The organism is Gilliamella sp. CG16 (assembly GCF_046635785.1).
Lineage (GTDB): Bacteria > Pseudomonadota > Gammaproteobacteria > Enterobacterales > Orbaceae > Gilliamella > Gilliamella apicola_I.
In genome coordinates this window covers 115,344-157,294 of the sequence record NZ_JBIDFL010000005.1, presented here as the reverse complement: position 1 = coordinate 157,294, position 41,951 = coordinate 115,344, and the positions used below count along the sequence as shown (strand labels likewise).

The 41,951-nt window shown below is 34.0% G+C and carries 38 protein-coding genes (1 of these 38 only partly in view); 25 read left to right on the top strand and 13 right to left on the bottom strand.

Translation table 11 applies throughout. The features are described from left to right. Positions 1–71: 71 nt before the first annotated feature. The 11 genes from ACGH47_RS07370 to ACGH47_RS07320 all read left to right on the top strand — a co-directional run bounded on the left by ACGH47_RS07370 (position 72) and on the right by ACGH47_RS07320 (position 17,914). Positions 72–1,508, top strand: a complete 1,437-nt coding sequence (locus tag ACGH47_RS07370; protein ID WP_267380711.1) for a MotA/TolQ/ExbB proton channel family protein — start codon at positions 72–74, stop codon at positions 1,506–1,508. A gap of 98 nt (positions 1,509–1,606) precedes the next feature. Next, a complete protein-coding gene (locus ACGH47_RS07365; protein WP_179855830.1) occupies positions 1,607–3,004 on the top strand; it encodes a TolC family protein in 1,398 nt (465 codons plus the stop codon). Between the two features lie 19 nt (positions 3,005–3,023). Continuing rightward, positions 3,024–3,584: a hypothetical protein gene (locus ACGH47_RS07360; protein WP_267352498.1), complete on the top strand. Its 561-nt coding sequence runs from the start codon at positions 3,024–3,026 to the stop codon at positions 3,582–3,584. Positions 3,585–3,677: 93 nt separating this feature from the next. Continuing rightward, the gene (locus ACGH47_RS07355; protein WP_267352499.1) at positions 3,678–4,976 is read left to right on the top strand and encodes an HlyD family type I secretion periplasmic adaptor subunit; all 1,299 of its coding nucleotides are present in this window, start codon (positions 3,678–3,680) and stop codon (positions 4,974–4,976) included. A gap of 27 nt (positions 4,977–5,003) precedes the next feature. After that, positions 5,004–8,894 (top strand): hypothetical protein, encoded by a 3,891-nt coding sequence (locus tag ACGH47_RS07350; RefSeq protein ID WP_411623082.1) that lies wholly within the window; start codon positions 5,004–5,006, stop codon positions 8,892–8,894. Positions 8,895–8,920: 26 nt separating this feature from the next. Beyond that, a complete protein-coding gene (locus tag ACGH47_RS07345) occupies positions 8,921–12,844 on the top strand; it encodes a beta strand repeat-containing protein (protein ID WP_411623081.1) in 3,924 nt (1,307 codons plus the stop codon). Positions 12,845–12,859: 15 nt separating this feature from the next. Then, positions 12,860–14,902, top strand: coding sequence for an ATP-binding cassette domain-containing protein (locus ACGH47_RS07340; protein ID WP_267352502.1), 2,043 nt, complete (start codon positions 12,860–12,862; stop codon positions 14,900–14,902). 338 nt (positions 14,903–15,240) lie between these two features. Further along, entirely contained in the window at positions 15,241–16,248 is a 1,008-nt protein-coding gene (lpxK, locus tag ACGH47_RS07335) for a tetraacyldisaccharide 4'-kinase (protein WP_411590159.1), read from the top strand. 3 nt (positions 16,249–16,251) lie between these two features. After that, positions 16,252–16,437 (top strand): Trm112 family protein, encoded by a 186-nt coding sequence (locus ACGH47_RS07330; protein ID WP_267352504.1) that lies wholly within the window; start codon positions 16,252–16,254, stop codon positions 16,435–16,437. A gap of 16 nt (positions 16,438–16,453) precedes the next feature. Beyond that, positions 16,454–17,218, top strand: a complete 765-nt coding sequence (kdsB, locus tag ACGH47_RS07325; protein ID WP_267352505.1) for a 3-deoxy-manno-octulosonate cytidylyltransferase — start codon at positions 16,454–16,456, stop codon at positions 17,216–17,218. Between the two features lie 3 nt (positions 17,219–17,221). Next, a complete protein-coding gene (locus ACGH47_RS07320) occupies positions 17,222–17,914 on the top strand; it encodes a DUF2461 domain-containing protein (RefSeq protein ID WP_411590162.1) in 693 nt (230 codons plus the stop codon). 81 nt (positions 17,915–17,995) lie between these two features. Here ACGH47_RS07320 and ACGH47_RS07315 read toward each other — a convergent pair whose 3' ends face one another. Then, positions 17,996–18,658 carry a MarC family NAAT transporter gene (locus ACGH47_RS07315; protein WP_411596840.1) on the bottom strand — a complete coding sequence of 221 codons (663 nt, stop codon included), beginning with the start codon at positions 18,656–18,658 and terminating at the stop codon, positions 17,996–17,998. A 108-nt stretch (positions 18,659–18,766) separates the two neighbouring features. Then, the gene (locus tag ACGH47_RS07310) at positions 18,767–19,285 is read right to left on the bottom strand and encodes a single-stranded DNA-binding protein (RefSeq protein ID WP_267380701.1); all 519 of its coding nucleotides are present in this window, start codon (positions 19,283–19,285) and stop codon (positions 18,767–18,769) included. 212 nt (positions 19,286–19,497) lie between these two features. Here ACGH47_RS07310 and corA point away from each other — a divergent pair, with 212 nt between their 5' ends. From corA to ACGH47_RS07290, 4 genes are all read left to right on the top strand, one after another. Next, positions 19,498–20,439 (top strand): magnesium/cobalt transporter CorA, encoded by a 942-nt coding sequence (gene corA / locus ACGH47_RS07305; protein WP_267352509.1) that lies wholly within the window; start codon positions 19,498–19,500, stop codon positions 20,437–20,439. Positions 20,440–20,662: 223 nt separating this feature from the next. Beyond that, a complete protein-coding gene (locus tag ACGH47_RS07300; protein ID WP_267352510.1) occupies positions 20,663–21,631 on the top strand; it encodes a glucokinase in 969 nt (322 codons plus the stop codon). A gap of 12 nt (positions 21,632–21,643) precedes the next feature. Continuing rightward, positions 21,644–21,892 (top strand): YcgL domain-containing protein, encoded by a 249-nt coding sequence (locus tag ACGH47_RS07295; RefSeq protein WP_081299176.1) that lies wholly within the window; start codon positions 21,644–21,646, stop codon positions 21,890–21,892. Then, the gene (locus ACGH47_RS07290; protein WP_267352511.1) at positions 21,889–22,311 is read left to right on the top strand and encodes a YcgN family cysteine cluster protein; all 423 of its coding nucleotides are present in this window, start codon (positions 21,889–21,891) and stop codon (positions 22,309–22,311) included. The genes ACGH47_RS07295 and ACGH47_RS07290 overlap by 4 nt, the downstream gene beginning before the upstream one ends. 31 nt (positions 22,312–22,342) lie before the next feature. Here ACGH47_RS07290 and ACGH47_RS07285 read toward each other — a convergent pair whose 3' ends face one another. Further along, on the bottom strand, positions 22,343–22,897 hold the full coding sequence (locus tag ACGH47_RS07285) for a YggT family protein (RefSeq protein WP_267380699.1): 555 nt from the start codon (positions 22,895–22,897) through the stop codon (positions 22,343–22,345). 37 nt (positions 22,898–22,934) lie between these two features. Next, positions 22,935–23,636, bottom strand: a complete 702-nt coding sequence (locus tag ACGH47_RS07280) for a YggS family pyridoxal phosphate-dependent enzyme (protein ID WP_267360234.1) — start codon at positions 23,634–23,636, stop codon at positions 22,935–22,937. 23 nt (positions 23,637–23,659) lie between these two features. On the opposite strand from ACGH47_RS07280, the gene ACGH47_RS07275 reads away from it, so the two are divergent. From ACGH47_RS07275 to ACGH47_RS07260, 4 genes are all read left to right on the top strand, one after another. Then, on the top strand, positions 23,660–24,619 hold the full coding sequence (locus tag ACGH47_RS07275; protein WP_267360236.1) for a type IV pilus twitching motility protein PilT: 960 nt from the start codon (positions 23,660–23,662) through the stop codon (positions 24,617–24,619). A gap of 123 nt (positions 24,620–24,742) precedes the next feature. Then, positions 24,743–25,552 carry a pyrroline-5-carboxylate reductase gene (gene proC / locus ACGH47_RS07270; RefSeq protein ID WP_267360238.1) on the top strand — a complete coding sequence of 270 codons (810 nt, stop codon included), beginning with the start codon at positions 24,743–24,745 and terminating at the stop codon, positions 25,550–25,552. 347 nt (positions 25,553–25,899) lie between these two features. Next, positions 25,900–26,109, top strand: a complete 210-nt coding sequence (locus ACGH47_RS07265) for a cold shock domain-containing protein (protein ID WP_065559356.1) — start codon at positions 25,900–25,902, stop codon at positions 26,107–26,109. 183 nt (positions 26,110–26,292) lie between these two features. After that, positions 26,293–26,574: a DUF5339 domain-containing protein gene (locus ACGH47_RS07260; protein WP_267352516.1), complete on the top strand. Its 282-nt coding sequence runs from the start codon at positions 26,293–26,295 to the stop codon at positions 26,572–26,574. A 24-nt stretch (positions 26,575–26,598) separates the two neighbouring features. On the opposite strand, the gene ACGH47_RS07255 is transcribed toward ACGH47_RS07260, so the two are convergent. From ACGH47_RS07255 to ACGH47_RS07245, 3 genes are all read right to left on the bottom strand, one after another. Beyond that, positions 26,599–27,084, bottom strand: a complete 486-nt coding sequence (locus ACGH47_RS07255; protein WP_411623080.1) for a thermonuclease family protein — start codon at positions 27,082–27,084, stop codon at positions 26,599–26,601. Positions 27,085–27,320: 236 nt separating this feature from the next. After that, on the bottom strand, positions 27,321–27,842 hold the full coding sequence (gene fabA / locus ACGH47_RS07250) for a bifunctional 3-hydroxydecanoyl-ACP dehydratase/trans-2-decenoyl-ACP isomerase (RefSeq protein ID WP_267352518.1): 522 nt from the start codon (positions 27,840–27,842) through the stop codon (positions 27,321–27,323). Positions 27,843–27,994: 152 nt separating this feature from the next. Beyond that, complete coding sequence (locus ACGH47_RS07245; RefSeq protein ID WP_411623079.1) at positions 27,995–29,767, bottom strand: AAA family ATPase; 1,773 nt, start codon at positions 29,765–29,767, stop codon at positions 27,995–27,997. A 188-nt stretch (positions 29,768–29,955) separates the two neighbouring features. Between ACGH47_RS07245 and ACGH47_RS07240 the strand changes: the two genes are divergently transcribed. Then, a complete protein-coding gene (locus ACGH47_RS07240; RefSeq protein WP_411623078.1) occupies positions 29,956–31,728 on the top strand; it encodes a DUF3413 domain-containing protein in 1,773 nt (590 codons plus the stop codon). A 205-nt stretch (positions 31,729–31,933) separates the two neighbouring features. Here ACGH47_RS07240 and pdxT read toward each other — a convergent pair whose 3' ends face one another. Together pdxT and pdxS are read right to left on the bottom strand one after the other, a co-directional pair. Continuing rightward, a complete protein-coding gene (pdxT, locus tag ACGH47_RS07235; RefSeq protein WP_411623077.1) occupies positions 31,934–32,524 on the bottom strand; it encodes a pyridoxal 5'-phosphate synthase glutaminase subunit PdxT in 591 nt (196 codons plus the stop codon). Between the two features lie 2 nt (positions 32,525–32,526). Then, positions 32,527–33,414, bottom strand: coding sequence for a pyridoxal 5'-phosphate synthase lyase subunit PdxS (pdxS, locus tag ACGH47_RS07230; RefSeq protein WP_267352531.1), 888 nt, complete (start codon positions 33,412–33,414; stop codon positions 32,527–32,529). A 148-nt stretch (positions 33,415–33,562) separates the two neighbouring features. Here pdxS and ACGH47_RS07225 point away from each other — a divergent pair, with 148 nt between their 5' ends. From ACGH47_RS07225 to ACGH47_RS07210, 4 genes are all read left to right on the top strand, one after another. Next, positions 33,563–34,963, top strand: a complete 1,401-nt coding sequence (locus ACGH47_RS07225; protein ID WP_411623076.1) for a PLP-dependent aminotransferase family protein — start codon at positions 33,563–33,565, stop codon at positions 34,961–34,963. 29 nt (positions 34,964–34,992) lie between these two features. Continuing rightward, positions 34,993–36,213, top strand: a complete 1,221-nt coding sequence (locus tag ACGH47_RS07220; protein WP_267352587.1) for an MFS transporter — start codon at positions 34,993–34,995, stop codon at positions 36,211–36,213. Between the two features lie 269 nt (positions 36,214–36,482). Then, entirely contained in the window at positions 36,483–36,746 is a 264-nt protein-coding gene (locus tag ACGH47_RS07215) for a SemiSWEET family transporter (RefSeq protein ID WP_081299178.1), read from the top strand. A gap of 449 nt (positions 36,747–37,195) precedes the next feature. Beyond that, positions 37,196–37,498, top strand: a complete 303-nt coding sequence (locus ACGH47_RS07210) for a DUF1161 domain-containing protein (RefSeq protein WP_411623075.1) — start codon at positions 37,196–37,198, stop codon at positions 37,496–37,498. Positions 37,499–37,653: 155 nt separating this feature from the next. On the opposite strand, the gene asnA is transcribed toward ACGH47_RS07210, so the two are convergent. From asnA to lipB, 4 genes are all read right to left on the bottom strand, one after another. Next, positions 37,654–38,646, bottom strand: coding sequence for an aspartate--ammonia ligase (gene asnA / locus ACGH47_RS07205; RefSeq protein ID WP_411623074.1), 993 nt, complete (start codon positions 38,644–38,646; stop codon positions 37,654–37,656). Between the two features lie 242 nt (positions 38,647–38,888). Continuing rightward, positions 38,889–39,302 carry a hypothetical protein gene (locus tag ACGH47_RS07200; RefSeq protein ID WP_065559367.1) on the bottom strand — a complete coding sequence of 138 codons (414 nt, stop codon included), beginning with the start codon at positions 39,300–39,302 and terminating at the stop codon, positions 38,889–38,891. Between the two features lie 296 nt (positions 39,303–39,598). After that, positions 39,599–40,558: a lipoyl synthase gene (lipA, locus tag ACGH47_RS07195; RefSeq protein ID WP_267352536.1), complete on the bottom strand. Its 960-nt coding sequence runs from the start codon at positions 40,556–40,558 to the stop codon at positions 39,599–39,601. Between the two features lie 9 nt (positions 40,559–40,567). Beyond that, a complete protein-coding gene (gene lipB, locus ACGH47_RS07190) occupies positions 40,568–41,188 on the bottom strand; it encodes a lipoyl(octanoyl) transferase LipB (protein WP_267352537.1) in 621 nt (206 codons plus the stop codon). 376 nt (positions 41,189–41,564) lie between these two features. Between lipB and aceE the strand changes: the two genes are divergently transcribed. Continuing rightward, positions 41,565–41,951: the start of a pyruvate dehydrogenase (acetyl-transferring), homodimeric type gene (gene aceE, locus ACGH47_RS07185; protein ID WP_267352538.1), read on the top strand. 2,280 nt of this gene lie beyond the right edge of the window; only the first 387 of its 2,667 coding nucleotides appear in the window; its start codon is at positions 41,565–41,567; its stop codon lies off the right edge, out of view.

The window sequence follows — 41,951 nt, the reverse complement described above, 5'->3', positions numbered from 1 at the left end:
AGATGTGTATAAGAGACAGTAGTTATACTAAATTATGAATGTTTTTATAATTTAGTTTAAGGATGGATAAAGTGAAGTTGAATTCTGTTAAACGATCGATAAGATTTATATTATTGATCCTCTTTGTAATAGTAATAGCTTATGCATATTTTTTTGATGATCTTTTAGAAGCTATTAATCATAATAAAATTATCAATACCGCTATTATTTCAATGCAAGTTATTGGTGTAATTTATACTTTTATTGTTTCTGTTTCACTAATGAGCGGAATCAATAGCTGGAAAAAGTTTTTATCAGTAGCCTCAGAAAATCCCAATAATTTTGATAAATTAAATAACTTTCCTTTTAAAGGTGCAGTTAAAGGGTTAAGAGGGCGTGTATCTGATTTGGCACTTTCAGGTCCAGAAATCCGTAATTCTGTTCTAGACAAATTAAAAGATAGCTTTTCCCACCGTGTATCTGGCGCAGATTATTTATCAGGTTTATTAGTTGGTTTAGGGTTATTAGGTACGTTCATTGGATTAATCTTAACAATGGGCAGTATCCGTGAATCAATGGATATTGTTACTAATAATACCAGTGATATTTCAGCTTTACTTGGTGGTATTGCCGCACCTTTAGGTGGCATGTCAGCAGCATTTACTGCATCATTTCTTGGATTAATGGGTTCTTTAGTAATGGGCTTATTAGCGCATTTATTAGGCTCAATAGTTGATAATATCTATTTTTCAGTTGAAGATTGGGCTAAAACGAATGCTAATGATGTAGGCGTTTCTATATCAAGTGTAATTAATGGTTCTACTGAGTCTGCTCTTGCATCACCTTCGGACGTTAAATTGCAAACAACGAATTTAAATGCAGCTTTATTAGATTCATTTAATCAATTTCTTAATTATCAGAAAAAATTCGAAGATAATCAATTACAACAGATTGAAAGCACCAATAAATTATCTAATTATTTTGATAAGCTCATTCAACAGCAAGAGCAGAGTTTTGCCTCACAAAACCAAATATTCAATTCTATGCAATCTGTGTTGGGGCAAATACAAAGTGAGTTAGAAGGTGTCAATTCAATGCTTGCCTCTATTGATGGTCAACAACCTATTTTACGAAGTATTCAAGTCGAATTAGAAACAGCGAATAATGCGTTAAATGCAATTGATGAACATACGGTGAAAATTAATGAGGTTCAAAGTCAAACAATTGAAGTTATTGAAAATGTTTATACCTCAACAGATAGAAATCGTACTGCTCTAGTTGAAGCAATTGGTGGAATGAATGCGGATCGCATACAAATAGTTCAAACATTTAAAGAAGTAGCTGAAACACTGACATGTTTGCAATCTGAAATGGAAGGTGTTCGCCAACAGTTATTAACGATTGAATCCGTTGCTCGTATGAAAACAAGTGATTCCGAAGCAGTAGTACAAGTAGTGCGTCAACAAAATGAACTTTTGCAAGAATGTGTTAGTCAAATGACTACATTAAGAGCATCTGTTCAAAATTGAGTTAATACTTTGTGTAGCACAGTTAATTAACTCTATTTTATTAAAGATAAGATGGAGTTAATTATTTTTAAATAGTTATTTGTTATATGGATTATGTTGTGAAAAATAAAATTATCGTATTAAGTGTGCTTTCGTCCCTTATGATTGGTTGTACTGTTAAACATGAGCTACCAAATACCCAAAATACTTACGAAGCAAATGAAAATATTCTATTAGCTAATAAACAATTACCTAGTATATTGCAAAATGGTTTTGATATTGAATCAAGAGGATTATCTTTAGCAGAAGCCATAGAACTTGCTCAATATTACTCCTTGCGTACTGTTTCTGCGAACTCAAGATTAGAAGAAGCAGATGCAAGAATAGATGAAATGAAAGCAACATACTATCCTAAAGTTAATGTGTTAGCTAAAACTCGCGATAAAGCCTTCGATCGAATGAGCTCGATATCAAGGTCTAATGATGAATATGCTCAAGCTCAGGTCTCTTTTCAATATAACCTGCTTGATTTTGGTCGTACTCGTTATAGTGTAGATAGTGCAAAACAACTTCGTGAATCAGCTAAATATGTTGCTGATTATGAAAAGAATAAAGTTACGTTCAATGTAGTGAAAGCTTACTTTAATGTACGTCGTTACACGCAACAAAAAGATTACGCTCAAGATTACATAAAAGAAATGTCACAACTTGTAAATACTATTGGTGTACAAGTTACAGGAGGGCTTTCACCTCAGTCAGAATTAATCAGGGCACAATTAGCATTAACCAATGCACAAAATGCTTCTAAATCAATTGAACTTCAATTGAAAAAATCGATACAAGAGTTGAATTCTTTGTTGGGTCGTTCAGCGCCAACCCATCCTGTAAAATTGAAAGAAGTATTTATTACAAGTCAATTATATGACCAAATCTTGAATAATGTGTTGGAAAATAACCCTGATATTAAATCTTCTGAGGCTCAGTTAAACAGTGCTCGTTCAGAAATTGAGGTTGCAAAAAGTGCACGATATCCTTCAGTTGATGCTGTCGGATCGTATAGTAAACCTTTCCAACATCCAAGTGATAAAAATGGCAATTTCATCGGTGGTAAAGTGTCACTACAAGTTAGTATGCCTGTCTTAGATGGTGGTATTAATTCATCAAGAATCAGTCAAGCAGTAGCTCGATATAGTTATAGTATGGCTTCTTACAATCAACTGGTACGTGATATTAAAGAGGTTTCAAATAATTTGGTAGAAGATGCGCTTAACTCTACTGATACTTACCTAATACAATCGAAAGCCGAAGATGATGCAAGTAGAACTCGCAAATTATATATGGATGAATTCATTTTAGGTAAACGTAATCTAAACGATTTATTAACCGTAGAAACAGATTACTTTAGTGCGAAAGTAAGTCGATCATCAGCATTATATGATTATTATCTTTCTACACTCGGTTTATATTTACTTGCTGATAAGTTAGATGATGGAATGTTCAAACTTAGCTTAAAATAATGAAAAGAAAGGTATTTCTATGAAATCAAATTCACATTTCTGGCCAGCATATGTTGATATGATGACAGTATTATTACTTGTATATCTTCTAATTACGTTACTTTTTCAAATATTAATGATTATTGCTCAACAAAATGTTGGGATTAAATTGCGTGAGCGTAATCAATTAGTGACTAATGTTTATAAGTATGATCAGGGTGTCAATCCAAATGAATTACGTCTGGATTTTCAGGGGCCTAAAAATCGAAATTTCTTAACAGAAGCAAATAAAGAAAAATTGATTCAATGGATTGATGCGAATAAAGACCAAATCGAAGAAAAAGGTGCTGTTATTTTTGCTACTTCGTCAGATGACGCACAAGTTGGTTTTTCTTTAAGTCTACAATATCAACGAAGTTTAGAAGTGTTTAGTATTTTACAATCTCGAAAAGTTTCCGTTCAAAAAGTAAAAATAGAAAATGCTTCTGTTAATAGGAGTGATATTGGATTTGTATCTATCCGTATATTACGTGATGATGAAGTCAATGTGGTTGAAAATCAGCCTTCAGAGATTCAAAGTCAAAGAATGATACAGAACTAAAATATAGGCGCAATAAATTACTAGTACAGGTAAATTAAAGTGGTCATCGCTGCCAACTGATACCAACAAATTAATGACAATATTTGAATCAAAATGAAAGATAGATTTAGAGAAAAATTTCAAGATGGAGTGGTAGTTTTAAAAAAACTAGCTAACTATATGCCAACAGGAATAGCAGGTAGAACACTACTTGTTATCGTTCTATTTCTAATTTGGATTTCATTATTTAAAGTTGATGTGTTAGTTAAAGGTGTTGGTGTTATTCGTGTCGAAAGTCGAAATATCACTCTTCAACACCCTGAAGGTGGCGTTATTCAACAACTTTTGGTGCATGAAGGGCAGCATGTTACAAAAGGACAATTAATTGCGATTGTTGATAATAGCTATGTTAATGAAAGCTTTGCCAAAAATGAAATTGAACGCAAAGCTTTATTGGTCAGAATAGAACGACTTAATGCAGAATTAAGTAATGAAAAATTTGAACCTAAATTTACGGGTGAAAAATCATTAGATGAAATTATAACAAATGAATTGCATTTATTTGATTCAAGATCTGTAGCTTTACGGGCACAAAAACAAGTCATTAATGCTCAAGTAGAACAGAAGAAAGCGCAAATTTTAGAATTGGTCACTAAAATTGATGATCTTAGCAAACAAGCGGAGTTGGCTAAACAAGAAGTACAGCTTTACAAAAACATGGTAGCTAAGGGAGCAGCAGCACAAGGAGCTTTGCTTCAGAAAAAACTTGAAAATCAGCAAATACAAACCGCACTTAATGAGTCCAGATTAAGAGTACCACGATTAAATAGTGAACTTTCAGAATATGAAGCAAGATATGAACAGATTCAAGCTGACTTCATATCTGATGTTCAAAAACAACTAACTCAAGTTAATATCAATTTAAGCGATGTTGATAACTCGCGAACGCACAGTGAAGGACGACGAGAAAACTCAAAAATTGTCAGTCCTGCCGATGGCGTAGTTCAGCGTCTGTTTGTTGCTCATACAGGTGCAGTTATTCGAGCAGGGGGAGAAGTAGTTGAAATAGCACCTTCAGAAGTCCCTCTCATTGCTGAAGTAAAAGTAAGACCAGAAGATAGGGATCGTATTTGGGAAAAAATGGTTGCAAGATTGCATATCAGTGCTTTTGACGTTTCATATGCTAACACACTAGAGGGAAGAGTATCTGTTATCAGTGCAGATGCTGTTTCAGACGAAAATTTAGGTCGATATTACCTTGTTAGTATTGAAGTTCCTTCTGAGAAATATAATGTAACTATGTACCCAGGTATGAGTGTCGATGCATATTTGCTGACTGGAAAAAGGACATTACTGGAATACTTTTTAAAACCCTTATTGTCAAACAGTTCTCTTGTTTTTTCAGAACCTTAACTTATTTAGATGAATGGATATAAATAGATGTCACAATATAATGAATTACCAATGCCTGCATCATCAGAAACAGCTGTTGTTCCTGTTACCTATGCAGAAAACTATATACCCGTTAATTATAAAGATGTTGAATTATTAATTAATGGTACTGATTTGATTGTTCAGTCTGGTGATAAAAAATTAATATTACCATTAGCGGCTAAACTAGCATCATTAGACCCAAATATATTTACTTTTTCATTTAAAGATGGGGTTACAATCAATGCTAATGAGTTAATTTCCAAGTCTCAATCTATTAATACTGCGCCAAAGTTAACTGAAAATAATGAATCTGATGTTACTGAAAAAAATGAGATGAAGGGGCAAGATGAACATGAAGTTATCGAACCTGTCGCTAATGAATCTGTTGAAATTATCGTAGTCAATAATTTAGACAGTCAATTACAAAAAGATGAAGAGAGTATTGAAGATCTTGAAAAGTTTATTTCAAAAAATTCTTCATCAACTATCAGTGATAATGATAACAATATTTCAGAAAATATCCCGTATCCATCAACATCCGATACAGCCGAATCTTCAAAGGAAAAATTTATTGCAGAATCGCATGAAATTATCGATATCAATGATAATAATAATAACAATAACGACGATAGCTCTGATGAAATCGATATTCCTTCAATAAAGTTATTACAAATCAAATCGGTTGTTAATAACTCAAGTAAAATTTGGATAGCGGGTACCGGTAATGACGAAGCAGCTGAATCAGAAAATTTTAATATCCAATATGAAAATATTCATATAGATCTATCGGGAGAAACAGAAAATTGGACAATTTACGCTAATGACGAAACGAAGCTACCTATTGGGCAAATAGGGCGCGTTATAGAAATTAATGATGCAACAAGTGTCGTTTCTGTTACTGGTCAACTCGGAAATATGAAAATTATTACAGCTGATTCGGCACTCGGTAAAGAATTTGGATTAGCTGCAAATCAATTTTTAATTATTTATCCTGAAGGAATAAAATCGTCTTTTAGTCTTGCTTTTAGCTATATTGATAATCAAGGCAATACAGTAAATGAACAGGCTAATTTTGATATTACCGATCACCCAGCAATTATTGTTGATAATACTGGGCATTTTCAACTTTCATCAACCAAAAATAATGTTGATATCACCGCTGGTAGTGGGGATGATACCATTTTTGCAGGCAATCAAAATGGACATTATGATGGAGGTGCTGGTACAAATACAGTTAATTATAGCCAACTTAAAGGATCACTGGTTATTGATTTAAATAATGGAAAAACTGACGCCAAAAATACCCACCATACATTAAAAAATATTCAAAATGTAATTGGAAGCAATAATGGCGATACCATAATTGGGCATAGCCAAGAAAATAATATACTCACTGGCGGTGATGGTAATGATACGATTATGAGTGGTGGGGGTAACAACATTATTGATGGCGGTAAAGGTATCAATACCATTGCCTTTGAAAATGTGACTAGCGGTGTTCACGTTGATTTATCTGCAAATAAAGTTATTAATAACGGTAATGGTGGCACAGACTCTGTTAAAAATATTCAAAATATCACCGGTAGTGATTTTGATGATATTTTAATAGGCGATGATCAAGACAACCTCATTGTCGGTGGTAAAGGTAATGATACTTTATCAGGTCGAGGTGGAAATAATACACTCGATGGTGGTGAGGGAATTAACACCGCTGACTATTCAGACGCTGAATCTGGAATTGAAGTGGATTTAACAAAAGATAATAACCAAGTTGAAGATAATGGATTTGGTGGAAAAGATACACTAATTAATATCCAAGCTATTGTTGGAAGTGATTATGATGATAAATTCATAACAGGTGTTGGCACTACCATTATTGATGGTGGCGCTGGTGATGATCACTTTAAAGTTGGTGGTAATGAAGCGAGCATCACATTTTTAAGTGGAAATAGTGGTAATAACACCTATGAAGCAGGAGCAGGATTTAACAATTATTTAGGGGGAACAGGTTTTGACACCCTTAGTTATGTAAATGCAGCTTATGGAATTAGCATTGATTTCAATAAAAGTATTGTTTATGACAATGGCTTTTCAGGTATTGATATTTTAAAGGATATTAATAAAGTCATTGGAACTAATTTTGATGATTATTTCGTTTTAGGTAATGGCGATCATTCAGTCGATGGGGGTCTTGGTAATAATACAATCATAGCAGGTTCTGGCAACAATAAAATTGATGGAGGAAGTCAAGGCGCAGGTTTCATTAATACTGTTGATTACAGTAATGCAACTTCAGGTCTGGAAATGGATTTAGTAACGGGTGATGTTGCTAAAAATGGCTTTGGTGGTCAAGATAACATAACAAACATTCAAAAAATTATAGCGACTGATTTTGATGATGTAATCTACAGTAGTGCTAACGATCTAAGTATTTTAGCTGGGGCTGGAAATGATACAGTTTACGGCAATTATGGTAATGATATTCTTGATGGTGGAGAAGGTGTAAACACATTAAGATATGATGCTCTCAGTGACGGTGTTACTATCAATATGAGTAACGGCACTGTTACTAAAACCTCTGGTACAGATAATTTTACCAATTTCAATACTTTTATTGGTTCAAAAGGCAGTGATGTTTTCATCGCTGCAGCAGGCAATCAAACAATTGATGGTAGCTCAGGTCACGATGCCATAGATTATAGTGGTATGTCTGGAAGAATGGTGGCTCATCTTGATACTAATCAGATTGATGATGATGTTAAAGATAGACATTTATTTCATCACACCGTAAAAAATATTGATGAAGTTAGATTTTCAAATGCTTCAGGTAATGTTGGTTATACTAAAACATCAGGTTCAACAAAGTTTGTCGGCGGTTCATTAAATGATACCTTCTATATTTTAGGCGGAAATAATGAAATTTTTGGTGGAAGCGGCACAGATATAATCAGCTATCGATACTCTACTACTGGAAAAGGTGTTGTAGTAGAACTCAATCAAAGTGGTACAGGTTATGCAACACAAAATAGCTATGGTGGTAAAGACCATATTGTGGATGTCGAAACCGTTCATGGTACCGAATTCAATGACTATATTAAATCTTTCGCTGAAATGAGAGGATTTTCTGGTAACGATACACTAGAAGGCGTTGGTAAAAATGCGTGGGTTGATTATGGCGATGCATCAAATGTGGATATCGATTTAGAGAAAGGGATTGCTGTAAAAAGTGGTGGGAAAACCACAGGTACAGATAAACTAATCAATATCAATAAAGTTGTAACTGGTTCGGGTGATAGTATTGTTCGAGGCAATGATAACGACAATGTTATAACCGGACGATTTGGAAACGATACATTTTACGCTTCTACAGGAAACGATAGTTACAACGGCGATCGCGGTAATGATACGTTAATTTATAATGAATTAAATAATACTAAAATTGAAGTTAATCTTAATACTAACACAATTGTTAAAACCCATGATAATGGTAATCAAGGTGTGGACAACTATAAAAGTATTGAAAACATCATTGGAACCAATGGTAATGATATATTCAAAATTACCTCATTAGCAGATTTAAATGGCTATCAATGTATTGACGGAGGTCAAGGATTTGATGTTGTTAAAAAATCTGGTCAAACAGATAATTTCTTTTTTGGAAGTTCAACTATTTTTAAACATATAGACAGTTTTGATTTCAAAGACAATAGCATGGATAGAATTTCCATTGATTTATCGACCTTTTTTGATGCTTTGGATACAGATTCAGTTGAGTTTGTTTTAGATAGTAATGACAGTTTAGCATTAATAAATTCTTCTTCTTGGTCACATAGTGTAAATGGTTCAAAAGAAATTTGGACAGATGGTACACATGAATTAATCGTTGACCGAGTATAAATAGAGATAAGAAGTGAGACAAGTTTATGAGTAACACAAATACAGCCTTAACACCGATGGAGCCAGCTCTTTCAATTATTCCTTTTACTTATGAAGACAATAAAATTAATGCTTCATGGGAAAAAGATAAAGTATCTTTATCAATTAATGGTTCGGATTTAATCATTACTACAGGTGACAATCGTAAATTGATTTTAACGATGGGAGCCGAATTAGCTTCTTTAAATGGAGGCGTGCTTTCATTAGCATTTAATGATGGAAAAAAATTAAATTCATATGAAATTATGAGTTTAGCGAAAATTGAAGATATTACACCAGAGATAATTGAAACAAAAGCACCTGAACAACTTACCACTAAAGAGGATGACATCACTGTCGAAAGTGTCGAAGATAAAACGGTTGATCTCACGACAAACATGACAGACAATTTTATTGTTATTGATACAAGTGGTGGTGCGGACACGTCATCAAATGAAATTCAATCTTCACTTGAAAATATGATGGATTTAGACATGCAAGTGAAGCCTGCTAAACTTAAGTCACCTCATGCAGATATTGTTTTTAAGAAGAGTTCATCATCCAGTTCGGATTCAGAAAAGTTTCAATCAAGTATCGATGGCGAAGTTCCAATTGTTGAAAGTAAACCACCTGCAAGTATTACGCCAAAGATGCCTAATGTTAAACTTTATCAATGGGAAGGATTAATTGATAGTGCTCAACATGTTTACGACGTCGGTGGTGGTAATCTAACAGCAAGAACGGATGTTACAGCCAATGCGCAGTATTCAACAACACTGGTTGATCTTTCGCAAGAAAATGCTGATTGGACGGTTAACGTAGCTAATCAAAATTATATTGAAGAAGGTAAAATTCTTCGTATTGTCTCTTTTGATGATGCTCAATCAATAGGTAACATAACAGGGCTTCCTTCTGACTATGAAATTATTCGAGGCGGTACAGCGCAGGGTGATAAATATGGTTTATCGCTCAATGAAATCATTATTTTATATCCAAAAGGTCAGATTAATAAATTCTCGATTTCGGTAACATACACTGATTCAAATGGAAAAACTGTAACAGAAGACTTTAATTTTTCAGTTGTTGATTCCCCTTCATCACTTATTGATATCGATGGAAACATACTGTTATCAAGTTCCGCTAATAATGTTCATGTTGTTGGTGGTGCTGGAGATGATGTCATTATTGCTGGCACAACACAAGATATTTATGACGGTGGAGCTGGAATTAATACTGTAGATTATAGCCAAGTAAAAGGTGACTTAATTATTGATTTACATACGAAAACTGTTACAGGAGCTGTAAATCAACAGGTTGAAAATATTCAAAATATTATTGGTAACAATGGTGATAATACTTTTATCGGAAGCTTAACAGAAAGTAACAACTTGATTGGCGGTGATGGAAAGGATATCTTTTTTGTTGGTGGTGGCAAAGATAATCAGATAGATGGCAAAGGCGGTATTAATACAATAAGTTATGAAACCACTGATAACGGAGTCAATGTTGATTTAACTAAGGGCATTGTTACCGATGCATTTGGTCGAAACGACTCAATTCGAAATATTAATAACATTACTGGTACACATTTTGATGATGTCTTAATTGGAGATGATAAAGACAATATCATAATTGGTAATGGTGGTAATGATATCCTTGTAGGTATGGGGGGTAACAATACGCTAATAGGCGGTAATGGTGGAAATAGTACGGCCAGTTATCAAGAATCCGTAAAAGGAATTAATGTTGACCTTTCTAAAACAGATAAACAAGTTATCAATAATGGCTTTGATGGTTCGGATACTTTAACGAATATTCAATCAATTAAAGGTAGTCAACATGATGATATTTTTAAAACCGCCAAAGGTAGTATAACGATATATGGTGGTGAAGGTAATGATACTTTTTATATTGAAGGTGATGCAATTAGTCGAGCTGTAATTCACGGTGAAGCAGGTAATAATCTTTATGTTGCTGGGCAAGGTTATAACTCCTTTATTGGTGGTTCAGGAATTGACGTTGTAGATTATCATCTAGCGTCTTCGGCCATTGATGTAAATCTTAAAACACGACGTGCCTATTCAAATGGTTTTGGCGGTGCGGATCAGCTAACTAACATAAATGGCATTGTTGGAACTGATTTTGACGATCGTATTGAATTGGCTAATGATACTAATTATCTCATTAGTACAGGCGCTGGCGATGATTATCTTATTGTAGGCAAAGGCGGAATGTCTAATTATTATGATGGTGGAGATGGTGTCGATACTATCGATTATAGTAATGTCGCTAATGGCATTGAAATCAGCCTGAAAAATCAAGTAGCAACAAAGAACGGTACCAAAGATAGAAATGGTCTTGATGGCGTAGATAAAGTCTCAAATTTCGAAAATATTGTTGGTTCAGCTTTTGATGATATCATTGAAGGAAGCGATGCTGATAATATTATTCATGTTGGTGGCGGGTCGGAAAATATCATCTATGGTTCTTTGGGTAATGACCAAATTATCACTAAAGGTAATGGAACGAATACGTTAGATTATAGTCGTTATTCTATTGTTGCACAGAATTCTGGGATTGAGATAGACGCTACTAATGGAACAGTAATAAAAGATATCAACGGACAGACATATCAGGATAGTTTTACAGCGGGTGGATTCGCAAAATTTGTTGGTACGGAATATGATGATACATTCATTATAAACCAGAGTACAACATTTGTTGACGGTAGTGGTGGAACTAACTCGCTTATTTTAGATGAAACAATGCAAGGATCGTATATTGTTGATTTAGAAAACAATCGTATTACAGCTAATAATTATGATGCTGAAATAAAGAATATAAATAATGTGACCATTAAAAATGGTACTTTGCAGTTTTATGGAAACGAAACAGAAGGTAATACCGTTATTGCTGGTGCAGGTGATGATCATATCCATGCTAAAGGTGGTGATAATTTTATAGACGGTGGCGCTGGTAGTGACTGGCTCTATTACGATGATGGAATTCAAGGTGTGGTTGTTTCGTTAGATGCAAACGGTAATGGTACGGCGACTAATGGTTTTGGCGGAAAAGATACGATAAAAAATATCGAAAACATATATGGTTCACAATATGACGATATAATATCAGGAAAAGGAATTTTAATTGGTGGTGATGGAAACAATACATTAATTGGTATTGGCAATAATGCAGTTGTTCAATATAAATCACCAAATGGAATTAAAGCAAATCTTGACACAGGTATAGTAAGCGATAATGGGTATGGTAAAGAAGATCGTATCGTGAATATACACAAAATCATTGGAACTGATAAAGATGATGAATTTTATGGTAGTAGTGTAAGTGATGAAATTCATACTGGTGCTGGAAATGATATTGTTTACGGCAGTAGTGGTAATGATAGAATAGTGAATACTAGTGGTAATACGAAAATAGATTATACTAATTTAAGAGAAGGTATAAGAGTTTATATTACTAACAATAAAGATATGACAGTTTCTAAAGGTAATTGGGGGAGAGATACACTTACTTCCATTACCGATATTTCAGGAACTAATTTTAATGACGAGTTTCAATTCAGTTCGCTTACCGATTTCAATCGATATCACTCAATTGATGGTGGTTTAGGTATAGATAGTGTCACCAAAAAAGGAAGAGCTGGAACGTTTGATTTTAGTGTCGTTAATAAAAATTTATTTAAACATATTGATATTTTCAATTTTAAAGATGGGGTCGCTGGTGATTTTATCCTCGTAAATTTAAGTGATTTATTTGAGAATATGGATAATAACAATATTCGATTTGATACCGATAGCACTGATTCATTACAAATTTTAGATAGTGCAGGTACTTGGGTACATTCTGAAATTTCACCGGGTGTTGATCAGTGGACAGATGGAACCCATACATTAACTTGGAATCATGTATAGGTATCAGATATCTTTATGAATAGTGAATTATCTACAAATTCTGGTGATATTTTTCAACTAAAGTCGGTCTTGTCAGAGGCCGCAAAAAAATTATCTTTACCTGTTGGTCAATGGGAATGGCAGGAGCAGATTGAAAAACTAGAGCAGACTGCTAACCGAGAAATGTTGTTTGAGTTGGCACAAAAATATCTTGGTATAGAATTATTTCCTTGTTCCGAAGAACATAATGCTGTCAATAAAGGGTTATACGTTGCTTTTGAAGAACAAACAGGATGGTCTCTGCTTACCGTTCATTCTAATAAGATAAAAAATGAAAAAAATGTTAAATTAGATAAACTGCCAAAGGAGACTTGGCGTGTCTTGCTAACTGAAAGAAAAAATAAATTAAGTTGGCGTTCATTGTTGGTTATGGGGCAAAAAGAAAATAGGATTATCAGTCGTCTTTTTTGGACAACTCTGATAATCAATCTCTTTATCATGCTCATTCCATTATATTTAAATGCAATATATGATCGAGTAATACCCGGGCAAGCTGACTCTTCACTTTGGACACTATCCTTAGGCGTAATGCTGGCTATTTTAGTTGAGTATTACTTTAGAATGGATAGAATAAAATTGGGGTGTGAATATTCATCTTTAGTACAATATCGTTTAGAGCCTAAAATTATTTCTGAACTTATTCAAGTTATGCCTAGCTTTAAAACTCAATGGGGACGCAAAGTAATTGAGGCAATGAACAACTGGAATGTGTTTAGAATGCAGTTTTTAACGTTCTTTTCAAGCACAGTATTAGATCTGGTTTTCAGTCTGCTTTATTTTATTGTTATTGCGATTGTTGCGGGTTGGTTAATAGTTGTTCCTATTTTTATTTTTATATGTGCAATCGTTCGTATTACGCTTTTTTATTTTGAAAATAAATCTATTCCAACGATAAATGCTCAAGTCCCTTTTTCACCGACAACTCTTGAATATTATCAGTCTTCGGTTTCTTATAAAGAAGCGACTTATACCTTTCTAGCCGGTAATGAAAAAGCGCAGCAAAATGAACAAAAACGCTATATTATTCATAACCGCTGTAGTTCTTTTTTAATGGGTTTAACTAGTTTACAAACTGTGCTTGCCGTGATTGTCGCTTTTTACCTAATACAGACAGGTCATATGTCGCCAGCAGGTTTATTTGCGACAATTATTATTGGTGGTCGTTTGAGTCAACCGTTTTTCTCGTTAATGCATATGTTACCCAATCTTGAACGTATGACTAACTCCATGAAACAGATTAATGCGCTTCTTGATAAAGAACAAAATGAAAACGGATTATTAAGTGGCTTCAACGGCCCTAAAAATGGTTGGGGGGCATCTAAAGTCAGTTTCAAATATCATCCTTCTTTACCTTGTTTAGACGATATCAGTTTGCAAATCAAGTCAGGTGAACGAATAGCGATAGTTGGTGGGCCAGGATCAGGGAAAAGTACTTTATTAAAATTATTATTAGGTATTTTAGAAGCAGATGAAGGCAACATAACATGGAATGGTTTTATGTTAACTAAATCTATTGCGGATTCATTACGAAGTGAAACTCACTATCTATGGCAATATAGTGGTATTATCGGCGAAACAGTATACGAATATCTTACATTAAATAATAAACCTGACCAAATTTCGCATGATCGCGCTTTAGAAGTATTAAAACAAGTGAATTTGCAAAATTTGTTACCTTTTTTAAATAATGGACTTGATACTTACTGGCGCCAATTGCCTGTTCCGTTAACGATTTTACAACGTCAAAAGTTAGCTTTAGCTCGATTTATTTTATCTCCGCATAGCATATCATTTTTAGATAATCCTAGCGCCGAGTTAGATCCGAATACTGAGCAGTTATTGTTAGCACAACTTGATTTACGTGCAAAACAAGGACAAACAATGGTTATTGCAACAGACAGAACTAATCTTTTGAGCTTTGTTGATCGAGTTATTATGCTTAATGGTGGCAATATTGTTTTTGACGGAAATAAGCAAGATTTCCAACAATATTTGCAAAAGACAGCTCAAGATAAATAAATTTGATTGATTACTGATAATCAATTCATTTTTCAATGATAAAAAAGGATTTGATAAGAATCCTTTTTTATTTGTTGTTTCCCTTCTATATTAAAATTATTGTCAGTAATACTGAATGATTAAAAATTCTCAAATTTAAACTTTTAACATTGGTTTAATCGATTTTAAAATTATAAAATAGGGTAATTTTTTAAAAGGCTTACTTAACTATGCTTTGTTAGATTATTCTCATTGTCTAAATTAAAAATGACTAAAATGATTTGGATTAGTCAATAAACACCAGAATAGATTACAATAGCAAATTTAATATAAAAGCATAATTCAATGGTGAATAAACAATGATTGAAAAATTATGGTATGGTAAAACACATTTTTATTGGTTACTGATGCCATTATCATGGTTGTATGGATTAATAACATTGGTTAGACGCCAACTCTACAAAGCAGGAATATTAAAATCTTGGAAATCACCTGTACCTATCATCGTAATTGGAAACTTATCGGTAGGTGGGAATGGAAAAACTCCACTGGTAATAGGATTAATTGAAGCTTTAAAAACTAAAGGTTTAAAAATCGGTGTTGTTTCACGTGGATATGGTGGAAAAGCAGAAAGTTATCCGCTTATTTTAGATGAACAAACAACCACCGCACAAGCTGGGGATGAACCAGTATTAATTTATCAACGAACACATGTGCCAGTTGCCGTTTCTCCCAATCGAAGTCAAGCGGTACAAGCTTTATTAGATAACTATCAATTAGATGCAATTTTAACTGATGATGGCTTACAACATTATGCATTAAAGCGAGATATTGAAATTGTGGTTGTTGACGGTAAACGCTTATTTGGTAACGGTTGGTGGATACCAGCAGGGCCAATGAGGGAGCGACAAAGTCGATTAAAATCTGTTGATATTATTATTATTAATGGCGAAACTAAAAGTCATTTAGCTGAAAAATTCCCCGAAAAAACTTATACAATGCAATTAAAACCGCAATATGCAGTAAATTTATTAACAAAAGAAAAAATAGAATTGCATTCATTAAAAAATATCTGTGCTATGGCCGGTATTGGTGATCCCAACCGTTTTTTTACAATGCTAAATACACTCAAAGCTGATGTGATCAAAACAGTATCATTTGCGGATCATCAAAATTATACTTTGCCATTGTTAGCGAATATTGCTACACAAGATCAAACCCTTTTAATGACTGAAAAAGATGCGGTAAAATGTTTTCAATTTACATTACCAAATTGGTGGTATTTACCCATAGAGGCAATATTGCCTAATCAGGTAACTAATCAAATCTGCTCATTGTTAGAAGAAATAAAATCTAAAAGAGAATAAAAAATGAAAGAAATCCTCCTTAAGGCGCTAGCTTGCCCTAAATGTCATGGTGAACTTCAATATGATACTGAACAAAATAGTCTAATATGTCCAAAGGATAAACTTGTTTATTTAATCAAAGATAATATTCCTGTGTTACTGGAAAACGAAGCGAAAACACTGAATTCTTCGATTTCAGTTCACGAATAGGTAAAAGGTTTTAATTATGAATTTTTCGGTTATTATTCCTGCGAGATATGCTTCAAGTCGTTTACCAGCTAAACCGCTTGCTGATATTCATGGTAAACCTATGATTGTGCGAGTGATGGAGCAAGCCAAAAAGTCTTCAGCAAATCGGGTAATTATTGCAACTGATCATCAACAAGTATTCGATGTGGTGAAATCTTATGGCGGTGAAGTAATTCTGACTAGCAATAAACATAATTCGGGTACAGAACGATTAGCAGAAGTCATCAATGCCTATCAATTTTCCGATGATGAAATTATTGTGAACGTACAAGGTGACGAGCCGCTAATTCCACCAATCATCATTGATCAAGTTGCTGAAAACTTAGTACAGTATAAAACAGGAATGGCAACATTAGCTGTTCCAATCGATTCAGCAACAGAAGCATTTAATCCTGGTGCAGTGAAAGTAGTGACTGATAAAGATGGGTATGCACTCTACTTTTCACGAGCAACCATTCCTTGGGAAAGGGATCGCTTTGCGAAATCTGAAGATCTTTTCAAACCAACAAGTATTGGTGATTTTTATCTTCGACATATCGGGATTTATGCCTATCGAGCTGGTTTCATTCGTCAATATATCAATTGGGCACCTTCTACACTTGAGCAGATTGAAATGTTAGAACAGTTACGTGTACTTTGGTATGGTGAAAAAATTCATGTGGCAGTTGCTAAACAGGCCCCTGCTATAGGGGTTGATACACAAGAAGACTTAGAAAAAGTCAGAAAGTTATTCAAGGATTAAAATATGGCACAATTTTCTGGTTTTACCCAAACAGGACTTAATTTTTTACAAGATGTATGGATTAATAATAGTAGAGCATGGTTTGACGAGCACCGATCAATCTATGATAATGAATTAATCAAACCATTCCGGCTGTTAGTAGAACAGTTAACCCCCAACATGCTGGAAATTGATGAATGGTTTGAAACAAAACCAGCTATTGGTAAAACGATATCTCGCATACATCGTGACACACGTTTTTCGAAAGATAAATCGTTATATCGTAGTCGTTTATGGTTGACATTTAAACGACCAAACCGAGATTGGAAAGAAGCGCCTGCTTATTTTTTTGAAATAGCACCAGATTGCTATCGTTATGGACTTGGCTATTATTGTGCATCAAAGCAGACAATGGATATTTTTCGTGAAGAAATTCTTAATGACAGTGCAAAATTTTTAGACATGATTCGCTGTGTTAAAAAACCATTTGAACTTGTTGGTGAAAGTTATAAACGCCCACTAATTAAAGATCAAGATCCAAAAATAGCAACATGGTATAATCGAAAAAGTTTAGCAGCAATGGTTACAAACTCCAATATTGAAGATTTGCTAAATGGCGATCTACCTAACAAATTATCAAAGGGTTTTAAACAACTATTACCGCTTTATGATTATTTAATGCGGGTGGAAATGATAAAAAATATTCCCAAATTATGATTTAACACTGTGATTAAATGAGCTAGCCTAAGTAAACGACATTATTATTAATAAACAACTTTTTTAAAATGATTGAGTTTACTAAATATTGGGAAAGCTCATGATTAATTCTTTTACACCATTGATAATAAATTGAGTACCAACACAAACTAATAAGAACCCCATAATTCTTGAAGTCGCTTCAATTCCACTTTTTCCCATAAAACGCATAATACTGCCTGCACTTCGCATACAAAACCAAAGGATAATACACAATAAAAGCGGAACTAAGATTGAAGAAGTATAAACAACCCAACTTGAAATATCATAACCTCCACTTTTTACTGTTGAAGCCATACTGATAATCATTGCAATCGTTCCAGGGCCTGCCGTACTTGGCATGGCTAGTGGTACAAAAGCAATATTATTCGATATTTCTTTCATTTTAGCATCGGCTTCTAACGTTCGATGAGAAGGTTGCTGAGGAAAAAGCATTCTAAATCCAATAATACCAACAATCATACCACCAGCAATACGCAAACCTGGAATGGAAATACCAAACGTGCTCATCACTAGCTGTCCACCATAAAAAGAAACAACCATAATGATAAAAACGTAAATACAAGTCATCTTAGATTGGTAATTACGCTCTTCATTAGTCATATCACCCGACAAACCTAATAAAAGTACGACAGTAGTTAACGGATTAGTTAAAGGAATAAATAATATTAAACCAAAGCCAATAGTTTGTATCAGTTCAAACATAACACTATAAAATGAATAAAATTGGTAGGTTATAAGTATAATTGAAATTAAAAAGATAAGAAATATGGGCGCTTAATTACGCCCAATATTTTAAATGGGAGAGAAAAATTAAAAAGGAATATCGTCATCAAAATCCATTGGTGGTTCAGGAGCTTTAGGTTGAGCAGCGGGTGCGGCTTGTGGTGCTGGGCGAGCCGCAGCGGCAGGCGCAGTTGAAATATTATTAGCACTTTGGCCCCAATTTTGTGAATTATCATCAAAGTTATCATTGCCATTTCGTGAACTTAAAATTTGTAATGTGCCACCGATTGGATTAACAACAACTTCTGTCGTATAGCGGTCGTTACCTGTTTGATCTTGCCATTTACGGGTTTGTAATTGACCTTCTAAATAAACTTGCGTGCCTTTCTTAATATATTCACCAGCAATTTCAGCTAATTTACCGAAAACAACCACACGATGCCATTCAGTACGATCGCGGTTTTCACCTGTTTGTTTATCTTTCCATGATTCCGAAGTTGCTACGCTAAAATTTGCAACAGCGCTTCCGTTTGGCATATAGCGAACTTCTGGATCCTGACCTAAATTACCCACCAAAATGACTTTATTTATTCCTCGGTTTGCCATTATATACTCCTAAAAATTGCTTAAATATTTAATTTGCGTATTGTAACATGAGACAACAGCAACATCACCGTTTTTAATTTAATTCTGGAATATTACTTCTATTTTTAACATTACAAAAATAACTTTAGACATAGGAATTTAAAGATATTACGAGTATAATGCGCCACATTTGTTAATAGAATGTTCTAGAAACTTTCCTGTAAGGGGGCCTTATGATTAATGCGTTTGGACTAAAGAACAAACAATTAGTAAAAGTTAATGAAGGCGACATCAATAATGCGGCTTGGATTGACTTAATTGAACCAGAAGAAGCCGATCGTGATTTTGTTTTAACTCATTTAGGACAAAATTTAGCAACCAGTATTGAGTTAGATGATATCGAGGCCTCTGCTCGTTTTTTTGAAGATAATGAAGGATTGCATGTTCACTCTTTCTTCTTTTATGAAGATGCTGAAGATCGGGCGGGAAATTCAACCGTTGCTTTTACTGTACACAATGGTCGATTATTTACTTTGCGTGAACGGGATCTGCCTGCTTTTCGTTTATATCGTATGCGATCTCGTTATCAAAGCATGGTTGATGGAAATCCTTATGAAATATTACTGGATTTATTTGAAGTCAAAGTTGAACAACTAGCCGATCAAATCGAAAGTATTTATAGCAAATTAGAAGAATTGAGCCAAGTAATTATGGATCGTTCTGCACAAGAGCAATACGACGAAGCAATGACATCGTTAGCTGAACTTGAAGATACGGCTTGGAAAGTAAGATTGTGCTTAATGGATAGCCAACGTGCGGTTAACTACCTTGTTCGCCGAGCAAAAATGCCGGCAGATCAACTTGAGCAAGCACGTGAAGTTATTCGCGATGTTGAATCATTGGTACCACATAATGAATCATTATTTCAAAAAGTTAATTTTTTAATGCAAGCAGCAACAAGCTTTATCAACATTGAACAAAGTCGAATTATTAAAATTTTCTCAGTGGTATCTGTTGTATTCTTACCGCCAACTGTGGTTGCATCTGCATATGGTATGAACTTTGAAAATATGCCAGAACTGAAATGGGAATATGGTTATCCATTTTCATTATTACTCATGTTATTGGCTGGTGTTGCACCCTATATTTATTTTAAACTTAAAAAATGGTTATAAATACAGAAGTTGATTAGATGTTAACCTAGACTTTTAAGGTTGTGAATAAAAAAATGCGTTAATTTCAAAAGTTAACAAAGGGAACTGAGTAACTCCACGAATAACTAGGAGACAACGAGGTTGCCTTTTATGTTTTTTAAGCTTAACTACTAAATACAATAAGTATAGAAAGATATTGATTTTAGATCATTAGTAAAATTAGTTTGTCAAAAAAGGGAGTAACATGAGTCAGTACGCACTAGTCACCGACATCGGTGGAACCAATGCCCGTTTTGCATTGTTTAATTTAGTTACAAATGAGCTATCGGCAATCACAAAAATTCTCATTTCAAAAGAAGATATATTACTGACATTAATCAAAAATTATCTTCAAGCACAATCCGTAAAAATTGAGATTGCGTGTATTGCCATTGCTTGTCCAATTGATGATGCTGACACTGTTACTATGACAAACAACAATTTGTCGTTTTCTCGCCGTGAATTAATCGAAGAACTCAAACTAAAAAAACTTGAGGTCATTAATGATTTTACTGCAGTCTCGACATCCATTCCAAGACTGTCACCGCAAGATTTGGTGAAAATTGGAGGGGATGAGCCTAATTTAAATTATCCTATAGCAATTTATGGTGCGGGAACTGGGCTTGGCGTTTCACATTTGATAAAAGTTAATCAGCATTGGGTAAGTTTGTCCGGCGAAGGGGGGCATACAGAATTACCCATGATAAATGAAGAAGAAGATCGCATTTTGGTTCAGCTGCGTAAAAAATTTGGACGAGTTTCAGCCGAACGATTTTTATCCGGAAATGGTATTATTAACATTTATCAAGCCATACAGCAAATTAATCATCAACCATTAACTGATATCACTCCAGATATCATTGTCAACAAAGCACTAACAAATAGTTGTGATTTATGTTTGCAAACCTTAAATTACTTTTGTACATTTATGGGAAGATTTGGCGGTAATTTGGCATTAACGCTAAATACTCAAGGGGGAGTATATATTGCCGGTGGTATTGTTCCTCGTTTTATTGAATTTTTTAAAGCTTCGCCGTTTAGATCTGCTTTTGAATATAAAGGGCGAATGTCTACGCTGGTCAAAAAAATTCCTGTATATGTGATTACACATGAAGATCCAGGGCTATTTGGTGCAGGTGTTTATTTACAAAATAGCCTTCTAAATATTGATTAAAGGTTTTATTTTATGATGTGGTGTTATATTTATCGTAGTCCAAAAAAAGAAAATTGTTACTTGTATATGAAAAATGAAAATGATTTTTCTGGAATACCTGAAAGAATACTCTCAATTTTTGGTTCTCCGATATTTGTTATGAAAGTATTATTAGATGGAAAAAGACGTTTTGTAGTTGGAACATCCGAAGAAATCGAAGAAAAGATTAAAACGGATGGGTTTTTCTTACAAATGTTAAAAGAAGATGATTTTAAAGCATGATTGAGCCATTTTGGAAAGGTAAGACATTAGATCAACTTAGCGATGACGAATGGGAGCAGCTATGTGATGGTTGTGGTCAATGTTGTCTGAACAAATTAATGGATGAGGACACTGACGAAATCTTATACACTAATGTAGCTTGCAATTTGCTCGACGCCAACACATGCCAATGTAAACATTACGTTAATCGATTCAAATATGAACCCGATTGTATTAAGCTCACTCGAGAAAATTTACTTACTATTGAATGGCTACCTTTGAGTTGTTCTTATCGATATTTCCAAAAAAATGGGGATTTACCTGAATGGCATCCACTAATAGTGGGCAACAAAAAACTGATGCATGAATTAAAAATATCGGTTAAAAATCGAATTGTATATGAAAAAGATGTGATTTGTTGGGAAGATCATATCATTTAAAAAAAGGAGCAACAGCTCCTTTTTAAATCATCTAAAGAATGATCCACAGAGCACCAAAAATTTTGGTGGCAAAATAGTTCATAAACATTAGCACGACAGCCACAATAGCAAACGTAACATCGATCATGCCTATAGGAGGAATAAAACGACGAATTGGAGCCATTAATGGCTCTGTTAATTGGTAAAGAATTTCGTCAGGTACAGATTGCCCACGACTAATCCAACTCAAAACCGCTCTGAATAGCAATAACCAAAATAGCAGATAACCCATAGCATGCAAAATTGCGACCAAAGCAAACCATAAATAATCAACATTAAATGGTAAATTTATGGGGATAAAACTAAAAATAAACAAAATTTTAATTAAGGCAACTAAATACAAAAGTAGCCACGTTGCATAATCAAATTTTCCTACTGAAGGAATAAATCGGCGCAATGGCCCGATAATAGGTTGAGTAACTTTTACAATAAATTGAGTGATTGGATTATGAAAATTAACTCTGACTTGCTGCATCCACAAACGTAAAATTAAAACATACAGACAAAACGTTATAACCGTTTTGCCAAGAAAGTAGATCAATTCCATTGAAAACTCCTTAAATAAAAGTCATTGAGCCAATATATCATAAATACTTTCGCTCGCCAAAGATTGCCGTTCCAATACGAACCATTGTGCTACCAGCTAAAATCGCCGCTTTCATGTCTCCGCTCATTCCCATAGATAATGTATCGACATAAGGAATATCAATTTTTAATTGTTGTAAAAGCGCCGTCATTTTTGAAAAAATAGTGAATTGTTTATCGAAATCATCTTCGACTTCAGGGATAGCCATTAAACCACGTAAACAAAGGTTAGGTAATGTAATAATCTGGTGAGCTAAATCGAACACTTCTTCTGGTTTTACGCCGGATTTGGTAGCTTCTTGACTTATATTAACCTGAATAAGTACATTTAATTTAGCCATATTGGCAGGGCGCTGATCACTTAAGCGCTGAGCGATCTTGAAACGATCAATTGTATGCATCCAATCAAAGTGTTCTGCAACCAATTTGCTTTTATTCGACTGCAAAGGTCCAATAAAATGCCAAATAAGGGGACAATTTGGCATCGCTTTTTGAAAATAATTTATTTTTTCTACACCTTCTTGTACATAATTTTCACCAAATGCGAGCTGTCCTGCGTCTATCGCTTCTGTAATCAATGTAACTGGTTTGGTCTTACTTACCGCAATAAGTTCAATTGTTTTGGGATCTCGACCGCAATTTGAAGCTATTTTCTCAATATCTTTTTTTATAGCCATTAAATTGTCATGTACTGTATTCATGTTTATACCTAATTATCATTAGTATGTCTAAATTAATATTACATTCTTTATTATCGCTTAGTGTAACCCAAAAAGCATCCGATTTGCACCTATCTAGTGGCGAAGTGCCTTGTATGCGCATTAATGGACAACTGCAATTTTTGTCTGTTTCTCAACTATCAGCACAAGTTTTGGAAATAGAATTATTTAAATTACTCAATGATTCCCAGAAAAATCGATTACAACAAAATGGTCAAATTGATATCGCTTATCATCCCGCAGAAATAGGGCGATTTCGAGTAAATATATTTTATCAAATGCGAGGTATTTCAGCTGTCTTTCGTGTCATCAATCACCAAATTCCAAGTTTACAAGAAATTAATGCCCCCAAAATTCTACCTGAATTAACACGAACTCAAAGCGGGATTATTTTAGTTACCGGTGCAACTGGTAGCGGTAAATCAACAACGCTGGCGTCATTGATACAATATATCAATATGACAGCAACTAAACATATTATTGCTTTAGAAGATCCGATAGAATTTATTTATCAAAATAATAAATCGCTTATTCAACAACGCGAGATTTCTGATTTTGGCTCGGCAATTGATAGTATTTTAAGACAAGATCCCGATATTATCATGCTTGGCGAATTACGGCATAAACAATCTATTCAAGCTGCGTTAACCGCTGCTGAGACAGGACATCTAGTCTTTGCAACTTTACATACAAGCTCTGCAATTAAAAGTATCAACCGAATTATTGATGTCTTTGAAAATCATTCACATAATTTTATACGAGCACAATTATCGACAAGTTTAAAAGCGATTATTACCCAAAAATTAGTCACAAATAACCGGCAGCGTAAAGCGTTATTTGAAGTTTTGATTAATACGCCTGCGGTAAGCAACCTTATCAACGAAGGCAAAACTAAACAAATACTTTCATTAATGCAAACGGGTCAACAATATGGTATGCAAATAATGCAAAATGATGATTTGTAATGATCAGTAACACAATAAAATTATCATTATATTAAAATAAAAAATGATTGGATAAAATTTAAAGTTTTCTAAAAAAATAAATTATACTAGTGTTAAAAAGTTCAAATGAAAAAGGGGTAAATAATGGAACAACGCATTGGTTTAATTGGTTTAGGTAATATGGGTAATGCTATCTTACAAGGTATTTTATCAAGTAAAATTGTTTCAGGTAATCAAATCAATATTTATGATACCCATCCAGAAAAAGGGATTTCACTTAATCAATCTTTTGGAATTAATAATTTAGATTCAGCCAGAAATGTAGCAAAAGAATCAGATATGGTTATTGTGGCTGTTAAACCCAATGCTATTATTGATGTTTTAAATGATATCCAAAAAGAGTTAAAAAAAAGTACTATTGTTATTTCTATTGCAGCAGGGGTTAGTATAAAAACGATTGCAAAATATGTGGGATATGAACAAAAAATTATAAGAGTCATGCCAAATACACCTGCCTTAGTCAATGCAGCGATGTGTTCAATCACGCCAAATACAGAAGTCACAGAAGAAGAATTAGCTACGGTTCAAACATTATTTAATTGTATTGGTGAAACTGAAATTGTACCTGAATATTTAATCGATGCTGTAGTCGGCGCAAGCGGATCCTCTCCTGCGTTTGTATTTATGTTTATTGAAGCTTTAGCTGATGGGGCAGTAAAAGGCGGTTTATCCAGAAAACAAGCCTATAAATTTGCTGCCCAAACAGTAATGGGATCTGCGAAGATGTTACTTGAAACGGGTAAGCATCCTGGTGAATTAAAAGATATGGTATGTTCACCAGCCGGTACGACCATTGAAGGCGTGCAAATGCTTGAAGAAAAGGGATTCAGAGCGGCGGTTATTGATGCTGTTGAAGCAACAATAAATAAGTCTCAAAGCATGAGTGAAAAATAACTTAGTCTCAAAATTTACATTTGGCAAAACTCTAAAATTAATTAAAACAAAAAAATTAAATTAATTTAACTAATGAATGTAAGTTAGGTTTTGCCTATTAAATAAATTTGTAAAACTTTACAAACAACACTTGCATTAACAATTAATATATGAGTTAATAGTTTACAGCATATAACGTGCAGATTTATTTAGTGACATCTTGATTTAAGCAGTTTGTAGTTTACTTTCTATTTACATTAGTATTAGTTCTCTTCAGCTTTCACGTTTCAGTGTTTATAAGTAGTCCAAGTTTTATGTTTTTTTTAAATTAGCCTTGTTGGCTTAAATTATTTTATAGGAAGATTATTATGTCTAAGAAAACTGGTCAAGTTAAGTGGTTCAACGAAAGTAAAGGTTATGGTTTCATTTCTCCTGCTGATGGTAGTAAAGATGTATTTGTACATTTTTCTGCAATCTCTGGTGAAGGTTTTAAAACTTTAGGTGAAGGTCAACAGGTTGAATTTTCAATTCAAGACAGTGAACGTGGCCCAGCTGCAGCAGATGTTGTTGTAATGTAATTCTGCACCCATCTTTATATTTTATCAGCATATTATAAATATGCTGATAATTTCCTACATCCTATAAAATATTTTATTTGCTTTTCCAAAATCTCTAATGTATTATTTTTTGCGATATTAGATGTGATAAATATACTAATATTATCAAAAAGATATTTTTTAAATCGAAAGGAAAAGTAAATAATGAAAAAAATACTAGTTTCAGCTGTACTTTTAAGTCTATCTTCAGCTGCGATGGCTGATTTATCTGATAGTTGTAAAACTTATTTTGAAAAAGTGGATAAATTAGTTGAATCTTTACCTAAAGATGCAGCAACAAAACAGCAAACTGATATGATGAAACAAAATTTAGAAGCAGGTAAAAAACAAGTTGCTGCTATGTCTTCAAGTGATCAAGAAACAGGTTGTAAACAAGGCTTAGATGCACTTAAACAATTAGAATCTCTTTATCCTGCTTTAAAATAAATTAATAAATTCTTGATGAAAAATCTATTTCTGATTTAAGCGTCGGAATTTCCATGGGGCTATTGGATTTTTATCTTTCCATAGTCCCTTTCTATTTTGTTTGGCTTGCGATTCAAGGGCTATTAATTGCTTATTTTTAGCCACACCTTTATAGCGATATACCCAAGCATATCCACTTGCAACCATTTTCTGATTGATATTAATGCCATTATAAAAAACGGTTCCTAATGTTCTGTTATAAATATCTTTGTTACTTTCTTTAATATAAACAGATTTTCCTGCGATGAGTGAAGCTAGGTATTTTCTAGATGCATTACCGTAGGCTTGTTTGCTTTCTGGTGCATCGATATCAACTAAACGGATTCGGATTTTTTGTTTCACAGGGGTTAATACATCAATTGTGTCACCATCTATTACTTTAACGACTTTTCCACTGAAATTAGCATAGGCAACGGTATTGAAAAAACAAGATAAAATAAAAAAAACAACAAAACGATTAAGTAAAATCATGATTAATAAAGACTATAAAAAATTGCCACATTATACCTTGAATAGCAAAAAATACGAATGAAAAATCATTAACCTAAAGAAAATTTGTATTCAATAGTTAATTTTTTAAGACAATAAAAACGGGCGAGAATATATTATTATACAAGGGATAAATGTATCATCAGAAACTGCTTGGATAATCGATATTCAAGGTAGCCTTACCGAATAATGTGTAAGGCTAGTTAAAATCAAAAAAATTAAAATTCGCTGGTATCTTTGAATAACCCAACTTTAAGATCGGTAGCTTCGTAAATCAATTTACCATCTACATAAACTTCGCCATCACCGATTCCCATAATTAACTTGCGGTTAATCACACGTTTAAAATGGATTTTATAGGTAACTTTTTTGTTTTTAGGTAATATTTGACCTTTTAATTTTAATTCTCCAACCCCAAGAGCTCGACCTTTACCCTTACCGCCAATCCAGCCAAGGTAAAATCCGACTAATTGCCATAAAGCATCAAGCCCAAGACAACCAGGCATTACAGGATCATTTTTAAAATGACATTTGAAAAACCACAAATCTGGATTGATATCAAGTTCTGCTTCCACATAACCTTTATTAAAGTTTCCACCTTCTTCATTCATTTCGATAACACGGTCCATCATAAGCATTAAATCTGATGGTAAAGGCGGTCCGTCATGACCAAAAAGTTCACTATTTCCTGATTTAATCAGATCTGCTTTATCGTACGAAGATTTACGTTCAAATGTCATAAAAAAACCTTTTATTTTCTGTCATTACTTACATGATTATAAAAATAATTATTCAATAAAATATTATGAATAACCAATACTGTAAAATCCTTTGCCGCTTACTAAAATGTTACATCTCAACCAAATTCGGCTTTCAAGTTTATTGGGTATTACTATTTTTTGCAATATCTTTGCCATTTTGCAAACCAACCATCTTGTTTTTTATCTTGTAATAGCATAGTTTGCATACGTGCATAAATAAGCTTATAAAGACTAATTGCATTATCATCTTTATAAGGAATTCCTGTTAATAAATAAAGTGCATCCGCAATATGTTCAACAGTCCAAATAGAAAACTTTTCTTGAGCTATTGCTTCAATCACATTATCACTCAAGCACAAATGGCGTTGATTAGATGCGGGAATAATAACGCCTTGCTGACCGGTTAACCCCTGATGCTGACAAACAGTAAAAAAACCTTCAATTTTTTCGTTGATACCACCAATTGATTGTACATGACCAAATTGATCTACCGATCCGGTAACAGCTAATTGTTGATCGATAGGCTGACCTGAAAGCGCACTAATAATTGCACATAACCCAGCAAGCGATGCGCTGTCTCCGTCAATTTCATTATAAGATTGTTCAAATACTAAAGAGGTTGAAAAAGGTAATTGATGATTAATAGCAAATTCTGACATAATAAAAGCCTGCATGATCATCATACCTTTAGAATGAATATTTCCTGCAAGTTCAGTTTTGCGCTCGATATCAATTAACTCACCGTCTCCAAAATGAACAAGGCAACTTAAACGCGTTGGCTCACCAATCGCTAAAGGATAGCCAGGATATTCAACAACAGATAAACCATTAATTTGACCAACAACCTGATCTTGAGTATTAATCATGATCTGTTTATTAAAAAACTCTTCATGAAATCGTTTTTTAAGATAATCTTCACGCCATAATTTATTCTTAGTCGATGAAGCCACTGATAACTCATCAATAACCTCATTTTTGGCATAATAACTAGCATTAACTAATAAACCATGAACCCAATCAATCGAAAGGGGAAGATAAAACTGATCGCCTGTAAAACGCACCGCTTCTTGATATATTTTGTTAAAGGCGGATGGTGCAATACTTGGCAAATGAAATTTATCAGCAATAAATTGTAAATAATCTAGCCACGTAGTGAGCTTGTCAGATGAGGTAATCTGCAATTCATTTTCAAATTCAGCATAGATAGACGTATTATAAAATTCTGGATCAAAATCCTGTAATTCAGCTAAACTTAGCCGATCACCAACCAATATAATTCTTAAATCCAGTGGCATTGAAGGAATAGATAACGGCAATGGATGCGACTCATCAGCTGAAAACCAGTCGAATTCCTGTTTAAATACCATCTGCTTTAATTTAATCAATAAAGTAGGTTGGCTTAATAAAGATCGTAAACCTAAAATTAAAACCCCACCATTAGCCTGATGCACTAAACCTGGATCGAGTTTAATTGGGCTATTCTCTGGTTGTCGAACACAACCAAATAATTTCTCGCCGTCAACATAACTTGATGCTAAACAATCATCTAAAATGGCAAAGTTATCCTGCTTGCTTTTGGCCTCAGTCAAAGTGACTTTATTATCATTAATAAAATAGCTGTAACCCAACGTTGAAGAGGACGCATGTAATTTAACTGCTTGTTTTAACAAATCAAAAAATAGTTCACTTTCTGACGCTTTCAGTAACATAAAACGAGGGTGATAACTTGCTCTTTTACTCGGGCATAACATGGATAATGCAGACGCAATCCGAGGTTGCCAAGAAAGAATATTGTTTGACTTTTCTATCACAGATTTAGTTTCTGCTTTACTAGGGTTACCAAGCGCACTAATCTGAGACAAATCAGGTTGGATTTGATGTATTTTAAGTTGTGAGATAGCCAAAATTATTATCTTTGTTGTTAGCGAATTTAATCCTTAAATTATAACAAGTATCGATTATAACGCCAAGATCATACCAAAATCTTTATGCTAACAAATAAAAAAATTACAGAAAGATTTTTCAAAATCAGGTAAACTGTAAAGTATCTTACAGTAAATATTCTTCATTACTATCGTTACCAATAATAAATATGCTCAAACTCAAAAATAATCATATCAAAGATACCCAATCCTCACAAATTGTAAGCTGGGGACACTGGTTTACATTATTTAATATTTTTGTTGTTATATCTTTGGGTAGCCAATATTTAATCATTGCAGACTGGCCAAGAACATTTATGGGGCGGTTTTATGCAATCATTAGTGCAATTGGGCATTTTAGCTTTTTAACGTTTATAACCTACCTCATATTACTTTTTCCATTAAGCTTTTTTATTCACTCAGCGCGTTGGCATCGAATATTAGCAACCATAATTGCCACATTAGGAATCGCCTTACTTTTAGTTGATATTGATATCTTCTCGCATTTTAGAATGCACTTAAATTTATCCATATGGCAGTTATTTACAGCGCAAAACGCCACTTTTTTAAGTAGTGCGTTTATAATTATTCCATTTATTTTATTAATTGAAATATTATTTGCATTATGGAGTTGGAAAAAATTACGCAGCTTAAATAAGCGTAAACGTTATGCAAAACCAGTCGTGGTTATATTTATTCTTTGTTTTGTCTTTTCGCATCTGATTCATATTTGGGCCGACGCAAATTTTTATCGCCCAATAACCATGCAACGTTCAAGCTTACCATTATCCTATCCATTGACCGCAAGACATTTTCTTGAACGATATGGATTTATGCCAGAAAATGATTACCGAACTCGGGTCAGCCAAGAAGGTAATCCTTTTGCTATTGCTATAGAATATCCTCTTGCACGGCTGAGTTATGATGAAAAACAAGCAACCCAAAATATACTAATGATAGTTATTGACGGATGGAATAGTCGTTTATTAAACGACAACATGCCATGGTTAAATGAATTTGCGAAAGAAAACCTTAAATTTACGGATCATTACTCTGCAAGTAACCAAACAAATATTAATAAATTTTCATTATTTTATGGACTCGATCCCAACTATTACAACAGCATATTAGCGGGTCATAAACCTTCAGTACTATTTGATGCTATTAATTATCGTCATTACAACTTAGGGATGTTTTCGTACGATGGATTTGATGAACCATTGTATCGATATGCATTGCTATCCAATTTTTCAATACCGCCGGCAAAAAAAATGACTAATAAACAGGTTACTGATAATTGGATGGCGTGGCATGATGAACAAAATAAATTAGAAAATCATGCACCACTATTTTCACTGGTACAATACTCACTCGGCGTAAAACATAAAAATATACCGCTAAAAGAACTTGAAACAGAAGCAAGAAAATTAGATCAATATCTTGAATCATTAATAGCGTATTTAAGACTAACCAATACCTACGAAAACACCGTAATTGTCATTACCGGAACCAATGACATCACTATAAAAGAAGCGAAAAAAACAGCGATACGTAATGACGACATTAATTACAGCCGAGAATCACTTAATGTGCCACTGATTATCTCATGGCCAAATAAAGAACCCGCTCAAATCAGCCGACTAACATCGCAAACTGATATTATGCGCACCTTAATGCAAGATGTGCTTTATGTTAACACCTCACCACATTTATATAATCAAGGTGAAAACTTATTTAACAGCAAGCCACGGCAATGGATAGTGGCGGGGAACGAAAAAGAAATCGCTGCACTATACAATGATAAAACAATTGTTTTAGATGGATTTGGACGATCTAAAATTTACGATATCAATAATACACTACAAAAAGAAGAAAAAATAAGTCTTCCTATATTTTTACAAATTGTCACGGCAAACCGTCGATTTATGGTGGTGTCCAATTAAAATTTGTTTACTTTATATAGGTAAGAATTGAGACTTGAATTTAATTTTGTTGAGTTTCATAAAAGTAATCTTGGTTATAAAAAGAATGAACCATTTTTCGGTTAGCATAATATACATTTTGTCAATGTTTTCTATACACATAGGGATAAACTATTTAACCTGTATTATTAAATATCTATCCCTTGTCTTTTGAAAATACTTCCCATCAACATTTATCAACAAAATATTTCATCACCCGATTATCGTTAGATAGCTCGGGATGAAATGAGCAGACTAAAATATTATCTTGTTCTGCCATTACACAGTGATCATCAATAAATGCCAGTTGTTTTACTGAGTTACCTGCATGGATGATATAAGGAGCACGGATAAAGATGGCTGGAATGTGCTTGCCAATTGACGCTATATCTAAAAAGGTTTCAAAACTTGCTACTTGCCGACCAAACCCGTTGCGTTCAACGGTAATATCCATTAATTCAAGAAGTTCAACTTCATGATGAGTGGTTGTCATACCACAAAGAACTAAGCCGGCACAGGTGCCTAAAATACCTTTGCCTTGACGGGCAAATTCTTTAATGGGGTCAAATAGTCCATTTTGTTTAATTAGTCGGCTAATTGCGGTAGATTCCCCGCCTGGAATAATTAAACCATCTAACCCTGCTAAATGGTCAGGTTTTTTTACTGTTACCGCAATCACATTTTCGATACTCAGCAACATGGTTATATGTTCACTAACTGCGCCTTGTAAGTTAAGCACGCCAATTTTTTTTAACCGTAAGGGTTTGAGTGATTGCATCGTTACCATCCTCGTTCTTGCATTCTTTCGGATTCAGACAATTTACTGATCTCAATGCCTTTCATTGCCTCACCTAATCCTTTAGATAGTTCTGCTAAGCGTGGATAATCGTCATAATACGTCGTTGCCTGTACAATCGCTTTTGCAAATTTTTCAGGATGTTGCGATTTAAAAATACCCGAGCCAACAAAAACGCCGTCTGCGCCAAGTTGCATCATCAAGGCTGCATCGGCTGGGGTTGCAATGCCTCCGGCAGCAAAGTTAACAACAGGTAATTTACCCAACTGTTTGATTTGTATGACGAGTTCATAAGGCGCACCAATTTCTTTTGCCAATGTCATTAGTTCATCTTTAGATTTACTGTTTACTAATCGAATTTGTTCGTTCACTCTGCGCATATGGCGTACTGCTTCAACGATATTACCTGTCCCCGGTTCCCCTTTTGTGCGTAGCATGGATGCCCCTTCACCTATACGACGTAGTGCTTCGCCTAAATCACGACAACCACAAACAAAAGGTACGGTAAATTCATCTTTGAGTAAATGGTACTGTTCATCGGCAGGTGTTAATACTTCGCTTTCATCAATATAATCAACGCCCATTGATTCTAAAATACGGGCTTCAACAATATGACCAATGCGCGCTTTTGCCATAACAGGAATTGTAACCGCATTCATCACAGCTTCAACAATAGTTGGATCTGCCATTCGGGCAACACCGCCAGCAGCACGAATATCTGATGGAACCCGTTCTAGTGCCATAACGGCGACAGCGCCAGCTTGTTCAGCGATTTTGGCTTGTTCTGCATTCACCACATCCATTATCACGCCACCTTTTTGCATTTGTGCCATACCCCGTTTTACGGTCTGTGTTCCGATAATTTTATTCATCACGTCTCCTGATTTAAATTAATTAATGCTTAGTTATGTATTATTTAAAATTAACGATAGGTAAGATACAGCCAATTGGACTATAATAAGGTCATCCAATTTTTTATGCGTTGTCTGGCAAGGTTTAAAATGTTGAGTAATCGATAACATGTGGAATCATCAGAAATTAAATGCCTATCAAGGCGCACTTTTTAATAAAGTAAGTCAACTAATTGAATATTATATTGAGCAAGGCATATTGATTGCTGGCGAACGATTACCATCAGAACGTGAACTTGCTAACATTTTAAACATCAATCGAACAACGGTGGTTCGTGCTTTGGATAATCTCTCTGAACGAGGACTTTTAATCCGCAGGCAAGGAAGTGGAACATTTGTTAATGATAAAAAATGGGGTGTTCAGGCGTATACTTCAATAAATTGGCGGTTACCAGCACGTTTTTACCAAAATAAACAATCTCGTTATCAACAAAAAGTCGAACTCATACGACGTCAGCAATCTAACATCATCGATCTTGCTAATGGGGACTTACCCACAATTTGGATGCCCAAATTGTTATTACCCAATATCAGCTCAGATGAGCTTATCATGCATGAAAAAAATAGTGACCAATTACAGTTAGGTTTGCCAGCACTAAAAACGCAAATAGCCAATTACATGCAACAACGTTTTGCTATGTCGGTAGAGACATCTCAAATACTCATTACATCAGGCACACAGCAATCACTATTTTTAATTACTCAGGGATTACTTAAATCAGGCGATGCAATTGCTATCGAATCGCCTTCTTATTTTTACTCTTTGCCACTTTTCCAAGCAGCAGGGTTACGCTTATATGGGATTGAGTGCGATAATGAAGGTATTACCTTAGACAGTTTAAGTAAAGTCGTTAGTCAGCAACCCATAAAATGGCTGTTTCTCAATCCTATCTTTCAAAATCCATTAGGTTTTGTGATGAGTGATAAACGCAAAAAAGAAATATTAGCATTTTGTCGTTCGCAATGTATTGGTATCGTTGAAGATGATGCTTATAGTGGTTTAGCATTTAATTCTCAATTATCCATTTCACCCATTAAAAAGTTTGACCACCATAATCAAGTTATCTATTTAGGATCGCTTTCTAAATATATTGGTCGAAATATACGGGTAGGTTGGATGATAGCACCTCGTAATATTATTGAAAATCTAGCGAATATTCGTCAACATATCGATTCTGGGTTGAGTATTTTGCCGCAATTATTGGCAGAAGAATATCTAAAAAATCATTATTTCATTCATCAACACTTTTTGAGTGAACAGCTCAATTTTAAAGCGAATCAATTAATGGTATGGCTCAATAATTATTTTGATGACACAATAAATTATCAAAAACCTTTAGGTGGTTTTCATTTATATGCCCAATTACCTGTTAAATCATCACAACAAGAAATCGCTATTTTAAATCAATTGCTTGCTCAAAATATTATCGTATCACAAGGAAGTGATTATGGTGATAAATTAGGGTGGATACGTTTAAGCTATGGACATTTCAATCAGAATTTGGTTTGATCTTAAAAAATTACTATTATTTTTATGTTATGCAATATTCAACAAAACGCTCAATATCAACAAAAAAACTTTTATTTATTGCCGGTACAGGCTGGCTGTTTGATGCGATGGATGTCGGATTACTGTCGTTTATACTCGCCGCTTTAAAACAAGATTGGGGATTAAGTCCTGAACAACTTAGCTTAATTGGCAGTGTCAATTCTATCGGTATGGCGATAGGCGCTTTTCTGTTTGGGATCTATGCGGATAAAAAAGGACGTAAATCGGCATTTTTATTTACTTTATTAATGTTTAGTATTGCCAGCGGATTAAGTGCATTTGCTTGGGGACTGGCAAGTTTAGTTATTTTACGTTTTTTTATTGGTATGGGATTAGGCGGTGAATTACCGGTTGCTTCTACTTTAGTAAGCGAAAGTGTCGAGCCTGAACATCGGGGTCGAATTGTCGTATTACTTGAAAGTTTTTGGGCTGTCGGTTGGATTTTAGCTGCTCTAATCGCTTATTTTCTTATTCCTATTCCGGCAATAGGTTGGCGAGGAGCGATGATTATTTGCGCTATCCCTGCGTTTTATGCGCTTTACTTACGTTTTAACTTACCCGATTCATCGGCTTTTAATAGTTTGAATGCAAACTCTAAAAATGATTCGGTAATTAAAAAAGTTAATTCATTACTCACTTCAGAGTTTCGCCGTTCGACCATCATGTTATGGATAGTATGGTTTTGTGTGGTTTTTTCATATTATGGCATGTTTTTATGGTTACCTAGTGTCATGATGATAAAAGGATTTTCCATGATAAAAAGCTTTCAATATATTTTAATTATGACATTTGCTCAGTTACCGGGGTATTTTTCGGTTGCTTGGTTGATTGAGCGAGTAGGGCGTAAATGGGTGCTAATCACCTATTTATTAGGTACATTAATTAGTGCCTATTTATTTGGTGAGGCTAAATCTGTTAATCATTTACTCGTGTATGGTGCATTTTTATCATTTTTCAATTTAGGTGCTTGGGGTGCTATGTACGCTTATACTCCAGAGCAGTATCCTACCAATATTCGTGCAACAGGTTCAGGTATTGCCGCTTCGGTTGGACGAATAGGGGGAATATTAGGCCCTCTCATGGTTGGTTTTCTAATGGCTAAAGATATTCGTTTAAGTGTGATTTTTGGGTTATTTAGCTTATCTATTTTAATGGCAATAATGGCTATTGTCCTATTAGGTAAAGAAACAAAGCAAACACCATTAACCTAACTGTTTCCTAAAATGTGAGTTGTATAAATTCAGTGTTGACCTATACTAGTAAAGTCATCCGGTCGTTTCGTGTGATAAATAAATGATAAACATGAAGCGATAACACTGAATTTAACTTTAACGTTGATACCGTTGCTCAAATCTTTTCGTTCTTTATTAATTAATCTTTAGTCATGAATGAGTTTTATATCATTTAAACGTTTTCATTCAAAATGATGAGTATTGCAGTTATTAACATTATCGATTTAACTAATCATTAGGAGGTCATTTTGTATCTTTCAGCAAAAGCTTTCCATTATCTGGGTATTATTGCAACCATTGCTTCACTGGGTATGTACATTTCTTACATTCCACAAATCATTGATAATTTACAGGGTATGAAATCGAATCCTACTCAGCCATTAGCGGCAGCAATCAACTGTTCCTTATGGGTCAGTTATGGTCTTTTACGTGAAAAAAAGGATTGGCCTATTGCGATAGCGAATTCACCGGGGGTGATTTTTGGTCTTATCGCTTTTTTTACCGCCTTATAATTGTCAATGAAAGCGGAAGTATTTGCTTCTGCTCATTTATCTGAAGTCTTTTTTCGTCTATTTAATCCGTCTTAATTTAGCCTAATTTTAACAATTTAATACTTGATTTTTTCTTTAAAATAATATCATTTTTGAGGTCGTTTATTATTTAATCTGAATGATAAATTATTAATAATTAATAAGATAAAGAGTTATCAACAGGTTTGTTAAATACTTATCAAATAGTACAGTGCATAATTTTGATGTTACTCACAGCATCAATAATTATGTTTAAAAGTTACCGCCTATCCGATTATTCGTGTACCTATTTGAAAAGGGTATTTGAGTTTATTTGTCTTAAAATCTGCTATGATAAATGTATGGCAAAGTTAATCGTTATCATTTAATAAGTAATTATAACAATTTGATTTATTATATTTTAATTTCATAGAATATTATTAAGGAAAGAGATGAAAAAAGTAGTTTCTGTTTTGATGATATGTATGCCAACATTTGCGCTGGCATCAAATTGTGACGCTATTTGTGCTGATATTGCTGAAAAAATTGAAAATAATGGTGTAAAAACGTCTGACTATATGTTAAAAATTTCACCCACCGATATTGCCGATCAAGTTGAAGGTAAAATTGTCGGATCCTGTGAAGCCGGACAGAAAAAAATTATTTATCTTCGGTTAAATCATGTCTCAGCGGAATTTTTAGATTTATCATCAGAACATCATTCAAGGGTCATTGAATGTACAAAAAGAAGGTGATTTAAAGCAAAGTACAGAAAACAAAATTGAATGAACAGCGTGAATAATTGAAGAGGGATAAAGTTATGTTATTCGGTGATCTAAGCAGGTCATTTTTCTAATCAGAAGTGAGTAATATCTCTTCTACCATGAAAATAGAAGAGATAATCATTACATTATAATAAATTAGTGTAATTTTGATGAGTTACTTCGTTCCAAACACTTGATTGTACTTGTCCAATATGTTTTTGTTGTAAAAGTAGCATCGCTAAACGAGATTGACCAATTCCGCCCCCTATAGTTTGAAGTAGATCACCATCCACTAAAGCTTTATGCCACGCATATTGTAAACGATCTTCATCATTGGTTGCTTTTAATTGGCGTTTTAAAGCTTCTGGATTAACTCGAATTCCCATAGACGAAATTTCAAACGCACTATTTAAAATTGGATTCCAAACTAAAATATCGCCATTTAAACCTTTTGATCCCATTTCATTATCGCTACTCCAATCATCATAGTCGGGTGCACGTACATCGTGTTTTTCATTGTTAGACAAATCACCCCCTATACCGATTAGGAACACAGCGCCAAGCTCTTTTGTGATGGCATTTTCACGTTCTTTAGGTGATAAATCAGGATAACGTTTTAATAATTGCTCACTATCGATAAATGTGATCGATTCGGGTAAAAATCGTGATAGATGATATTTATCGGATACTGCACTTTCAGTCGCTTTGATGGCGGCATAGATCTTTTCGACAGTTTGCTTTAAATACCCTAAATTACGATCTTCTGGTCGCATTACTTTTTCCCAATCCCATTGGTCAACATAAACAGAGTGAATAGGGGAGAGTTGATCTTCGTCGGGGCGTAATGCTTTCATATTCGTATACACGCCTTCGCCGACAGGAAAATGATGCATACTTAATATTTTTCGTTTCCATTTTGCCAGCGAATGAACAACTTCAAATTGTGATTGAGGAATAGCTTTAACTTTAACTTGAACGGCTTTTTCAGTTCCCGATAAATTGTCTTGTATCCCATCACCTACTTGACTTAATATGGGGGCTTGCACTTCAATAAGCGATAAGTTTTTTGCTAATTGTTCAGCAAAAAATTGTTTTACAAAACTGATACGTTGTTGTTGTTCTTTAAATGATATCGTCATGTTTACTCTTCAATTATTAGTTAATCCAGATAGCTAAATTAAACTAGAAAATAAAAATATGCAAGTTAGAACATATCGGCACTTTTTCAAAAATACTAAGCAAAATAGTTAACGAGTTTACTTTGGACTTTTCATCAATGATAGGAGCCGATATTAAATGTAAAAACTAAAAATTAAAACGCCTAATAAGACAAGATATTAGGCAATATTTTAATAACACCAGAAAAAGATAAATGGGTTAATTATTGATTAATATAGGTGGTAATAATATTCGCTAAATTTGGTTTTTGCCATTTTGCGGTCAGCACAAAATTAGGCACTTTAAATGGATATCGTTTATTTTCAGTAGTTGTAAATTCAAATTTGCTGTTAATCCAACCTTTTTTGAAGGTCATATTTGAAATTGATGTCATCGGTATTTGGAGAACATTATAGGTAAAATCTCCTGTTACAGTTAAACCTATTAAAATAATTTCATTGGAATCAAAATAAATAAGGTAATTTTTAATATCTAAAACAGCTAATTCCTGATAAAGTGCAAATTTCCAAAATTTTGGGTTGATACAACCATAAATTACTGATGAGCTGTTAAAATTGGGTAATTCAAATTTTTCAAATAATGCGTTAATGTTTTCTAACTTTAAGCCTTCGTTCATGTTAATATTCCTTATGTATCGAGAATTTATTTTTAGTTATTATTAAAAAAAATTATTTTTTAGTTTATATACTGTTTAATGTTGGTTCTAAGGATTTTCGTATTTTACTCTAATGAAATGTTTCATGATATTACAAAGTAGTGAAATAATTGTTTTATCTTCCGTTTTTCGTCATAGGTAATATTCTTTTTTTCAAAAAAATTTTGCAACGATTTTATAGCAAAAGTTTTAGATTCTGAATCTGTTTTAAAATCAGCTTCCATTTCGGCACAATATAACCCGTTTTTTTAAATTTATTATTTCACTTCTTTACCCATAGCCTGTAAATCAGCATGATACGATGAACGGACAAAGGGGCCACATGCGGCATGAGTAAATCCCATATTTAAGGCAATTTGTTTTAATTCATCAAATTCTGATGGTGATACATAACGCTCAACAGGAAGATGATATTTACTTGGTTGTAAATATTGCCCTAAGGTTAACATTGTCACACCATGACTACGTAAATCTTTTAAGACTTGAATAAGTTCTTCATTTGTTTCACCCAAACCAACCATTAAGCCCGATTTTGTTGGAATATCCGGATGTTTTTCTTTAAAGGCTTCTAATAACTTTAAAGAGCCTTCATAGCTAGCACCGGGGCGTATTTTTTTGTATAAACGAGGAATATTTTCAAGATTATGATTGAAAACATCGGGTGGGTTTTGACTTAAAACTTCGACAGCTTCATTTATGCAGCCTCGAAAGTCTGGTGTTAAGGTTTCGACTTTAATAGTCGGGCTTAATGCGCGAATCTCTTTTGTACATGCTGCAAAATGACTTGCACCACCATCTTTTAAGTCGTCTCGGTCAACCGAGGTAATAACCACATAGCGCAATCTCATCTCTTGAATCGTTTTAGCAAGTTTAATGGGTTCTTCATGGTCTGGTGGTAATGGTCTACCGTGCGCAACATCACAAAATGGGCAACGGCGTGTACATATATCACCTAAAATCATAAAAGTAGCCGTTCCGTGATTAAAACATTCCGCTAAATTTGGACAAGACGCTTCTTCACAAACCGAATGTAAACCATGTTTACGCATAGTATTTTTTATATGGGCAATATTATCACTGTTAGCGGATAATTTAATTCTCATCCATTCAGGTTTTTTTAAGGGGGCAGAATCTTCCACCGTAATAGTTGGAATTAAACGTGTTTTATCTGCATCACGGTATTTTGAGCTTCGGATTATTGGTTCATCATTTTGCATAATTTTATCTTATTGATTTTGTAACTGGCTAATAAAGTTATCCGTTAATTGTTGTTTAATAACTTTGCGATCGATTGAAGAGACATATTCTTTTAATTGTGTCATTTGCAATCCAGCATAGCCACAAGGATTAATATAAGTAAAGGGAGTGAGATCCATATCAATATTTAAAGCAAGTCCATGCAATGTGCAACCACGTTGAATGTGCAAACCAAGTGAACAGATTTTTTTTGTATCAATATAGACGCCAGGTGCATCAGGTTTGGCATAGGCTATGATATCATAATTAGCTAAAGTTTGTATGATACTGTTTTCCAGATAACTGACCATATCACGAATGCCAAGTTTTGCTCTTTTTAAGTCAAACAAAATATACATAATTTGCTGACCGGGAGCATGGTAGGTGATTTGTCCACCTCGATCAGTTTGTACGACAGGAATATTGGTTTGTTTAAGTAAGTGTTCAGGTTTACCCACTTTACCTTGAGTAAAAACAGCATTATGTTCGACAAGCCAAATTTGATCTGGCGATTGATTATCACGACGTTGAGTATACTCATGCATAGCTTGATACGTTTGCATGTAAGGTTGTAGGTTCAAATCTTTGATAATGATGTCTTTCTTAGTCATGCTTGTTTTTTTCAATCTCTACGTTGCATTGCTTTAAAATTTACATTTATATATCAGATTTTACTATAGCTTGACAACCTATGCTTGAACAAGGTATAACCATATAAATAATTCTTTAGTTTTTCACTTCTTAAAAACTCTTTTATATCAATAGAATATGTGTTCAAAGTTATATTTATTGGAATAGTTGATTAATTTGATAGGAATTAACATTCTTTTCTAAACTCAGGTTTACTTTACTTTTTTTGTGAAAATGGCAGACTGATATTAGTAAAGCTCCATAGTGCAGAATTGAAGCTAATATATTTAGTTATGCTTTTGTGATAGCTAAGGATAGCAAAAACTGCATTTTTTTTAACAAAAAAGAGGTTTTTATATGTCGGACATGCAAATGAATGATATCGATCCATTTGAAACGCAAGATTGGCTTAAAAGTATCGAGTCAATTATCCGTGAAGAAGGTATCGAACGTGCTCAGTACATTATCGAACAAATAGTCAACAAAGCGAGAGATGGTGGTGTTCCACTACTTTTCGGTTCTTCAACAAGTAATTATATCAATACCATTCCAGTAGAAGAACAACCTGCTTATCCAGGGGACTGGGAGATTGAAAGGCGCATTCGTTCAATTGTTCGTTGGAATGCTATCATGATGGTATTACGAGCATCTAAAAAGGATTTAGAGCTTGGCGGTCATATGGCTTCATTCCAATCGGCAGCCACTTTTTATGAAGTCTGTTTTAACCACTTCTTCCGTGCACGT

Coding starts and splice junctions, on each gene's coding strand:
- ACGH47_RS07360 (WP_267352498.1), top strand. CDS start 3,024: ATGAAATCAAATTCACATTTCTGGCCAGCATATGTTGATATGATGACA.
- ACGH47_RS07355 (WP_267352499.1), top strand. CDS start 3,678: ATGAAAGATAGATTTAGAGAAAAATTTCAAGATGGAGTGGTAGTTTTA.
- ACGH47_RS07350 (WP_411623082.1), top strand. CDS start 5,004: ATGTCACAATATAATGAATTACCAATGCCTGCATCATCAGAAACAGCT.
- ACGH47_RS07345 (WP_411623081.1), top strand. CDS start 8,921: ATGAGTAACACAAATACAGCCTTAACACCGATGGAGCCAGCTCTTTCA.
- ACGH47_RS07340 (WP_267352502.1), top strand. CDS start 12,860: ATGAATAGTGAATTATCTACAAATTCTGGTGATATTTTTCAACTAAAG.
- lpxK (WP_411590159.1), top strand. CDS start 15,241: ATGATTGAAAAATTATGGTATGGTAAAACACATTTTTATTGGTTACTG.
- ACGH47_RS07330 (WP_267352504.1), top strand. CDS start 16,252: ATGAAAGAAATCCTCCTTAAGGCGCTAGCTTGCCCTAAATGTCATGGT.
- kdsB (WP_267352505.1), top strand. CDS start 16,454: ATGAATTTTTCGGTTATTATTCCTGCGAGATATGCTTCAAGTCGTTTA.
- ACGH47_RS07320 (WP_411590162.1), top strand. CDS start 17,222: ATGGCACAATTTTCTGGTTTTACCCAAACAGGACTTAATTTTTTACAA.
- ACGH47_RS07315 (WP_411596840.1), bottom strand. CDS start 18,658: ATGTTTGAACTGATACAAACTATTGGCTTTGGTTTAATATTATTTATT.
- ACGH47_RS07310 (WP_267380701.1), bottom strand. CDS start 19,285: ATGGCAAACCGAGGAATAAATAAAGTCATTTTGGTGGGTAATTTAGGT.
- corA (WP_267352509.1), top strand. CDS start 19,498: ATGATTAATGCGTTTGGACTAAAGAACAAACAATTAGTAAAAGTTAAT.
- ACGH47_RS07300 (WP_267352510.1), top strand. CDS start 20,663: ATGAGTCAGTACGCACTAGTCACCGACATCGGTGGAACCAATGCCCGT.
- ACGH47_RS07295 (WP_081299176.1), top strand. CDS start 21,644: ATGATGTGGTGTTATATTTATCGTAGTCCAAAAAAAGAAAATTGTTAC.
- ACGH47_RS07290 (WP_267352511.1), top strand. CDS start 21,889: ATGATTGAGCCATTTTGGAAAGGTAAGACATTAGATCAACTTAGCGAT.
- ACGH47_RS07285 (WP_267380699.1), bottom strand. CDS start 22,897: ATGGAATTGATCTACTTTCTTGGCAAAACGGTTATAACGTTTTGTCTG.
- ACGH47_RS07280 (WP_267360234.1), bottom strand. CDS start 23,636: ATGAATACAGTACATGACAATTTAATGGCTATAAAAAAAGATATTGAG.
- ACGH47_RS07275 (WP_267360236.1), top strand. CDS start 23,660: ATGTCTAAATTAATATTACATTCTTTATTATCGCTTAGTGTAACCCAA.
- proC (WP_267360238.1), top strand. CDS start 24,743: ATGGAACAACGCATTGGTTTAATTGGTTTAGGTAATATGGGTAATGCT.
- ACGH47_RS07265 (WP_065559356.1), top strand. CDS start 25,900: ATGTCTAAGAAAACTGGTCAAGTTAAGTGGTTCAACGAAAGTAAAGGT.
- ACGH47_RS07260 (WP_267352516.1), top strand. CDS start 26,293: ATGAAAAAAATACTAGTTTCAGCTGTACTTTTAAGTCTATCTTCAGCT.
- ACGH47_RS07255 (WP_411623080.1), bottom strand. CDS start 27,084: ATGATTTTACTTAATCGTTTTGTTGTTTTTTTTATTTTATCTTGTTTT.
- fabA (WP_267352518.1), bottom strand. CDS start 27,842: ATGACATTTGAACGTAAATCTTCGTACGATAAAGCAGATCTGATTAAA.
- ACGH47_RS07240 (WP_411623078.1), top strand. CDS start 29,956: ATGCTCAAACTCAAAAATAATCATATCAAAGATACCCAATCCTCACAA.
- pdxT (WP_411623077.1), bottom strand. CDS start 32,524: ATGCAATCACTCAAACCCTTACGGTTAAAAAAAATTGGCGTGCTTAAC.
- pdxS (WP_267352531.1), bottom strand. CDS start 33,414: ATGAATAAAATTATCGGAACACAGACCGTAAAACGGGGTATGGCACAA.
- ACGH47_RS07225 (WP_411623076.1), top strand. CDS start 33,563: ATGTGGAATCATCAGAAATTAAATGCCTATCAAGGCGCACTTTTTAAT.
- ACGH47_RS07220 (WP_267352587.1), top strand. CDS start 34,993: ATGCAATATTCAACAAAACGCTCAATATCAACAAAAAAACTTTTATTT.
- ACGH47_RS07210 (WP_411623075.1), top strand. CDS start 37,196: ATGAAAAAAGTAGTTTCTGTTTTGATGATATGTATGCCAACATTTGCG.
- asnA (WP_411623074.1), bottom strand. CDS start 38,646: ATGACGATATCATTTAAAGAACAACAACAACGTATCAGTTTTGTAAAA.
- ACGH47_RS07200 (WP_065559367.1), bottom strand. CDS start 39,302: ATGAACGAAGGCTTAAAGTTAGAAAACATTAACGCATTATTTGAAAAA.
- lipA (WP_267352536.1), bottom strand. CDS start 40,558: ATGCAAAATGATGAACCAATAATCCGAAGCTCAAAATACCGTGATGCA.
- lipB (WP_267352537.1), bottom strand. CDS start 41,188: ATGACTAAGAAAGACATCATTATCAAAGATTTGAACCTACAACCTTAC.